The 49,552-nt window shown below is 72.5% G+C and carries 41 protein-coding genes; 19 read left to right on the top strand and 22 right to left on the bottom strand.

All coding sequences use genetic code 11. The features are described from left to right. Positions 1–327 precede the first annotated feature (327 nt). Together ASE20_RS23105 and ASE20_RS23100 are read left to right on the top strand one after the other, a co-directional pair. Positions 328–690 (top strand): YciI family protein, encoded by a 363-nt coding sequence (locus ASE20_RS23105; protein WP_082612835.1) that lies wholly within the window; start codon positions 328–330, stop codon positions 688–690. Positions 691–692: 2 nt separating this feature from the next. Beyond that, entirely contained in the window at positions 693–1,925 is a 1,233-nt protein-coding gene (locus ASE20_RS23100; RefSeq protein ID WP_157538562.1) for an RNA polymerase sigma factor, read from the top strand. Here ASE20_RS23100 and ASE20_RS23095 read toward each other — a convergent pair. From ASE20_RS23095 to ASE20_RS23070, 6 genes are all read right to left on the bottom strand, one after another. Then, complete coding sequence (locus ASE20_RS23095; RefSeq protein ID WP_056896945.1) at positions 1,897–3,183, bottom strand: sensor histidine kinase; 1,287 nt, start codon at positions 3,181–3,183, stop codon at positions 1,897–1,899. The genes ASE20_RS23100 and ASE20_RS23095 overlap by 29 nt on opposite strands. After that, positions 3,176–3,913 carry a response regulator transcription factor gene (locus ASE20_RS23090; RefSeq protein WP_056896944.1) on the bottom strand — a complete coding sequence of 246 codons (738 nt, stop codon included), beginning with the start codon at positions 3,911–3,913 and terminating at the stop codon, positions 3,176–3,178. The genes ASE20_RS23095 and ASE20_RS23090 overlap by 8 nt, the downstream gene beginning before the upstream one ends. After that, complete coding sequence (locus ASE20_RS23085; protein WP_056896943.1) at positions 3,903–4,289, bottom strand: hypothetical protein; 387 nt, start codon at positions 4,287–4,289, stop codon at positions 3,903–3,905. Before ASE20_RS23085 ends, ASE20_RS23090 begins: the two co-directional genes overlap by 11 nt. Beyond that, a complete protein-coding gene (locus ASE20_RS23080) occupies positions 4,289–6,091 on the bottom strand; it encodes an Ig-like domain-containing protein (protein WP_056896942.1) in 1,803 nt (600 codons plus the stop codon). Before ASE20_RS23080 ends, ASE20_RS23085 begins: the two co-directional genes overlap by 1 nt. A 254-nt stretch (positions 6,092–6,345) precedes the next feature. Then, the gene (locus ASE20_RS23075; RefSeq protein WP_056896941.1) at positions 6,346–6,930 is read right to left on the bottom strand and encodes a signal peptidase I; all 585 of its coding nucleotides are present in this window, start codon (positions 6,928–6,930) and stop codon (positions 6,346–6,348) included. Between the two features lie 93 nt (positions 6,931–7,023). Continuing rightward, the gene (locus ASE20_RS23070; protein ID WP_235538849.1) at positions 7,024–7,548 is read right to left on the bottom strand and encodes a TasA family protein; all 525 of its coding nucleotides are present in this window, start codon (positions 7,546–7,548) and stop codon (positions 7,024–7,026) included. A gap of 195 nt (positions 7,549–7,743) precedes the next feature. On the opposite strand from ASE20_RS23070, the gene ASE20_RS23065 reads away from it, so the two are divergent. Both ASE20_RS23065 and ASE20_RS23060 read left to right on the top strand, forming a co-directional pair. Beyond that, complete coding sequence (locus ASE20_RS23065; protein ID WP_056896939.1) at positions 7,744–9,693, top strand: M3 family metallopeptidase; 1,950 nt, start codon at positions 7,744–7,746, stop codon at positions 9,691–9,693. 255 nt (positions 9,694–9,948) lie between these two features. Continuing rightward, positions 9,949–10,701, top strand: a complete 753-nt coding sequence (locus ASE20_RS23060; RefSeq protein ID WP_056897131.1) for a PadR family transcriptional regulator — start codon at positions 9,949–9,951, stop codon at positions 10,699–10,701. Positions 10,702–10,787: 86 nt separating this feature from the next. On the opposite strand, the gene ASE20_RS25350 is transcribed toward ASE20_RS23060, so the two are convergent. The 10 genes from ASE20_RS25350 to ASE20_RS25895 all read right to left on the bottom strand — a co-directional run bounded on the left by ASE20_RS25350 (position 10,788) and on the right by ASE20_RS25895 (position 24,242). Next, positions 10,788–12,344, bottom strand: a complete 1,557-nt coding sequence (locus tag ASE20_RS25350) for a SigE family RNA polymerase sigma factor (protein ID WP_200952926.1) — start codon at positions 12,342–12,344, stop codon at positions 10,788–10,790. A 97-nt stretch (positions 12,345–12,441) separates the two neighbouring features. Further along, positions 12,442–13,365, bottom strand: coding sequence for a GNAT family N-acetyltransferase (locus ASE20_RS23050; protein WP_056896938.1), 924 nt, complete (start codon positions 13,363–13,365; stop codon positions 12,442–12,444). Positions 13,366–13,425: 60 nt separating this feature from the next. Then, on the bottom strand, positions 13,426–16,824 hold the full coding sequence (locus ASE20_RS23045; RefSeq protein ID WP_056896937.1) for a pyruvate carboxylase: 3,399 nt from the start codon (positions 16,822–16,824) through the stop codon (positions 13,426–13,428). A gap of 33 nt (positions 16,825–16,857) precedes the next feature. After that, positions 16,858–18,120 carry a dihydrolipoyllysine-residue acetyltransferase gene (gene aceF, locus ASE20_RS23040; protein ID WP_056896936.1) on the bottom strand — a complete coding sequence of 421 codons (1,263 nt, stop codon included), beginning with the start codon at positions 18,118–18,120 and terminating at the stop codon, positions 16,858–16,860. A gap of 11 nt (positions 18,121–18,131) precedes the next feature. After that, positions 18,132–20,834 carry a pyruvate dehydrogenase (acetyl-transferring), homodimeric type gene (aceE, locus tag ASE20_RS23035; protein ID WP_412778596.1) on the bottom strand — a complete coding sequence of 901 codons (2,703 nt, stop codon included), beginning with the start codon at positions 20,832–20,834 and terminating at the stop codon, positions 18,132–18,134. Between the two features lie 48 nt (positions 20,835–20,882). Next, a complete protein-coding gene (locus tag ASE20_RS23030) occupies positions 20,883–21,779 on the bottom strand; it encodes a LysR family transcriptional regulator (RefSeq protein WP_056896935.1) in 897 nt (298 codons plus the stop codon). A gap of 39 nt (positions 21,780–21,818) precedes the next feature. Next, complete coding sequence (locus ASE20_RS23025; protein WP_056896934.1) at positions 21,819–22,481, bottom strand: lipoyl protein ligase domain-containing protein; 663 nt, start codon at positions 22,479–22,481, stop codon at positions 21,819–21,821. 34 nt (positions 22,482–22,515) lie between these two features. Continuing rightward, positions 22,516–23,295, bottom strand: a complete 780-nt coding sequence (locus ASE20_RS23020; RefSeq protein ID WP_056896933.1) for a DUF4261 domain-containing protein — start codon at positions 23,293–23,295, stop codon at positions 22,516–22,518. An 87-nt stretch (positions 23,296–23,382) separates the two neighbouring features. Continuing rightward, entirely contained in the window at positions 23,383–23,937 is a 555-nt protein-coding gene (locus ASE20_RS23015; RefSeq protein ID WP_056896932.1) for a YceI family protein, read from the bottom strand. A gap of 176 nt (positions 23,938–24,113) precedes the next feature. Continuing rightward, positions 24,114–24,242 (bottom strand): hypothetical protein, encoded by a 129-nt coding sequence (locus tag ASE20_RS25895; protein WP_263969881.1) that lies wholly within the window; start codon positions 24,240–24,242, stop codon positions 24,114–24,116. Between the two features lie 238 nt (positions 24,243–24,480). Between ASE20_RS25895 and ASE20_RS23010 the strand changes: the two genes are divergently transcribed. The 4 genes from ASE20_RS23010 (at position 24,481) to ASE20_RS22995 (ending at position 29,050) form a co-directional block, all read left to right on the top strand. Next, positions 24,481–24,744 (top strand): hypothetical protein, encoded by a 264-nt coding sequence (locus ASE20_RS23010; protein WP_056896931.1) that lies wholly within the window; start codon positions 24,481–24,483, stop codon positions 24,742–24,744. Between the two features lie 110 nt (positions 24,745–24,854). Continuing rightward, positions 24,855–26,690 carry a glutamine--fructose-6-phosphate transaminase (isomerizing) gene (gene glmS / locus ASE20_RS23005; RefSeq protein ID WP_056896930.1) on the top strand — a complete coding sequence of 612 codons (1,836 nt, stop codon included), beginning with the start codon at positions 24,855–24,857 and terminating at the stop codon, positions 26,688–26,690. A 64-nt stretch (positions 26,691–26,754) separates the two neighbouring features. Continuing rightward, positions 26,755–28,464 (top strand): DEAD/DEAH box helicase, encoded by a 1,710-nt coding sequence (locus tag ASE20_RS23000; RefSeq protein WP_056896929.1) that lies wholly within the window; start codon positions 26,755–26,757, stop codon positions 28,462–28,464. A 16-nt stretch (positions 28,465–28,480) separates the two neighbouring features. Next, positions 28,481–29,050 (top strand): transglycosylase SLT domain-containing protein, encoded by a 570-nt coding sequence (locus ASE20_RS22995; RefSeq protein ID WP_056896928.1) that lies wholly within the window; start codon positions 28,481–28,483, stop codon positions 29,048–29,050. Between the two features lie 201 nt (positions 29,051–29,251). Here the strand turns inward: ASE20_RS22995 and ASE20_RS22990 are convergent, their stop codons facing one another. Continuing rightward, positions 29,252–30,175: an NAD(P)/FAD-dependent oxidoreductase gene (locus tag ASE20_RS22990; protein ID WP_056896927.1), complete on the bottom strand. Its 924-nt coding sequence runs from the start codon at positions 30,173–30,175 to the stop codon at positions 29,252–29,254. Between the two features lie 27 nt (positions 30,176–30,202). Between ASE20_RS22990 and ASE20_RS22985 the strand changes: the two genes are divergently transcribed. The 9 genes from ASE20_RS22985 to ASE20_RS22950 all read left to right on the top strand — a co-directional run bounded on the left by ASE20_RS22985 (position 30,203) and on the right by ASE20_RS22950 (position 41,541). After that, positions 30,203–30,655 (top strand): MerR family transcriptional regulator, encoded by a 453-nt coding sequence (locus ASE20_RS22985; RefSeq protein WP_056896926.1) that lies wholly within the window; start codon positions 30,203–30,205, stop codon positions 30,653–30,655. 64 nt (positions 30,656–30,719) lie between these two features. Then, on the top strand, positions 30,720–31,526 hold the full coding sequence (locus ASE20_RS22980; protein WP_056896925.1) for an SGNH/GDSL hydrolase family protein: 807 nt from the start codon (positions 30,720–30,722) through the stop codon (positions 31,524–31,526). Positions 31,527–31,556: 30 nt separating this feature from the next. Then, positions 31,557–33,470 carry a penicillin-binding transpeptidase domain-containing protein gene (locus ASE20_RS22975; RefSeq protein WP_056896924.1) on the top strand — a complete coding sequence of 638 codons (1,914 nt, stop codon included), beginning with the start codon at positions 31,557–31,559 and terminating at the stop codon, positions 33,468–33,470. Between the two features lie 368 nt (positions 33,471–33,838). Beyond that, a complete protein-coding gene (locus ASE20_RS22970; RefSeq protein WP_056896923.1) occupies positions 33,839–35,308 on the top strand; it encodes an NAD-dependent succinate-semialdehyde dehydrogenase in 1,470 nt (489 codons plus the stop codon). Between the two features lies 1 nt (position 35,309). Then, positions 35,310–35,447: a hypothetical protein gene (locus tag ASE20_RS24885; RefSeq protein WP_157538564.1), complete on the top strand. Its 138-nt coding sequence runs from the start codon at positions 35,310–35,312 to the stop codon at positions 35,445–35,447. A gap of 18 nt (positions 35,448–35,465) precedes the next feature. Beyond that, on the top strand, positions 35,466–35,696 hold the full coding sequence (locus tag ASE20_RS22965; RefSeq protein WP_056896922.1) for a hypothetical protein: 231 nt from the start codon (positions 35,466–35,468) through the stop codon (positions 35,694–35,696). Then, positions 35,693–36,124, top strand: coding sequence for a TA system VapC family ribonuclease toxin (locus ASE20_RS22960; protein WP_056896921.1), 432 nt, complete (start codon positions 35,693–35,695; stop codon positions 36,122–36,124). Before ASE20_RS22965 ends, ASE20_RS22960 begins: the two co-directional genes overlap by 4 nt. Positions 36,125–36,188: 64 nt before the next feature. Then, positions 36,189–37,496, top strand: a complete 1,308-nt coding sequence (locus ASE20_RS22955; RefSeq protein WP_056897129.1) for an MFS transporter — start codon at positions 36,189–36,191, stop codon at positions 37,494–37,496. Between the two features lie 283 nt (positions 37,497–37,779). Beyond that, a complete protein-coding gene (locus tag ASE20_RS22950; protein WP_056896920.1) occupies positions 37,780–41,541 on the top strand; it encodes a helix-turn-helix domain-containing protein in 3,762 nt (1,253 codons plus the stop codon). Between the two features lie 222 nt (positions 41,542–41,763). On the opposite strand, the gene ASE20_RS22945 is transcribed toward ASE20_RS22950, so the two are convergent. The 5 genes from ASE20_RS22945 to ASE20_RS22925 form a co-directional block, all read right to left on the bottom strand. Continuing rightward, positions 41,764–43,014, bottom strand: a complete 1,251-nt coding sequence (locus tag ASE20_RS22945; RefSeq protein ID WP_056896919.1) for a low temperature requirement protein A — start codon at positions 43,012–43,014, stop codon at positions 41,764–41,766. Between the two features lie 10 nt (positions 43,015–43,024). Further along, positions 43,025–43,603 (bottom strand): TIGR03086 family metal-binding protein, encoded by a 579-nt coding sequence (locus ASE20_RS22940; RefSeq protein WP_056896918.1) that lies wholly within the window; start codon positions 43,601–43,603, stop codon positions 43,025–43,027. Positions 43,604–43,607: 4 nt separating this feature from the next. Continuing rightward, positions 43,608–44,615 (bottom strand): sigma-70 family RNA polymerase sigma factor, encoded by a 1,008-nt coding sequence (locus ASE20_RS22935; RefSeq protein WP_056896917.1) that lies wholly within the window; start codon positions 44,613–44,615, stop codon positions 43,608–43,610. Positions 44,616–44,750: 135 nt separating this feature from the next. Beyond that, on the bottom strand, positions 44,751–46,367 hold the full coding sequence (locus ASE20_RS22930) for a glycerol-3-phosphate dehydrogenase/oxidase (protein WP_056896916.1): 1,617 nt from the start codon (positions 46,365–46,367) through the stop codon (positions 44,751–44,753). Next, the gene (locus ASE20_RS22925) at positions 46,364–46,948 is read right to left on the bottom strand and encodes a TetR/AcrR family transcriptional regulator (protein WP_056896915.1); all 585 of its coding nucleotides are present in this window, start codon (positions 46,946–46,948) and stop codon (positions 46,364–46,366) included. Before ASE20_RS22925 ends, ASE20_RS22930 begins: the two co-directional genes overlap by 4 nt. Before the next feature lie 17 nt (positions 46,949–46,965). On the opposite strand from ASE20_RS22925, the gene ASE20_RS22920 reads away from it, so the two are divergent. Both ASE20_RS22920 and ASE20_RS22915 read left to right on the top strand, forming a co-directional pair. Continuing rightward, positions 46,966–48,555 (top strand): FAD-binding oxidoreductase, encoded by a 1,590-nt coding sequence (locus ASE20_RS22920; protein ID WP_225869145.1) that lies wholly within the window; start codon positions 46,966–46,968, stop codon positions 48,553–48,555. Further along, positions 48,552–49,472: a diacylglycerol kinase family protein gene (locus tag ASE20_RS22915; protein WP_056896914.1), complete on the top strand. Its 921-nt coding sequence runs from the start codon at positions 48,552–48,554 to the stop codon at positions 49,470–49,472. The genes ASE20_RS22920 and ASE20_RS22915 overlap by 4 nt, the downstream gene beginning before the upstream one ends. Positions 49,473–49,552 lie beyond the last annotated feature (80 nt).

The raw sequence follows: 49,552 nt of genomic DNA, 5'->3' as shown, positions 1-49,552 counted from the left end.
GGATGGGCGGCGCGGTTGTCGGCGCGGACTTCGTCCGCGCCGCCGCTGACGCGGCCGCCCGGCTGCTTCTGGCCTGTTGCGGCGGGGACCCCCTCGTTTGGTCACAGACCGCAGAAAAACCTGCTCGGAATCTGCGGTTCGTGCCCACTCGAGGGGGTCACCGCGCGCCGCCACCCTGAACCCGACCACCGACCAACCGCCGCCCACCGGCATCAGCGCGTGGCAGCTTCCAAAAAGTTCGTGGCAGGGTTGTCGTAGTGGCGCACCCTCCTTCGTGGTGGTGATGTGAGGCGGTCATCGGGACCGCCCCGAACCAGGAGACAAGACATGACGCACTACCTGCTCGCAGTCCACGGCCCCGTCGAGCGCACCGAGTTCGGCGACTACGGCTCCCGCGAGGCGATGGAGGAGGCCTTCGCGGCCACCGGCGCCTTCAACGACCGGCTCAAGGCCGAGGGCTACTGGGTCTTCGCCGGCGGCCTGCTGGAGGCCACGACGGCGACCGTCGTCGACGGCACCGGCGACACCCCGGTGATGACCGATGGCCCGTACCTCGAGACCAAGGAGGCCATCGGTGGCTTCTGGGTCATCGACGCGCCCGACCTCGACGTGGCGCTGCGCCTCGCGGCCGAGGGCTCGAAGGCCTGCCGCGGCAAGGTCGAGGTCCGCCCGTTCGAGGGTCTCGCCTGACCGTGCCGGACACGCTCCCGGAGGCCACGGCACAGGCGGCGGTCGAGCGGATCTTCCGCGAGGAGTACGGACGCCTGATCGCCTCGCTCGTGCGCCGCTTCGGTGACATCGACATCGCCGAGGAGGCGGCCGGGGAGGCACTGCTGACCGCGCTCGAGAAGTGGCCCGAGGCCGGCGTACCGCCCAACCCGGGCGGCTGGTTGACGACCACCGCCGGCAACCGCGCCATCGACCGGCTGCGCCGCGAGAAGCTCCGGGACGGCAAGCACGAGGCCGCCGCCATGATCCACGACCCCACGCCGCACGAGCCGACCGGCGTCATCGCCGACGACCGGTTGCGCCTGATCTTCACCTGCTGCCACCCCTCGCTCGCACCGGAGGCGCGGATCGCGCTGACCCTGCGCCTGCTGGGCGGGCTCACCGTCGCCGAGATCGCCGCGGCCTTCCTCGTCCAGGAGACGACGATGGCCCAGCGGATCACCCGTGCGAAGGCGAAGATCAAGGGCGCCAACATCCCCTACCGCGTGCCCGGGACCGCCGACCTGCCCGACCGGGTCGGCGCCGTGCTCGCCGTGCTGCTGCTGATCTTCAACGAGGGCTACCTCTCCAGCGGCGACGGCGATCCCGTCCGTGCCGACCTGACGGGGGAGGCGATCCGGCTCGCCCGCATCCTCCACCAGCTGCTGCCCGACGACCTCGAGGCCACCGGGCTGCTGGCGCTGCTGCTGCTCACCGAGTCGCGTCGTACCTCCCGCGTGCGCGGGGGCGAGCTGGTCCCGCTCGAGGAGCAGGACCGCGGTGGGTGGGACCGCGCGCTGATCGCCGAGGGCCACGACCTGGTACGACGCTGCCTGGCCGCCAACCGTCCCGGCCGTTACCAGGTGCTCGCTGCCGTCAACGCGGTCCACACCGACGCCCCGACCGCGGCCGCGACCGACTGGTCCCAGATCGCCGCGCTCTACGACCAGCTGGCCCGGATCGACCCCTCGCCCATCGTGGCACTCAACCGCGCGGTCGCGGTCGCCGAGCTCGACGGTCCCGAGGTCGCCCTCGCGATCGTCGACCGCCTGCCCCTCGACGGCTACCACGCGTGGCACGCGACCCGCGCCGAGCTGCTGCGCCGGCTGGGCCGCAGTCCCGAGTCCCGGGAGCAGTACGACGCCGCGCTGGCCGTCTGCGACAACGTCGCCGAGCGGGCCTACCTCCTCAGGAGGAAGGGCCAGCTGACCGGCTGAGGTCGGGGCCGACCACGCGGTCGCGCGGCGGCAGCCACACCACGAACCGCGTCGTGGGAGCGGACGTGTCGAGCGACAGGTGACCGCCGCAGACCTCGACGAGCTCGGAGGCGAGCGCCAGGCCGATCCCCTCGGAGCCCTGGGCCCCGGAGCTGACGCCGCGGTGGAACACCTCCGGTCCGAGCTCCGCGGTGCCCTCGTCGCCGACGACGACCTCGAGGTGGGTGTCGGCGTCGCGGACCTCGACGGTGATCGTGCCGCGCCCGTGCTGGCGGGCGTTGTCGACGAGGATGTCGAGCGCCTGGTCCAGGGGGCCGATCGGGACCCGGGTGCGCGATCGGCGTCCGGACTGCCGGGTGACCAGCGACCGCGACTCGGCGGCCAGCCGAGCCTCCCACCGCTCCGCCGTCGCGCGGACGACGGCGACCAGGTCGACCTGCTGCTCGGCCTCGATGCGCCGGCCGCGGGCCAGGTCGAGGAGCTCGTCGATCGCCGCGCTGAGCCGGTCCAGCTCGTCGAGGCCGTGCGCGAGCTCGGTGGCGACGGCCGGATCGGTCTCCGGCCACAGGGCCAGGTCCTCGAGGCTGAGCCGGAGCGCGGTGATCGGGGTGCGCAGCTGGTGGGAGGCGTTGGCGGCGAACTCTCGCTCGCGTCGTACCAGGTCGTCGAGCTGGGCGGCCGCACCGCGGAGGGCGGCGCCGATCTCGTCCGCCTCGGGTATGACGAAGGTCGGCACGTCGAGGTCGAAGCGACCCTGGCCGAGGTCCCGGGAGAGGCCGGCCAGCTCCTGGAAGGGCCGGGACAGCCGCCGCGCCAGCGCGACGCCGAGGACGGCGGACCCGAGCGCGAGGACCAGGCCGAGCAGGACGAGGGGCAGCAGCGCGTCGCGGACGCTCGACCCGATCGACGAACCGGACACGCTCAGCCGAAGGGTGCTGCCGTCGGGAAGGGTGCGCGTGACGGTCACGCCGTCGTCGTCCTCGTCCGGGGCGCCGACGGCGAGCGGCGCGCCGTCGGCCGGGTCGAGCTCGACGCGGTCGGCGGCGACCAGTCCGCTGCGCAGCAGGGCGGCGTCCACCGTGCCGCCGTCGTCGGTCCGCTCCTCGATGAGGTCCTCGAGGACGGCACCGCTTCCGTTGAGGCTGGCCCGCGCGTCGTCCCGGACCAGGTCGGCGAGGAAGTAGGCCCGCGGCACGCCGTACAGGCCGATCACGGCCACGGTGAGGCCGACGAAGGCGAGGACCAGGCGCTCACGCATCGGGCGCGGCGTCCTCCAGCCGGAACCCGACGCCGCGAACGGTCGCGAGGGTGACGGGGGCGCCGCCGTCGACGAGCTTCTGGCGCAGCCGGCCGATCGTGGTGTCGAGGGTCTTCGTGGAGCCGAACCAGTTCTCGTCCCAGACCCGTGCCATCAGGTCCTCGCGGGTCACCACGGCACCACGGTCGTCGTCGAGCAGGGCGAGGACGTCGAACTCCTTCGCGGTCAGCGACAGCTCGGTCTCGCCGACCCGGGCCCGCCGGGTGGCACGGTCGACGCGCAGCGCACTTCCGGCAGTCGCCGGGGCCGCCGCCACCGGCGCCACGACGGCCTCCGGCGCGCCGGGCGAGGTGAGGGAGCGCCGGAGCAGTGCGCGGACCCGCGCCAGCAGCTCCGACAGGCTGAACGGCTTCGCGAGGTAGTCGTCGGCGCCGACGTCGAGGCCGACGACCCGGTCGAGCTCACCGGCGCGCGCGGTGAGGATGACGATGCCGCCCGCGTAGCCGTCGGTGCGCAGCCGGCGGCACACGTCGAGGCCGTCCATGTCGGGCAGGCCGAGGTCGAGCAGGACCAGGTCCACGTCGCCGGCGGCGACCCGGTCGATCGCGGGGAGCCCCGCCGCGACCCGGTCCACGTCGTAGCCCTCGCGCTGGACCGCGCGGACGAGCGGAGCGGCGATGGCGTCGTCGTCCTCGACGATCAGCAGGCGCACGGGCACCTCACCGAGCATAGGGGTGGGTGAGAGGCGGCGCGGTGCGACGGGTCCGTGCCCGGCGGTCGGCGTCGATCGCGACGAGCACGGCGAACGGCAGGACCCAGCCGACGAGGACCCCGCCGACCGACGTGTGCGGGTGCTGCCCGGGCAGGCCGATCGTCGCCGACAGCGACGTCAGCAGGAGCGGCGCCGCTGCCGCCGCCACCACGGCCAGCCGGGTCTCCAGGCAGTTGACCCGGAACAGCGCGAGGGCCGCGAGCAGGGTGAGCGGGGCGAGCACGCCAGCCGTCATGGACGGGTGGTCGCCGGTCAGGACGAAGCCGAACTGGCAGAGGGCGAGCCCTGCAGCGAGGGCCGCGGCGGTCCGGGACGGCCGGGTGGGAGCGCTCATCAGAACTCCCGGTCCGCTGCGCCGGACTCGCTCACCGGGGTGGCGGCGCAGGCGCCGCCGGTCGCGGAGAGCGCCGCGGTGGACGGCGTCCAGAGCATCGTGGACGCGGTGGTGACCGTCCGCAGCCCGTTGCCGCTGGCCAGCGTGCCGACCACGAGGGTGACCACCGTCCGGTCGACCCCGTCGACGGTGACGGTGGTGGCGGTGAGGGTCGCGTTGAAGGTCGCGGTCTTGCGGCCCTTCACGTAGTCCTCCCGGAGCCCGACCGCCCCGAGCTGGACGGCCGCACCGCCGCGCAGGACGTCGATCGCGTCGCTCTTGCTGGTGCCGCCGAGCAGGTTGCCGTCGCGCAGCCGCAGGCTGACCGCCAGCGCGGAGCCGTTCCAGCCGGTCGAGATGCTGGCCGGCGCGACCACCTCGCTGTAGGTCCAGGTCACCGTGTCGCCGGCGTCCAGGCGCCCGGCGGTGCCGTTGCCGTTCGTGGTCTGCACGTCGACCGCCCGCAGCGTGCTGTTGTCGATCCGGCGAGCGCTGAGGATCGCGGACGTCGTCGTCCCTCCGCGGCCGTCGAGCAGGACGGCCCGCAGGTCGTAGCTGCCGTTGGCGACCGTCCGGGTGTCCCAGGCGCAGGAGTACGGCGACGTGGTGTCGGTGCAGAGGTCGGTCCAGCTCGTCGTACCGGTGGGGGCGCGCTGGATGCGCACCGACGTGATGCCGGCGGTCGAGTTGGCCAGTGCGGTGATCGTCGCGGTGCCGGACAGGTAGGTGCCGGGGTCGTCGAGGGACACCGAGGAGACGGTGTTGTCGACGACGCGGCCGGTGACCGCGGTCGAGGTGGCGCTGTTGCCGGCGACGTCGGTGGCGGTCGCCCGGAAGGAGTAGGTCCCGTCGGTCAGCGAGGTGGTGGCGTACCGGCAGGTGAACGGGTCCGTCGTGACCGTGCAGAGGTTCTGCCAGGAGCCGCTGCCGAGGGCGTACTGCAGCACGACCTGCTGGACACCGGATGCCGCGTCGGTGGCGGTCGCCGTGAAGTTCACCGCTCCGCTGAGCGGGGTGCCGGGGTCGACCATCGAGACACCCGGGGCGGCGTTGTCGACGAGGACGTCGCTGACGACCGCGGAGGTGACCGTCGTCGTACCCGAGGTGGCGACGGCACGCAGGTCGAAGGACTCGTTGGTGAAGCTCGTGGTCGACCAGGTGCAGGAGAAGGGCGAGGTCAGGCCGCTGCACAGCGTCTTCCAGCTGGTGCCGCCGTTGGGCGTGTACTGGACGGTGACGGTCCAGGGGAGGAGGCCGCCGTTGTAGATCGTCGACTTCAGCGCGACGCTGCCGCGGACCACCTCGCCCGGGTCGCCGAGGACCAGCAGGACGTTGTTGGCGACGGTCGTGCTGACGACGTCGGAGACGGTGGTGTAGCCGGCGGTGTTGGTCGCGCGGGCCCGAAGGTCGTAGCCGCCGTCGACGCCCAGCTTGGTGTTCCACGAGCAGGAGTACGGCGCGGCGGTGGCCGTGCACAGCGTGACCCAACCGGTGGCGTCGGGCGCCAGGTACTGCAACGCGACCGACGCGATGCCCGACTCGGTGTCGGACGCGCTCGCCGCGAGCGTGACGGTGCCCTGGAGCGGGCTGCCGGGGCTGGTCACGGCGACGGTCGGGGGCGTCCAGTCGGCGGCGGCGCTCACGGTGGCGCGGCTCCCGCTCGAGCTGGTGAAGGTGGCGTCGGAGGTGGTCGTGCTGGCGACGGCCAGGGCCGTGGCGCACAGGGCGACGAGCGCGAGAACCAAGGGGTTCGTACGGCGCATGACGCGGTCCTCCGGAGACGGGTCGTGGTGGGTGGAAGCGGTGAGTCCAACGCTAGGGAGGAGCACTCCACGGGAGCTCCACGTGCAGGTCACGGGAGCTCCACAGATGAGGGAACGAGGGCGCGGGACCACCGATGGAGAGCCCGGGAAAAGGAGCGCCGGGCCCACGCCCCCCACGGGCGCGGACCCGGCTGTCCCCGGTGGGGTGAGGCCTCGACCTGCCGGACCATTGGGGGATCCGGCAGGCCGAGGGATCACGCGGCCCTGACCCGACCCCCCAAGTGCGGGTCAGGGCGCGAACGGAGGGCGGCGACCAGCTGGCCGAGGCTCAGCAGCGCCACCAGTGCGGCCGGTACGCCGATCACGAGCATCCGCGTGTCGCGGTCTGCGAGCGCGATCAGCACGTAGCCGACGTACGGGACGGAGAAGTCGACGACGGGCTGCTCGCTCGAGGTGAGCGAGAACTTCCACGGGTCGGGGTCGGGGTTGGCGTCGCCCTGGGTGCGCAGCACCTGGTGGCCCTGCTCGTCGTGACCGATCGCGATGATCCGGTGGGTGACGAGCGTGGTGACGCCGGACGCCGGCGGCGGCTGGTAGGTGATCACGTCGCCGACCCCGAGGTCGTCCGCGGCGACCGGCTTCTCGAAGACGACCGATCCCTTGTCGTGGGTGCCGGTCATCGAGCCGCCGGTGATGACGTAGCGGTCGTAGCCCATCAGCGTCGGCATCAGGTAGGCCAGCGCGGCGAGGGTCACCACGGCCAGGCCGATCGTGCCGCTGGCGCGGACGGTGCGGCCGAGGACGCGACGTACGGTCGACGGGCGACGGTGGGCGGCCATGGGGCTCTCCTCAGGAGGCTGCTGGGCGGGTGGTCGGGGAAGAGGTCCGTGCCGGGCCGGCCGAACCGGGGGGAACGCCGGCCCGGCCCGGGGTCACTGGTTGGTCGTGGTGCCGTTGAGCTGCACCGAGTCCCACGTGTACGTCGCCGTGGCGGACTTGCCCTGGTCGGCGTTGGGGGCCGTCTGGGCGAGCTTCACGGTGAACTTGAAGTTGTTGAGGACGCCCGGCTGGATCACGCCGAGGTCGGTCTTGGTGCCGTCGACCAGACCACCGAAGGTGCCGCTGTAGACGGTCGCGCCGGTGGTCGTGTTGGTGATCGCCAGGCTGAGGTTGTCCGCGGTGAAGCCGTTGGTGGACCCGGTCTCGGTGAGGCTGAAGGTCGCGGGCAGGCTGCCGGTGTTGGTCAGGTTGAGCGCTCCGTTGAGGGTGTCGCCCGGCTTCATGTTGGTCAGGTCGAAGATCGCGCCGCCGTCCTTCGAGTTGAGCTGGGTCAGCGTGCCGGACGTGGCGGCGCTGATCGTGTTGCCCGACGTCGAGGTGAAGGTCGCACCCGAACCGACGGCGACCGCCGCGGCGGCGGACAGCGTGGCGAGGGGGACGAGGATCTTGCGGGACATGCGCATTGCGGTCTCTCCTGGGAATGTCGGTGGCTCGGTGGTGAGCGGCTTTCTCGATGCCCCCACTCTGTCGAGGTGCGATCCACGCGATCTCCACGCGAGACCCACACGCAGCACCCGGTTCCTCCACAGGTCCGCCCCTCGTTCCACGGCTCCTCCCGGATCGGCCGTTCGTGGGTCTCCTAGGCTCTGTGCATGACGCTCGATCCCCTGGTGCTGCCGACCGCGCCCGACGCCTGGCCCGACTGGATCCGCGACCGCTCGTCGGCCGAGCTCGCCCGGGCGACCGAGCTCGTCGACGGGCTGCGGAGCACGACGCCGTCGGACCCGATCGACGTGCTGCGCCAGTGGGACCGGGCCGGCAGCCACCTCGGCAATGTCGCGGCGTTCGGCTCGCTGCTCGGCAACGTGCACCCCGACGAGCGGGCCCGCGAGCTCGCCGACGCGGCCGAGCAGGAGGCCTCGCGGCTGGGGACCCAGTGGAGCCTGGACCGCGAGCTGTACGACGTGTTCGCCGCCATCGACCCGGGCGCGGTGGCCGGCGACCCGCTCGCCGTACGGCTGCTGGAGAAGGTGCGGGCCGACTTCCGCCGTTCCGGTGTCGACAAGGACGAGGCCACCCGCGAGCGGATCGCCGCCGTGCGGGAACGGATCACCGAGCTCGACCAGGAGTTCAGCCGGGTCACCCGCGACGACGTCCGCACCATCCGGGTCCGGCCCGAGCAGCTCGCCGGCATGCCGGCCGACTGGCTCGAGGCGCACCCCGCCGACGACGACGGCCTGGTCACCGTGACCACGGACTACCCCGACTCCGTGCCGGTGCGGATGTTCGCGCACGACCAGGACGTGCGTCGCGACATCACGATCGCCTTCCTCGAGCGCGGCTGGCCGGCCACCGAGGAGCTGCTGACCGAGCTGTTCGACCTGCGCCACGAGCTGGCCACCACCGTCGGGTACGCCGACTGGCCGTCGTACGACGCCGACGTGAAGATGATCGGCGAGGGCCCCGCGATCCCGGCGTTCATCGACCGGATCACCGAGGCCGCCGAGGAGCCGATGCAGCGCGACCTCGGGCAGCTGCTGGAGCGCTACCGCCGCGACTTCCCGTCCGCGACCGAGGTGCCCGGCTACGACTACCAGTACTACGCCGAGCTGGTCCGCTCCGAGCGGTACGACGTCGACTCCCAGCGGGTGCGCACCTTCTTCGACTTCGGCAAGGTGCGCCAGGGGTTGCTCGAGGTGACCGGCCGGCTCTTCGACCTGTCCTACGAGCCCGTCGACGTCCCCGTGTGGCACGAGGACGTCACCGCCTATGAGGTGGTGCGGGCCGGCGGGAGGATCGGCCGGATCTACCTCGACCTGCACCCGCGCGAGGGCAAGTACAAGCACGCCGCCCAGTTCACGCTCACCGACGGTGTCGCCGGCGAGCAGCTCCCCGAGGGCGTGCTGGTCTGCAACTTCTCCCGCGGCCTGATGGAGCACGACCACGTCGTCACCCTCTTCCACGAGTTCGGCCACCTGCTCCACCACGTCCTCGCCGGCCACGGCGACTGGTTCCGCTTCGCGGGCGTCGCCACCGAGTGGGACTTCGTCGAGGCGCCGAGCCAGATGCTCGAGGAGTGGGCGTGGCACGCCGACGTGCTGCGCTCCTTCGCCAGCGACGAGTCCGGCGAGCCGATCCCGGCCGACCTGGTCGCCGCGATGCGTGCCGCCGACGACTACGGCAAGGGCATCTACGCACGGACCCAGATGTTCTACGCCGCCATGTCGTACTGGTTCCACGCCGACCGCGGCTTGGCCCAGGTCCCCGACCTGACCGAGCGGATGATCGAGCTCCAGGGCCGCTACGCCGCCCTGCCCTACCTCCCCGGCACCCACATGTTCGCCAGCTTCGGCCACCTCGGCGGCTACAGCTCGGCCTACTACACCTACATGTGGTCGCTCGTGATCGCGAAGGACATGTTCAGCGCCTTCGACCCCGACGGCACAGGCGACCTGTTCGCCGCCGCCGCCATCGACATGGCCCACCGCTACCGCGACGCCGTCCTCGCCCGCGGCGGCGAGGCGGATGCTGCCGACCTGGTCGCCGACTTCCTCGGCCGGCCGTTCGCGTTCGACGCGTACGCCGCTTGGCTGGCGCGCTGACGTGAGTTTCACCGGCCGGCCGGTGAAACTCACGCTTGGACGACGAAGTTTCCCTCGTCCAAGCGTGAGTTTCGTCGTCCAAGCACGGGAGAAACACCGGCCGGCCGGTGAAACTCTCTTGTCTTCGCCGATCCTTACGCGTACGCTTCCGATATATCGCGATACCAACACGAACTGTTCCCGCGATATCCCGAACTCACGACGGGCCCACAGGCCCACCACGAACGAAGGAGGTCCCTCATGGGACGCCACAACATGAATTTCGGACAGGACGACTGCGGCCCCTGGGGCAACCCGGAGCCGCGCGGGTTCCAGCGACGCCAGCGCGGTGACTTCGGTCCCGGCGCCTGGGGCGCCTGGGGCGAGCCCGGTCGCGGCGGGCGCCACGGCTTCGGCGGGCACGGAGGTCACGGCGGTCCGCCGCCGTGGCTGGTCGGGCTCTTCGGCCAGGGCCGTCCCGAGCCGGGCCGTGGCCCGCGGGTACGCCGCGGCGACGTCCGCTCGGCCATCCTCGACATCCTCCGCGCCGCCAACGAGCGCGAGGAGTCCCCCAACGGCTACCAGGTGATCCAGCAGATCACCGAGCGCAGCGGCGGCGTGTGGAAGCCGAGTCCCGGCTCGGTCTACCCGACCGTCCAGCAGCTCCTCGACGAGGAGCTCGTCGAGAACGACGAGGGCGGGCGCCGCGGCATGCGGCTCACGGCCAAGGGCTCGGCCTGGTGTGCCGAGCACGCCGACGAGCTCGCCGCCGTCTGGGTGCCCTTCGACCGGCGCAAGGACGCGGAGGCCGGCGACGGCAGCCCGGCCGCCGGCGGCAACGCGGACCTGAAGGCCGAGATCGGCCAGGTCATGGGTGCTGTCTGGCAGATCGTGACCGCCGGCTCCGACGGACAGCGCCGCGCCGCGGTCGACGTGCTCGTCGAGGCTCGTCGCAGCCTGTACGGCATCCTCGCCGACGGACCGGACGCCGACCCGGCGCAGACGTCCGCGGACGAGGACGACGCCTGATCCTCCGGAGACGGCGTACGACGAGGGCCCGTGGGCCGGGGCGATCCCCCGGCCCACGGGCCCTTCACGTGTGTGCGGCACGGACCTCAACCGACGTTGAGGTAGTCGGCCACCAGCACCGACACGAACTCGTCCGGGTCGCCCGGCACGCTTCGCCTCTCGCAGTCGCCCGCGGTGGAGCACCGGAGCACCTCCGGGGTCGCGCCGACCTGGCCGACGACCGAGCCGTCCCGCGACCACGTCGCCTCCGGTCCGATGCCCTCGAGGCGGACCCGCTTCCCGCCGGCGACCGGCTCGACGGACACCTCGTTCACGTCGGCGGCCACCAGGATCAGCCAGTCCCCGTCCGGCGAGACGGTTGCCGACAGGCTGTCGCCATCGATGCGACGCAGGACCGTGCCGGTGGTCGCGTCCATGACCACCCAGTGGTCGCCGTCGCGGGCCGCGGCCACGTCGTCGCGCACCGACGCCGGCAGCAGGGGCAGGTTGCTGATCGCGCCGGTGTGCCAGTCCACCCGGCGCCCCTCGCCCTCCATCGTGCCGAGGAAGGCGGCGTCCCCGTCGAGATCGACGGGCTGGATGACCTGACGGCCGTCGATCGGCCTCGTCCCCGGCGACGGTACGACGACCCGGGCCAGCTCCTCGTCGGACGCCACGTCCCACACGTGCAGCGTGACCTCGTCGTCGCCGGTGACCACCCACGCGACGTGCGGTGCGGAGGGGTCGCCGTCGACGGTCGGCGTCGCGCCGGGGATGCCGAGCGGCGTCGTACCGCCGTCGGGGGTGACGAGCGCGAAGGCGGTCCCGTCGTCGGTGAGGTACTGCGCGACGACGCCCTCCGAGGTCTGCGCGAGGTGGTAGGCGCCCTCGCCGGGCAGGTCCACCTCGTTCTCGCCGATGGTCACCTCGCCGTTGACTGACCAGGCCGCCCAGGCGTCGTACGTCTGCGCGGAGTCCTCCTGCCCGGTCACCGGCGGTGCGCCCCGCGACGACCCGTCGAGCGCATTGCCGACCAGGACGCTGCCGACGCCCACGGCACCGACGAGGATCGCGGCCAGCACGGCGGCGCCGACGCGTCGGCGGGTCCGCAGCTCCCGGCCCTGACGGGCGATGCCGACGGCGTCCGGGCGCGGTACGTCGACCTCGACGTCGAGGAGCACGCGCAGCCGGTCGAGGGCGGCGGACGTCTGGCTCTTGACCGTGCCGGTCGAGATGCCGAGCAGGTCGGCCGTGTCCTGCACCGACAGGTCGTCGTAGAACCGCAGCACCACGACCGCCCGCTGCCGCGGCGCGAGCTCCGCCAGCGCGGCCCGCACGTCCAGCCGCTCGGCCGGGTCGCCCGCCGGTACGCCGACCTTCTCCGGCAGCTCGGCCGTCGGCCGCTCCGACCGGTAGGACTTGCGCCGGAAGGTGCTGGTCGTCGTGTTCACCAGCGCCCGCCGCGCGTAGGCCTGCGCGGCGCCCGTGTCGCGGATCCGGTGCCAGTGGCTGTAGGTCTTCGCGAGCGCCGACTGGACCAGGTCCTCGGCGAGAGCGTGGTCGCGGACCAGCAGGACCGCCGTCCGGTACAGCGCGGGCCATGCGGCGTGCACGAGCTCGACGAACTCGTCGTCCTTCGACCCCCGAGGTGCGATGACGGGCATGGGCTGATCCTCTCTGGTGGCGAGGCGCCGTGGTGGCTGCCTGCGGAGAGAAGGACGCGCGAGGGGACGGTTCGGTTGGGGCTGACCCGGATCGGGTTCAGGTCAGGGTGATCGCCCGGTGGACCCACACCGACGCGGGCCCCATCCCGACCTTCTCGTAGAGCGACAGCGCGCCCGTGCGCGAGTCCGTCGACAGGCTCGACGACGTGGCTCCCCGCGACCGGCCGGCCGCGAAGGACGCGACGAGCAGCGCCTGGGCGAGGCCGCGGTCGCGGTGTGCGGGGGCGACCGCGAGCTTGGAGACGTAGGTGTCCACGTCGCCGGCGGCGTCGGCGGCGGTGTTCCAGACGTTCGCGACGCCGGCGACCGAGCCGTCGGGGGCGGTGACGACCTGGAGGTTCCAGGGCTCGAAGCCGGGGCGCTCCCAGACGCGGGCGGCGAAGTCGCCGATCGACTCGCGCTCCCGGGCCGACCACTCGAGGAAGGCGTCCTCGGCGACGGTCCAGACCTGTTCGCGGTCGGCCTCGGTGGCCTCGCGCAGGGCGTAGCCGTCGGGCAGCGGGCGGGTCTCGATGGTGGCCCCGGGCGGCAGGCGGAGGACCCAGCTGGTCCACCGGACGCCGTACCCGAGGGCGGTGAGGAGGCGGTCGCCGGCCGATCCCTCGGGCACCGGCATCCCGACGATCGCGGCGCCGGACGAGCGGGCGACGGACTGCACCCAGTGGGCGAGCCAGGTCCCGATCCCGCGCCCCCGGTACGACGGCAGCACGGCCGCGTCGTACCGCTCACCACCCAGGTGCTCGGCGTAGGCCACGATCCGCTCGCCGTCGAGGACCGCGACGGTGCTCGCCGTCAGGTCGTACGACGGCCGCTGCCACTCCCCGAGCAGGTCGCCCTCCTCGATCTCGGCGCTGCCGATGTCGTGGAGCTCCTGCTCGACGATCACCGCCGTCACCTCGGCGGAGTCGCCGATCACCAGCGGCCGGGTTGTCAGGCCGTGGGGCAGCTCAGGGGACGACATCCGGCGAGTCTGGCGCGTCGTGCCCGCGTCGCACCAACCATTTCCGTCGCGACTCCGCCGTCAGCCGAGCTCGAGCACCAGGTCCCCACCCTCGACCGGCTGGGTGCCGGAGATCGCGAGCCGCTTCACGACGCCGTCGACGGGCGCGGTGATCGAGGCCTCCATCTTCATCGCCTCGATGGTCGCGACCGTGTCGCCGGCGCCCACCCTGTCGCCGACGGCGACGATCGGCGTGACCGCACCCTGGAACGGGGCGGCGACGTGGCCGGGGCGGGCCGGGTCGGCCTTCTCGGCGGCCGGCACCTCGGCCGACACGGAGCGGTCGCGCACCGACACCGGCCGCAGCTGGCCGTTGATGGTGCACATGACGGTGCGGAAGCCGCGCTCGTCGGGTTCGCTGATCGCCTCGAGGCCGAGCAGGAGGGTGACGCCCTCGTCGAGCCGGACCTCGTGCTCCTCACCCTGGGTCAGGCCGTAGAGGTAGTCGCGGGTCGGGATGACCGACACGTCGCCGTAGGCCTGGCGGGCCTCGTCGAAGGCCCGCGTCGGGGCGGGGAACAGCAGCTGGTTGAGGGTACGACGGCGGCTCTCGTGGTCGGCCGACCCCAAGGCGGCCGACTGCTCGGGCGTCAACGTGGGCTCGGGCGCGGTCCACGAGCGGCCGGCGAGCGCCTTCGTGCGGAACGGCTCGGGCCAGCCGCCCGGCGGGTCGCCGAGCTCGCCGGACAGGAAGCCGATGACGGAGTCGGGGATGTCGAACGAGCCGGGGTTCTCCTCGAACGCGGCCGGGTCGGCGCCGGCGGCCACGAGGGAGAGGGCCAGGTCGCCGATCACCTTCGAGGACGGCGTGACCTTGGGGACGTTGCCGAGGATCCGGTTGGCCGCGGCGTACATGTCCTCGACCTGCTCGAACTTCTCCCCCACGCCGAGCGCGATCGCCTGCTGGCGCAGGTTCGACAGCTGTCCACCGGGGATCTCGTGGGTGTAGACCCGCCCGGTCGGGGCCGGCAGCCCGGACTCGAAGGGGGCGTACAGGCGGCGGGTCGCCTCCCAGTACGGCTCGAGTGCGTTCACGCCGTCGAGCGACAGGCCGGTGGTCCGCGCGGAGTGGTCGGTGGTCGCGACCAGCGCGGAGAGCGCGGGCTGCGACGTCGTCCCGGACATCGCGGCGCACGCCGCGTCGACCGCGTCCACACCGGCGTCGATCGCGGCGAGCAGCGTGGCGAGCTGGCCGCCCGGGGTGTCGTGGGTGTGCAGGTGGACCGGCAGGTCGAAGCGCTCGCGCAGCGCGGTCACCAGCGTCCGTGCCGCGGGGGCACGCAGCAGCCCGGCCATGTCCTTGATCGCCAGCACGTGCGCGCCGGCGTCGACGATCTGCTCGGCCAGGCGCAGGTAGTAGTCGAGCGTGTAGAGCCGCTCGTCGGGCGACGACAGGTCGCCGGTGTAGCAGAGAGCCACCTCGGCCACAGCCGTGCCGGTCGCGCGGACCGCCTCGATGGCCGGGCGCATCTGGTCGACGTCGTTGAGGGCGTCGAAGACCCGGAAGACGTCGATGCCGGTCGCCGCGGCCTCCTCGACGAAGGCGTCGGTCACGGCGGTCGGGTAGGGCGTGTAGCCGACGGTGTTGCGGCCGCGCAGCAGCATCTGCAGGCAGATGTTCGGCACCGCCTCGCGCAGCGCGGCGAGCCGCTCCCACGGGTCCTCGGCGAGGAAGCGCAGCCCCACGTCGTACGTCGCCCCGCCCCAGGCCTCGAGCGACCACAGCTCGGGGGTGAGCCGCGCGACGTGGTCGGCGACGCCGAGCAGGTCGATGGTGCGCACGCGGGTCGCGAGCAGCGACTGGTGGGCGTCGCGGAAGGTGGTGTCGGTGACGGCGACGCCGGTGTGGGCACGCAGCTCGGCGGCGAACGCCTCCGGGCCGACGGCGAGCAGGCGCTGCCGCGTGCCGTCGGGCACGGGGACGGACAGGTCGAGCGCCGGCAGCTTGGAGGCCGGGTCGACCGAGGCCCGCGCGTCGCCGTACGGCTTGTTCACGGTCACGTCGGCGAGGAACGTGAGCAGCTTGCTGCCGCGGTCGCCCGAGCCGCGCGCCTGCAGCAGCTGCGGGTGGGTCTCGATGAAGGACGTCGTCACGCCGCCGGCGACGAAGTCGGGGTCGTCGAGGACCGCCTGCAGGAACGGGATGTTCGTGGAGACGCCGCGGATGCGGAACTCCGCCACCGCGCGGCGGGCCTTCTCCGCGGCCTTCTCGAAGGTGCGGCCACGACAGGTCAGCTTGGCCAGCATCGAGTCGAAGTGCGCCGAGATCTCCGCGCCGGTGTACGTCGTGCCGCCGTCGATGCGGACGCCGCCGCCCCCCGGGGACCGGTACGTCGTGATGACGCCCGTGTCGGGACGGAACCCGTTGGCCGGGTCCTCGGTGGTGATCCGGCACTGCAGCGCCGAGCCGCGCAGCACGATGCCGTCCTGCTCGAGGCCGAGGTCGGCGAGCGTCTCGCCGGCGGCGATCCGCAGCTGGGACTGCACGAGGTCGACGTCGGTGACCTCCTCGGTCACCGTGTGCTCGACCTGGATGCGCGGGTTCATCTCGATGAAGACGTAGTTGCCGGCCGGGTCGAGCAGGAACTCGACGGTGCCGGCGTTCCTGTAACCGATCTCGCGGGCGAAGCGGACCGCGTCGGCGCACATGCGGTCGCGGATCGCCGGGTCGAGGTTGGGCGCGGGCGCGATCTCGACGACCTTCTGGTGGCGCCGCTGCACCGAGCAGTCCCGCTCGAACAGGTGGATCGTGCCGGCCTCGGTGCCCGTGCCGTCGGCGAGGATCTGGACCTCGATGTGCCGCGGGTCCACGACGGCCTGCTCGATGAACACCGTCGGGTCGCCGAAGGCCGCCTCGGCCTCGCGCATGCAGGTCTCGATCGCCTCGCGCAGCTGCGCCCGGTCGTCGACGCGTCGCATGCCGCGGCCGCCGCCGCCGGCGACCGCCTTCACGAACAGCGGTGCGGGGATCGCCTCGGCCGCCACGACCAGCGCGTCGACGTCGGTGGACGGGGCCACGCTCTGCAGCACGGGTACGCCAGCCGCCTTCGCGGCCGCGATCGCCCGGGCCTTGTTGCCGGTCAGCTCGAGGATCGTCGAGTCCGGGCCGACGAAGGTGATGCCGGCCTCCGCGCAGGCCTCGGCCAGCGCCGGGTTCTCCGACAGGAAACCGTAGCCCGGGTAGATCGCGTCGGCGCCGCACGCGACCGCCGTCGCGACGATGCCCTCGGGGTCCAGGTACGCCCGCACGGGGTGCCCCCGCTCACCGATCTCGTAGGCCTCGTCGGCCTTCAGCCGGTGCTCGGAGCCGCGGTCCTCGTAGGGGAACACCGCGACCGTCTTGGCGCCGAGCTCGTAGGCCGCGCGGAAGGCGCGGATCGCGATCTCGCCACGGTTGGCGACCAGGACCTTCTTGAACATCGTCGACTCCTGCGGGGTGGGGGGAGAAGCGGGTCAGAGCACCAGTCGGCGTACGTCGGCCGCGAGGTGCGCCAGGTGGGCGGTGAAGCGAGCGGCGAGGGCGCCGTCGATCACCCGGTGGTCGTACGACAGGCAGAGCGGCAGCATCAGGCGCGGGACGAACGCCTCGCCGTCCCACACCGGAGCCGTCTTCGAGCGTACGACGCCGAGGATGGCGACCTCGGGTGCGTTGACGATCGGCGTGAAGTGGGTGCCGCCGATCCCGCCGAGGCTGCTGATCGTGAACGTCGCGCCCTGCATGTCGGACGCGCTGAGCTTGCCGTCGCGCGCCTTCTCCGACAGCTCGCCGAGGTCGCGGCTGAGCTCGCCGATGCCCTTGCGGTCGACGTCCTTGACCACCGGCACCACCAGGCCGTCGGGGGTGTCGACGGCGACGCCGATGTTGACGTAGTCCTTGAGGACGAGGTTCTCGCCGGACAGCGAGCTGTTCAGCTCGGGATACTTCCGCAGCGCCGCGGCGGACGCCTTGAGCAGGAAGCTGAGCAGCGTGACCCGGTAGCCCTCGGCCTTGGCGGCCGTGTCGAGCTCGCGACGGTAGGCGTCGAGGTCGGTGATGTCGGCCTCGTCGGCGTGGGTCACGTGCGGGACGTTGAGCCACGAGCGGTGCAGGTGCGGGCCGGACAGCTTCTTGATCCGCGACAGCGGGACGGTGCGCACCGGGCCGAACTTCGAGAAGTCCACCTCGGGGATCGGCGGGATGCCGGCACCACCGGTGGCGCCCCCCGCGGCGCCCGCCGGGGCGAGGGACTTCTCGTAGTGGCCGACCAGGTCCTGCTTGGTCACCCGGCCCTTCGGGCCGGACCCGCTCACGCCGGCGAGGTCGACCTCGAGCTCGCGGGCGAGGCGTCGTACCAGGGGGGTGGCGCGGAGGCCGTCGTCGCTGGTGGATGCGGGCGGCTCGTTGCCGACGGGCGTCGTCGCGACCGGGGCAGCAGGTACGACGGGCTCGGGCTCGGGTGCGGGCGTCGGCTCGGCGGCGGGTGCCTCCGCGCCGGCGGGCTCGGCGCCAGCCACCTCGGCGATCGCGATGACCGTGCCCTGGCTGACCCGGTCGCCGACGGCGACCGAGATCGACACGAGCGTGCCGTCGACGGGGGAGGGCACCTCCATCGTGGCCTTGTCGGTCTCGAGGGTGATGAGCGGGTCCTCGGCGCGCACCACGTCGCCGGGGGCGACGAGCACCTCGATGACGGGTACGTCGGAGAAGTCGCCGATGTCGGGAACCTTGATGTCCACAGTTGCTGTCCTCACGCGTGGGCCGGGTCGGCCCGGTCGGGGTCGATGCCGTACTTCTCGATGGCCTGGGCGACGACGTCGCTGGTCACGGTGCCCTCGGCCACGAGGCTGCTCAGCGCAGCGACGACGATGTGGTGGCGGTCCACCTCGAAGTGGCGGCGCAGGTTGCGCCGGTAGTCCGAGCGGCCGAAGCCGTCGGTGCCGAGCACGGTGTAGCGGCCGGGCACGAACGGGCGGATCTGGTCGGCGTACGACTTCATGTAGTCGGTCGCCGCGACCACCGGCACCGCGGCGCCGGTCCTCGCGCCGAGGCTCTGGGCGACGTACGACGTGCGCTGCTCCTCGAGCGGGTGCAGCATGTTCCACCGCTCGGTGGCCAGGCCGTCGCGGCGCAGCTCAGTGAAGCTGGGGGCGCTCCACACGTCGGCCTTGACCTTGAAGTCGGTCGCGAGCAGCTCGGCTGCCGCGAGCACCTCGTTGAGGATCGTGCCGGAGCCGAGCAGGTTGACCGCCGCCCTGGCGCGGCCCTTGCCGGCCTTGAGCAGGTAGAGGCCCTTGAGGATCCCCTCGGTGACCCCCTCGGGCATCGGCGGGTGCTCGTAGTTCTCGTTCATGAGCGTGAGGTAGTAGAAGACGTCCTCCTGCTCGACGTACATCCGGCGCAGGCCGTCGGCGACGATGACCGCCAGCTCGTAGGCGTACGTCGGGTCGTAGGCCACGCAGTTCGGGATCATCGCGGCGTGCAGGTGGCTGTGGCCGTCCTCGTGCTGCAGGCCCTCGCCGTTCAGCGTCGTCCGGCCGGCGGTGCCGCCGAGCATGAACCCGCGGGCGCGCATGTCGCCGGCGGCCCAGGCGAGGTCGCCGATCCGCTGGAAGCCGAACATCGAGTAGTAGATGTAGAACGGGATCATCGGGGTGTCGTTGGTGGAGTACGACGTCGCTGCCGCGATCCACGACGACATCGCGCCGGCCTCGTTGATGCCCTCCTGGAGGATCTGGCCGCTGGCGTCCTCCTTGTAGAACATCAGCTGGTCGGCGTCCTCGGGCGTGTAGAGCTGGCCCGACTGCGAGAAGATGCCGACCTGCCGGAACAGCCCCTCCATGCCGAAGGTGCGTGCCTCGTCGGGGACGATCGGCACGACCCGCTGGCCGATCTCCTTGTCGCGCAGCAGCTTGGTGAGGATCTGGACGAAGGCCATCGTCGTGGAGATGGAGCGGCCGTTGGACCCGGCAGTCTGGCCGAACGCCTCGACGCCGGGGACCGCGAGCGCCGTCGACTTCTGGCGCCGCACCGGCAGGTAGCCGCCGAGCTCCTTGCGACGGGCGTGCAGGTAGGTGTGCTCCTCCGAGCCCTCCGCGAACGAGAGGTAGGGCAGGTCGAGGAGCTGCTCGTCGCCGATCGGGATCGAGAAGCGGTCGCGGAAGGCGCGCAGTGCGGGCTCGGCGACCTTCTTGGCCTGGTGGCTGATGTTCATCGCCTCGCCGGCCGCGCCGAGGCCGTAGCCCTTGACGGTCTTGGCGAGCACGACGGTCGGCGTACCGGTGTGGGCGTGGGCGGCGGCGTAGGCGGCGTACACCTTCTGCGGGTCGTGACCACCACGGGTGAGCCGCCAGATCTCGTCGTCGCTCCAGTCGGCGACCAGCGCCTTCAGCTCCGGGTCGGTGCCGAAGAAGTGCTCGCGGACGTAGGCGCCGTCCTTGGACTTGAAGGTCTGGTACTCGCCGTCGACCGCGTCCATCATCCGGCGCTTGAGCGCGCCGCTGGTGTCCTGCGCGAGCAGCTGGTCCCAGCCGGAGCCCCAGATCAGCTTGATGACGTTCCAGCCGGCGCCGCGGAAGACGCCCTCGAGCTCCTGGATGATCTTGCCGTTGCCGCGCACCGGGCCGTCGAGGCGCTGCAGGTTGCAGTTGACGACGAAGACCAGGTTGTCGAGCTTCTCGCGCGCCGCCATCGAGATCGCGCCGAGCGACTCGGGCTCGTCGGTCTCGCCGTCGCCGAGGAAGGCCCAGACCTTGCGGCCGGCGGTGTTGGCGAGACCGCGCGCGTGGAGGTACTTCAGGAAGCGGGCCTGGTAGATCGCCATCAGCGGGCCGAGGCCCATCGACACGGTCGGGAACTGCCAGAAGTCGGGCATCAGCCACGGGTGCGGGTACGACGAGAGGCCCTTGCCGCCGGTCTCCTGGCGGAAGTTGTCGAGCTGCGCCTCGGTCAGCCGGCCCTCGAGGAAGGCGCGGGCGTAGATGCCGGGGGACAGGTGGCCCTGCACGTAGACGAGGTCGCCGCCGTGCTCCTTGCCGGGCTCCTCGGACGCGGCGTGCCAGAAGTGCTGGAAGCCGACGTCGTAGAGGGTCGCCGCGGACTGGAAGCTGGCGAGGTGGCCGCCGAGCTCGGTGGAGTCCTTGTTGGCGCGCAGCACCATGGCCAGCGCGTTCCAGCGGATCGCCGACCGGATCCGGTGCTCGATCGCGCGGTCGCCGGGGTGGGCCGGCTCGTCCGCGGGCGCGACGGTGTTGACGTACGGCGTGGTGGCGACGTGCGGGACGCGCGAGCCGAGCCGCTGCGCCTCCTCCAGGACCTGGTCGAGCAGGAACTTCGTGCGCTCCTCGCCCTCGAACTCGAGCACGGCTGCGAGGGCGTCGCGCCACTCCTGAGTCTCGTCAGGGTCGATGTCGGGCATCGGTGTCCTCCGGTCGGTGGTGATGGGCATCACCATCGTCAGCCGAAGGGCAGCAATGCGTCCAATGCCTAGTTCGGCCCTGAACTATGCGTCTGTGACATGGATCTTCCGACTGGTCCGGAGCGTGTGGTCGCGGAAGTGGGCGGAGGCCGGCGGCAGCTGGCGGTCCTTCACCCAGGCCAGGCCGATCTCCCGGGACGCCCGCACGTCGGTCACCTTCAACGACGGCGCGAGCGGTGCCGCGCTGCCCCGCGGCTCGGGCAGCAGGGCCACCCCGAGGCCCGCCGACACCAGGCCGCGCAGGGTCTCGACCTCCTCGCCCTCGAAGCCGATCCGCGGCACGAAGCCCACCTGTCCGCAGAGCTCCTCGGTCACCGCCCGCAGGCTGAACCCGGGCTTCAGCACGATGAACTGCTCGTGCGCCACGTCGGCCAACCTCGCCGTACGGCGGGCGGCGAGGCGGTGGTCCGGGGGCACCACCAGCCGCAGCGGCTCCAGGAAGAGGCGCCGGCTCTCCAGGGGAGCCAGGCGGGGGCGGTCGCCGGTGACGGCGAGGTCGACGACGCCGGTCAGCAGGTCCTCGACCAGGCCGGCGTCCCCGTGCTGGCGCAGGTCGAAGCGCACGTGCGGCCGCTCGGTGCGGAAGTCGCGGATCAGCTCGGGCACCAGCCAGGTGCCCAGGGTGTGCAGGAAGGCCAGCGGCACGAAGCCGCCGTCGGGTGCGGTCACGTCCTGCACCGACCGGACCCCGCGCTCGTAGGCCTCGAGGGTGTCGCGCGCGTGGCGGACCAGCTCGTGGCCGGCCGGCGTCAGCACCAGGCCGCGCCCGACGCGTTGCAGGAGCGGCGTACCGATCTCGCGTTCGAGGCGGGCCAGCGCGCGCGAGACGGCCGGCTGGGTGCGGTGCGCGCGCTCCGCCGTCTCCGTCACGGTGTGCCCGTCGGCGACCGCGAGGAATGCGCGGATGGTGTCGAGATCCACGTCTCCCATGCTCTCAGTGCATGGGTCGTCCGACCAGTGTCAGGTGGTCAGCAGCTCGTCGAGGACCGCGGCCCGCAGCTCCTCGAGGTGGTCGCCGACGCCGGTCGCCCGCGTGGCGAGGTCGGCGGCGGCCTCGACGCGGTCCGCCTCGGTCATGGCCAGCAGGTCGAGCACGTCGGCCGCGTCCCACCGGTCGTAGGCGATGCACTGGAAGCGCGCCCCCGCCCGGGTGCGACGCTGCGAGATCCCCACCACCTTGCGGTCCCCGACCAGCACCTCGCCCGGCCCGAGCGCCGCGAAGCACACCAGCCGTCCCCACGGCGTCTGCTCCAGCCCGCCCCGGTAGAGCCGGGTCTCCAGCCCGATCCGACCGAGCGCGCGCTGCCACGCCTCCCCGAGCCAGTACGTCGCCTCGCGCACGTCGTTGCTCCACCGCTCGTCGTGGGTGGGCAGCACCACGTCGACCCACACGCAACGCTCGGGGTCGACGTACACGGCCCCGCCGCCGCTGCGCCTCTTGGCGACCGCGACGCCGGCCCGGCCGGCCGCTGCGAGGTCGGCGATCTCCTCCTGCTGCGCGCTGCCCAGGACGAGCCCGCGCCCGGGCGGCCGGAAGGACCAGACCTCCGCCTCGACGAGGTCGTCGGGGATCGGCCGGGAGTGGAAGTCCGCGATCGACCCGGTGATCTCCAGCAGCCGCATGCCGGGGATTGTGCCGCAGGCTGCTGGAGCGGCCTCAGCCGCGGCGGAAGAGGCCGCGCTTGCGGCCGCCCGCAGCCGGCTCGATCTGCAGCACGGTCACGCTCGGGTCGAACGCCGACGGCACGTGGTGCACCTGGATCCGCTCGCGGGCATCGGCCCCGACGGTGTCGCCGTCGGCGATCACGCGGCCCTCCGTCAACTGGTAGTGCGCGAGGCCGCGCAGCTGCTCGAGCGTGTCGGCGGCGCTGCGCCGGGTCGACTGGATCTCGATGTCCATCAGTCCGAGGTCACCCAGGCCGCGGGTGTGCCCGGTGAGGTGGCCGTCGGGGTGGTTCCCGACGTTGAACGCGACCCAGGCGTGCATCAGCGCTGCGGGCTGCCCGTCGACTGCGACCTCGCGGAAGGCGGCCGGGAGGGTGACGTGGTCGGCCGGAGCCCAGACGACCGCCCGGATGGACGGGTCGAGGGCCACCATCGACGCGACCGCCTTCGTGAGCAGCTCGGCGCGGTCGCGTCCGCCGTCGGCCGGGGAGGTCGTGACCAGGGTGTGGCGGGTGTGCTCGACGGGCGGTGGAGCGGTCGGCGGCCAGAGCCGGCTGTGGGCGCACGTGAGAGCGAGGTCGTTCGGACAGGGAACGTTCATCGTGCTCCACAGGACCGACAGGTCGCCGTAGGTGAGCTGGCTGTCGCCGGTCTCGACCTTGGTGCGGTCGACGTCGCGCCAGTCGGTGAGGAAGCGGACGGCGAGGGCCGTGGAGCTGATCTGCGCCCGCTCCGGGTGGGGGGCGGCGTCCTGGACGAGGATCGCGAGCATGGGCTCGACCCTAGGCGGAAATGCGCCGACGCCCGGCCGGATCCGCAGATCCGGCCGGGCGTCGTAGGACGCGGAGGCGTCGGGCGATCAGGCGTTCTTGATCGCGGAGATGTCGAACTCGAGCTTGATCTTCTCGGAGACGAGGACGCCGCCGGTCTCGAGCGCGGCGTTCCAGGTCAGGCCCCAGTCCTTGCGGTTGACGGTGACGTCACCCTCGAAGCCGACGCGGATGTTGCCGAACGGGTCCTTGGCGGAGCCGTTCTCCTCGAACTCGATGGTGACCGGCTTGGTGACGTCCTTGATGGTCAGGTCGCCGGTGATCGTCCACTCGTCGCCGTCGCGGCTGACCTCGGTGGAGACGAACTTCCACTCGGGGAACTGCGCCACGTCGAAGAAGTCGGGGGAGGTGAGGTGGCCGTCGCGGTCCGGGGTGCCGGTGCTCACGCTGGCGGCGTTGATGGTCACGGTGACCGAGGAGTCGGCCGGGTTGGCGGTGTCGATGTGGGCGGTGGCGTTCCAGTCGGTGAACTGGCCGCGGACCTTGGTGACGACCGCGTGGCGGGCGACGAAGCCGAGACGGCTGTGCGCGACGTCGAGGGTGTAGTCGCCGGAGATGTCGGTGAGGGCGGTGGTGTCGGACATGGCGTGGCTCCTTGAGTGGTGGTGGGATGTTCGTTGAAACGTCAACCAATAGAGCAATGGTGACATGTCAACCATTCCCTTGCCAAGAGTGTCCTGGGTCACATCGGGTGAACAGCTGGAAAAATGCAGGAAGGGCGCCCCGGTCGGGGGCGCCCTTCGCAGGCGTGGTGGGGGAGTCAGGCGGCGTGCGCGACGCTCGCCTGGCCGACCTCGATCCAGACGGCCTCCATGTGGGTGCGGCCGCTGGCGTCGGTCACGGGAACCCAGCGCATCTCGAGCCGGGTGGTCGCTTCGGTGTTGGTCATGAGACACCTCCTGTTCACCTTGTGTTCACCAATATAGCAGGTTCCCCACCTGGCGCCACGGAATCGCCATTTCCGCCCCCTTCGCGCTCCACTGGGCGCCTCGGTAACCCCGTGCAGCCAGGCACTTCGCCCCACTGCCGGCAGGGCGCCTTCCTACCCGCCGTGGAGAGCACGTCGTTCCTGCCCGATATCGGGCAAGAACTTGAGTTTCCGCGGTTCTGACTGCAGGCTCACTGCTGTGCACGTCGACCCGCAGCTCCTCCGCCACGTGGAGGAGAGCAGTGGGTTGAGCCCGGCGGAGGCGCGGCGGTTGGTGGAGGACGTGCTGTCCTTCCACGACGAGCCCGTCGAGGCATGGGTGCGACGGCGTCACGCGGAGCTGAAGACCTACGGCAGCAAGAACGCCGACATCTTCGCGCTCCTCAAGGAGGAGCTGCGCGGCCACGTGGTGGCCGCGCCCGAACTGTCCGAGCGCCAGCTGCGCCGGATGATCTACGGATAGCGGGGACGCGCCAGCGGACCCGCTGATGGTGGTCGAGCGAGACGCGCGGCTGAGGAACGAAGCCGCGACCGTCGTGTCGAGACCCGAGTCAGTGTCGAAAGGACAGCAACATGTGCGGGATCGTCGGATACATCGGGGGCCAGCAGGCCGCCCCCCTCCTCCTCGAGGGCCTGACCCGACTCGAGCACCGCGGCTACGACTCCGCCGGCCTCGCCGTGGTCGGCAGCAGCGGGGTCAAGGTCGCCAAGCAGGCCGGCCGGGTGCGTGACCTGGGCGAGAGCCTGCCCAAGCGCTTCGGCGGCAAGATCGGCATCGGCCACACACGGTGGGCGACCCACGGCCCGGCCAACGACGTCAACGCGCACCCGCACACCGACGAGTCCGGCCGCGTCGCCGTCGTCCACAACGGCATCATCGACAACGCCTCCGCGCTGCGCGCCGAGCTGACCGACGCCGGCATCGCCCTCAGCTCGGACACCGACACCGAGGTGCTCGCCCACCTCATCGGCCTCTCCACCGCCAAGACCCTCGAGGCCCGCACCGCCGAGGCGCTGGGCCGGATCGACGGCACCTACGGCATCGCCGTCGCGCACGCCGACTTCCCCGACCGCATCGTGGTGGCCCGCAACGGCAGCCCCCTGATCGTCGGCGTCGGCGACCACGAGATGTACGTGGCCTCCGACCTGGCCGCCGTTGTCCGCTACACCACCACGGTCGCCCACCTCGACGACGGCGAGATGGCCACGGTCACCGCCGGCGGCTTCAAGACCTACCGGATCGAGGCCTCGGGCCTGGCCGCCACCGACCGCCGCGCCAAGGAGGTCGACATCGACCCCGAGGCCTACGACGCCGGCGACCACGAGTCCTTCATGCACAAGGAGATGCTCGAGCAGCCCGCGCGGGCCGAGGCCGTGCTCCGTGGCCGCCTCGACGAGAAGTTCGGCACCGGCCACCTCGGCGGCCTCAACCTGGACGCCCGCGAGCTCCGCGCGGTCAAGCGGATCAAGATCCTCGGCTGCGGCTCGGCGTACTACGTCGGCCAGATGGGTGCCTCGCTGATCGAGGAGCTCGCCCGGATCCCCGCCGACGCGGAGGCCGCGAGCGAGTTCCGTTACCGCAACCCGATCGTCGAGCCCGACACGCTGTACGTCGCCGTGAGCCAGTCCGGCGAGACGATCGACACCCTGCTCGCGGTCCAGGAGATCCAGCGCAAGGGCGGCTTCGTGATCGGCCTGGTCAACGTGGTCGGCTCCGCGATCGCGCGCGAGGTCGACGGCGGCATCTACCTGCACGCCGGTCCCGAGGTCGCGGTCGCCTCGACCAAGGCGCTGACGAACATGTACCTGGCGTTCGCGATGCTCGCCGTCCAGCTCGGCCGGGTCCGCGACCTCTCCATCGCCGACGGCCGTCGCCTGATCAACGGGCTCACCGCGATCCCCGGCCAGATCGAGCAGATCCTCGCCGCGGAGCCGGAGCTCGCCGTCGTCGCCAAGTCGCTCGCCGAGGCCGAGAGCCTCTTCTTCATCGGCCGCGTGCGTGGCTTTCCCGTCGCGCGCGAGGGCGCGCAGAAGTTCAAGGAGATCAGCTACCGCCACGCGGAGGCCTATCAGACCAGCGAGCTCAAGCACGGTCCGCTCGCGCTGATCTCCACCGCGGTGCCGACCGTCGCGATCGTCCCCGACGACGAGCTGGTCGAGCGCAATGTCGCGGCCCTGCACGAGATCGCCGCTCGCGGCGGCCCGCTCACCGTCGTCACCCACCCGGGTGTCGACCTGGGCGACCTGGCCGGCAAGGTCGAGCGGATCGACGTACCGAAGAACGAGCGCGAGCTGGACCCGATCCTGCTGACGGTGCCGCTGCAGGTGCTGGCCTACCACGCCGCGCTGACTCTCGGCCACGACATCGACAAGCCCCGCAACCTCGCGAAGTCCGTCACCGTCGAGTGAGGGTGACGCACGGCACCGCGCCGACGATCCGGCGTGAAATGGCTCACGCCACTACCCTTGACGGGTGAGCGAGACAGCTGAGACCGAGACCACCACCTTTGCCGACCTCGGCCTCGGCGAGCGCATCCTGAAGTCGCTGAAGGACGTCGGCTACGAATCGCCGTCCGCGATCCAGGCGCAGACCATCCCGCACCTGCTCGCGGGACGCGACGTGATGGGTCTCGCGCAGACCGGCACGGGCAAGACCGCCGCGTTCGCGCTGCCGATCCTCGACCAGCTCGACACCTCGCAGAAGACGCCGCAGGCACTGGTGCTCGCGCCGACCCGTGAGCTCGCGCTGCAGGTGTGCGAGGCGTTCGAGAAGTACGCCGCCAACATGCGCGGCGTCAGCGTCCTGCCCGTCTACGGCGGCCAGGGCTACGGCGTGCAGCTGTCCGCGCTGCGTCGTGGTGTCCACATCGTCGTCGGCACGCCCGGCCGGATCATGGACCACCTGGAGAAGGGCACGCTCGACCTCACCGAGCTGCGCTTCCTCGTCCTCGACGAGGCCGACGAGATGCTCAACATGGGCTTCGCCGAGGACGTCGAGACGATCCTCGCCGACACCCCCAGCGACAAGCAGGTCGCGCTGTTCTCGGCGACCATGCCCAAGCAGATCAAGACGCTGTCGCAGAAGTACCTCAACGACCCGGTCTCGATCGCCATCGAGCGCAAGACCCGGACCGCCGAGAACATCCGCCAGCGCTACCTCATCTCCAGCTACCCGCAGAAGGTCGACGCGCTCACCCGCATCCTCGAGGTCGAGAACTTCGAGGGGATGATCGTCTTCGTCCGCACCAAGAGCGAGACCGAGCTGCTGGCCGAGAAGCTGCGCGCCCGCGGCTACAGCGCCGCCGCGATCAGCGGTGACGTGCAGCAGACCCAGCGCGAGCGGACGGTCAACCAGCTCAAGGCCGGCAAGCTCGACATCCTCGTGGCGACCGACGTCGCGGCCCGTGGCCTCGACGTCGAGCGGATCAGCCACGTCGTCAACTACGACATCCCCACCGACACCGAGGCCTACGTGCACCGGATCGGCCGCACCGGCCGCGCCGGCCGCAGCGGCGACGCGATCTCGTTCATCACCCCGCGCGAGCGCTACCTCCTCAAGCACATCGAGAAGGCCACCCGCTCCACCCTCGAGCAGATGCAGCTGCCCAGCGTGGATGCCGTCAACGAGACCCGGCTCGCGCGCTTCGACGACCTGATCACCGCCGCGCTGGAGTCCCCGCAGATCGAGTTCTTCCGCGACGTGGTCGGCCACTACATCCGCGAGCACGACGTGCCGGAGGCCGATGTCGCCGCCGCGCTGGCGATCGCGCTCCAGGGCGACACCCCGCTGCTGCTCGAGGAGGAGCCGGAACGTCGTCCTCACCGCGATTACGACGACCGCGACGACCGTCGCGGTGGCGACCGGGGAGACCGCGGCGACCGTGGTCCGCGCGACCGCGCCCCGCGCGGTGGCGGCAACTTCCAGGCCTACAAGATCCAGGTCGGCAAGCGGCACCGCGTCGAGCCCCGCCAGATCGTCGGCGCGCTCGCCAACGAGGGTGGCCTCGACCGTCGCGACTTCGGCAAGATCACGATCCGCCCGGACTACTCCGTCGTCGAGCTGCCCGCGAACCTCCCCGACGGCGCCCTGGAGCGGCTCAAGAACACCCGGATCAGCGGCAAGCTGATCGAGCTGCAGAAGGACTACGGCCCGCCGAACCGGTCGCGCAAGCCGCGCGACTGACCTACCCTCGATCTCCATGGGGGGTCGGTCCGTGCTGTGTGCCGCGGTCGCGCTGGTGGCGACCGCGTGCGGCGGTACGACGCTGCCCGAGTCCGCTCCGTCGTCGGTGAACGCCTCGCCGACCGCCGCCGACCCGGCCACGCCGGTCGAGCGGGCGCCGGAGCTGTCGCGCTCGGGAGCGCGGGCCGACGTACCGGACGCGCAGATCATGGCCCAGCTCGCCCGCCGGGCCGAGCGGATCGCGAAGCGGCTGCCGCCCGTGCAGGTGCCGGTCGACGTCGACCGCGGCTCCAACCGCGCGCTCGGCTACCAGCTGATGATCGAGTTCGGCTACCCGCGCGAGCAGTGGGGCTACCTCGACGCGCTCTGGCAGCGCGAGTCCGGCTGGAACCACCTCGCCGAGAACCCCAGCTCCGGTGCCTACGGCATCCCGCAGTCGCTGCCCGGCACCAAGATGGCCGTCGTCGGCAGCGACTGGCGGACCAACCCGGAGACCCAGATCAACTGGGGGCTGGCCTACATCGGCGCCCGCTACGGCACTCCTCAGAAGGCCTGGGCCCATTCGGAGAAGGTCGGCTGGTACTGAGCTGGATGGCGCGAGCGCGTCGTCGCTGCGCTCCGCCGCGCTGCCGCGCCGCGGTCGAGTCCGGCGGTGGGTTCCGCCCGCCTGGCGGCAAGGCTGCCGGCACGCGGAAAGTCCCGCCCGCCTCCGCTCCGGTCGCTCCTTCGTCGCTCTCTCCGCTCCGGCGTTCGTGATTCCCGCGCTCGCCGGCTGTCGATCGGTCCGTCAGGCGATCCGCTCGAGGGCGGCGTCCTGGACGCACCCGGCCGCCGCGACCATCCCGGCCGCGGCAGCCGTGAGCACGGACGCCATCGGCATCGGCAGGCCCGGCCCCTGGGCCATGTCGCCGGCGGCGAAGACGCCGGGCACGCTGGTGCGGCCGAAGGCGTCGACGAGCACCGCGCCGGCCTCGGAGAGCTCGACGCCGAGCTGCTCGGCGAACGGGGTGGCCAGGGCCCAGTCGGTCTTCACGATCATCCCGCCGAGCGCGACCGGGTCGGCGCCGGACAGCTCGACGACCAGCCCGTCCCCCTCCCGTCGTACGGCGACCAGCGGGGCCGGCTCGACCGGGACACCGAGCCGCTCGAGGCTCTCGGCGGTCGCAGACTCGAGCGCGACCCCGTCGGTGAGGACCACCAGGTCGCCCGCGATCGGGCGGAGCATCGAGGCCATCGCGGCCACGTGCGGTGCCGAGCCGAGGACGCCGACGCGGGTGCCGGCGTACTCGTGGCCGTGGCAGAACGGGCAGTGGGCGATGAGGTCGCCGAACTCCCCGGCGATGCCGGGGACCGACGGCAGCGTGTCGCGGACGCCGGTGGCGAGCAGGACGCGGCGCGCGTGGACCGACTCCTCCCCGGCGACCTCGAGGACGAAGGCGCCGAGGCTGCCGGAGATGCGGGTGACCTCGGCGTCGCGGAAGGTCACGTCGTCGTAGGCCTCGGCGTCCTTGCGACCGGCGGTGCGCAGCTCGGCGGGCGGGGCGCCGTCGTGGCCGAGGAAGTTGTGCATGTGGCCGGTCGGGTCGTTGCGGTAGCGGTCGGTGCCGAGGACGAGGGTCCGCTGGTGCATCCGGCCGAGGGTCTGGGCGGCCTGGAGGCCGGCGGAGCCGGCGCCGATGACCGCGACGTCGTAGGTGCTGGTGTTGTCCATTGCTCCACGATGTGGCTTCATGTTGACATGAAGTCAAGCCCTCGTGACGTCCGCTGGTCCATCGGCGACCTGGCCGACCGGTTCGACCTGGAGACGCACGTGCTGCGGTACTGGGAGGACTGCGGGCTGCTGCATCCCGACCGCGACTCCGCCGGCCGGCGCGTGTACGGCGAGGTCGACGCCTACCGCGTCGCGACCATCCTCGTCAGCAAGGCCTCCGGGATGAGCCTCGACCAGATCCGCACCCTGGTCGACGCGTCGGCGGAGGGTCGTCGGGACGCGTTGCGCGCGCACCTGGTCGAGCTCGACCGGCGGCAGGCCGAGATCGAGCGGTCGCGCCACATGACCAACCACGCGCTCGAGTGCCGGGCCCACGACATCACCGCCTGCCCCGGCTTCCAGGCCCACGTGGAGGACATCGTCGAGGGGACCACGCGCGGCCTCCCGCTGTCCGATCCGCATTCATCCGGGCACAGGTGACGCTGCCGGGATTTCGTGATGGAGTGACCTGCATCACACCCCACGCTCCCCGAAGGTGGCCCCCATGTCCCGGTCGCTGCGCCTGCTCCTCTCCCTCGGCTCCGTGCTCTCCGCCGCCATCGTCGGCCTGGTCGCCGTCCCACCGGCCCATGCGGCCTCGCCCGTCTACGTCGCCCTCGGGGACTCGTACTCCTCGGGCGTCGGCACGCGCAGCTACATCGACGACGGCACGAGCTGCCAGCGGTCGACCTACGCCTATCCCAAGCTGGTCGCGACGGCTCGGGCCTACGCCCTGACCTTCAAGGCCTGCTCGGGCGCCACCACGAGCACTGTCACGAGCAGCCAGCTGAGCGCGCTGAGCACGGCGACCGACTACGTCACGCTCTCGGTCGGCGGCAACGACGCCGGCTTCACCAGCGTGATCACCGAGTGTGCGCAGCCCGGCTGGATGTCGGACTGCGACGGGTCGGTCAACACCGCGCAGTCGTTCATCAACAACACCCTGCCCGGCCGGCTCAGCACGCTGTTCGCCTCCATCAAGAGCAAGGCGCCCAACGCCGTCGTCGTGATCGTGGGCTACCCGCGCCTGTTCATGGGCGAGGACTGCAACGCGGCCACCTTCTTCTCGCCCGCCGAGGAGACCCGGCTCAACGCCACCGCCGACCTGCTCAACAGCAAGCTGTCCGCCGCGGCGAGCGCGAAGGGCTTCAAGTGGGCGAACCCGACCTCGCGCTTCGTCACGCACGCGGTGTGCGACGACGTGGAGTGGCTCAACGGGCTGTCGAACCCGATCAGCGAGAGCTACCACCCCAACAAGCTGGGCCACTCGTCCGGCTACAAGCCGCTGGTGCAGGGCCTGCTGGTCGGCTGATCGCACGGACCCGACTGGTAGAACGGCTGCATGCGGCGTCTCTCGGCAGCCTTGAAAACGGGCCTGGTCCTGCTCCTCCCGGTGTTCGGCCTCGCGGCCTGCTCGGGCGATGACGAAGGTGAGGCGCGGGCAGCGGTGCAATCCGTGGCCGACGCGCTGATGGGCGCCGCGGACGGCAGTGCCGACAAGGCACTGTTCGCCGATGAGCCCTTCACGGGCACCGACGGCGAGATGGTCCTCGCGGAGTACACGAAGATCATCGACGGAATGGACGGCTTGGTGCCGAAGGTCTCCGTCGCCGATGTCGACACCGAGGCGGAGACGGCGACCCTCACCTGGTCGTGGCCCGTCGCGGACGACGCCGATCCCTGGACCTACGACACCACGGTCGATCTCGCGCACACCGATGCCGCCTGGACGGTGGCCTGGGCCCCGAGCGTGGTCGAGCCGAGCCTCATCGACGGCGACCGGCTCGAGGTCACCAGCGAGCCCACCACCCGCGGCGACATCACCGGTGCGGGCGGCGCCGAGCTGGTCACCGCTCGACCGGTGGTGCGGGTGGGCATCGACCGCACCCTGGTCGGTGCGGCCAGGGCACCGGCGTCGGCGAAGGCGTTGGCCGAGCTCGTCGACATCGACGTGGCGTCCTACGTCAAGGCAGTCAAGGGCGCCGGCGCGAAGGCGTTCGTCGAGGCGATCACCTACCGGGCCGGCGACGTGCCGGGCGCCGTCCGGTCGCGGATCCCCTCGATCACCGGTGCGCGCCAGATCGACGCCGAGCTCGCGCTCGCGCCCACCCGCGACTTCGCCGCGCCGATCCTCGGCCGGGTCGGTCCGGTCACCGCTGAGATGGTGGAGAAGGACCCCGAGGCCTACCAGCCGGGCGACGTCGCCGGGGTCTCCGGCCTGCAGGCGCGCTACGACGAGCAGCTTCGTGGCACCCCCGGCCGGATCGTGCGCGCCGTCCCCGGCGACCAGGGCGCCGACGACCGCGAGCTCTACGTGCAGGAGCCCGTCGCCGGGAAACCGCTCGCGCTGACCCTCGACCGACGGCTGCAGAGCCTGGCCGAGCGGGTCCTCGACGGTGTCGGACCGGCCAGCGCACTGGTCGCGATCCGCCCGAGCGACGGCAGCATCCTCGCGGCCGCCAACGGCGCCGGCACGGACGGCCAGAACTACGCCACCTACGGCCAGTTCGCGCCCGGCTCCACCTTCAAGTCGGTCACCTCCCTGGCCCTGTTGCGGGCCGGGCTGGAGCCGACCTCGCAGGTCGAGTGCACCCCGACGACCACGGTCAACGGCAAGCGGTTCAAGAACTACTCCGACTACCCGTCCTCCTCGATCGGCACGATCCCGCTGCAGGAGGCGATCGCCCAGTCCTGCAACACCGCGCTGATCAACGCCCGCGGCAAGGTCCGCGACGGAGACCTCGCCGCTGCGGCCGCCAGCCTGGGCCTGGGCATCGACCACGACCTCGGGTTCCCCGCCTACTTCGGCGAGGTCCCGAAGCCGTCCGGCGAGACCGAGGCCGCCGCCGACCTGATCGGCCAGGGCAAGGTCCTGGCCTCGCCGATGGCCATGGCGACGGTGATCGCGAGCGTGCAGGCGGGCAGGACCGTCGTACCGCACCTGGTGGGCGGTATCGACGTCTCCGTCCCCGCCGCGGCCAAGCCGCTCACCGCGGCCGAGGCCCGCCAGCTCAAGGCGCTGCTGCGCCGGGTCGTGACCGACGGCAGCGGCCGCGGCCTCGCCGACCTCCCGGGTGGCCCGGTGATCGCGAAGACCGGCACCGCCGAGTACGCCGACGGCGGCACCGTGCGTACCCACGCCTGGATGATCGCGGCCCAGGGCGACCTCGCCGTCGCGGTGTTCGTGCAGACCGGCCAGTCGGGCTCGCGCACCGCCGGACCGCTGCTCGAGGAGTTCCTCCGCGGCGCTCGATGAGCCCGGACTGACCACGGCCACCCGGGACCTTGGTCCCGGTTCTGTCGTCCGACCGGAGGATCTTCGTCGAGGTCCCCTTGACCCGCGCCACGGCCGCGCTATCGTGGACGAGTCGTCCTTCGGAGGGAGCACCGGAAACGACAAGAGCCCCTCGTCGACCCCATGCGATGAGGGGCTCGCTCCTTTTTCACCGGCCCTCTGCATCACTTGTAACTCGGTGTTCGGGGGCACTGCCACGGTCTCCTGACTGGGCAGGACACCGTGGTGGAAGTCCCGAACACCGAGTTACAAGCACGCGGCGGGCGCCCGGCGCGCGTTCGGAAACCAGAGCCCGTTGCGTACGACGATCGCCGTGCCAGAGTGTGTCCATGACCTTCCGCGAACGCCTCGGCCACCTGCTCCCGGAGTCGCACCGCCAGCTGTACGTCGGCGGCCAGTGGGTGCCCGGCGGCGGAGGCGGCCGGATCGACGTCATCGACCCGGCGGACGGCTCGGTGCTCACCGACGTCGCCGACGGCACGCTCGACGACGCCCGCGCGGCGCTCGATGCTGCCGTCGCCGCCCAGGCCGACTGGGCAGCGACGCCGCCGCGGGAGCGGGCCGAGATCCTGCGCCGGGCGTTCGACCTGGTGACCCGGCACGCCGACGACCTCGCGCTGGTGATGAGCCTCGAGATGGGCAAGCCGATCGCCGAGGCGAAGGGCGAGGTGACCTATGGCGCGGAGTTCCTGCGCTGGTTCTCCGAGGAGGCGGTGCGCATCCACGGCCGCTGGATGCACAACCCGGCGGGCGGCAGCCGCCTGCTGACGGTGCGCAAGCCGGTCGGTCCGTGCCTGTTCATCACCCCGTGGAACTTCCCGCTCGCGATGGGCACCCGCAAGATCGGCCCGGCGATCGCCGCGGGCTGCACGATGGTCGTGAAGCCGGCCGCCCAGACCCCGCTGACCATGCTGCTGCTCGGCGTCCTGCTCGCCGAGGCCGGCCTGCCCGCGGGCGTCCTCAACATCGTGACCACCAGCGACTCCGGCGGGCTGAGCAGCACCCTGCAGGCCGACCCGCGGCTGCGGAAGGTGAGCTTCACCGGGTCCACCTCGGTCGGCAAGAAGATCGTGGAGCAGTCCGCCGGCGAGCTGCAGCGGGTGTCGATGGAGCTCGGCGGCAACGCGCCGTTCCTCGTGTTCGCCGACGCCGACCTCGACGCCGCCGTCGACGGCGCGATGATCGCCAAGATGCGCAACATGGGCGAGGCCTGCACCTCGGCCAACCGGTTCCTCGTCGAGGCGTCGGTCGCCGAGGAGTTCGGTGCCAAGCTCGCCGAGCGGATGGGCGGCCTGCGCGTCGGACGCGGCCAGGACGTGGGCGTGCAGGTGGGTCCGCTCATCGACGAGAAGGCCGTGGCCTCGGTGTCCGCGACGGTGGCCGACGCCGTCGCGCGTGGCGCCCGGGTGCTCACGGGCGGCTCGGCTCCCTCCGGCAGCGGGTACTTCTACGAGCCGACGGTGCTGGTCGACGTACCGGCGGAGGCGGACGCGGTCACCAAGGAGACCTTCGGCCCGGTCGCGCCGATCACGACGTTCACCTCCGAGGACGACGCGATCGCGCTGGCCAACGCCACGGAGTACGGCCTCGCCGCCTACGCCTACACCCGCGACCTGGCCCGCACCATCCGGCTGGCCGAGCGCCTCGAGACCGGCATGCTCGGCATCAACACCGGCCTGGTCTCCAACCCGGCCGCACCCTTCGGTGGGGTGAAGGCGAGCGGGTTCGGGCGCGAGGGTGGCTTCGAGGGCATCGAGGAGTACCTCGACACGACGTACGTCGCCCTGCCGGTCTCCTGACGTGAACAGGGCTGCGCGGTGCGCCGAGGTGGTCGCGGCGACCTTCCTCCTGGCCGGCCTGGTCGCCCAGGTGCTGGTCACCCGGGTGCTGGTCGGCCTCGGCGAGCCGACCTCGGTACCGCTGGGCACCGTGCGGTGATGCGGTAGCATCAGATGCATGCGCACCACGCTCGATGTCGATGACGACGTGCTCCTCGCCGTCAAGGAACGTGCGCGCCGCGAGAAGCGCTCGGCGGGGGCTGTCCTGTCCGAGCTCGCTCGGGCGGCCCTCAACTCCGGCGGCGCCGAGACCCTGCGTGCCGACTACGGCTTCCGCCCGCTGCCCTCGACCGGCGCCGTGGTCACGAACGCGCTGATCGACGACATGCGTGAAGAGCTCGGCGTGTGAGCAGGGGGCTCCTCGACGTCAACGTGCTCCTGGCGCTCTTCGACGCCGCCCACGCCGACCACCGGCGCGCATGGGAGTGGCTCGGCGCCAACATCGCCGAGGGGTGGGCGTCGTGCCCACTCACACAGAACGGCTTCGTGCGGATCATCAGCCAGCCGCGGTACCCCAACGCGGTCCCGCCGGGGCGCGCGATCGCTCTGCTCGGCGAGGCTGCCGAGACCGAGCACCACGAGTTCTGGCCCGACGAGGTCTCGATCCTCGACCCCGGCACCGTCCGATCAGATCGGGTGCACGGCCCCGGCCAGCTGACCGACCTCTACCTCCTGGCCCTGGCCGTCGCGCGCGGCGGACGCTTCGTCACCTTCGATGACGGCATCCCCTTGTCCGCCGTTCCTGGCGCGACCCCGGAGCACCTCGTGGTTCTCTGAGCCTGCCGGCCGACGATGAAATCGGTCGCCGGTGTCGGTCCTCCCCTTCACACTGGAGGACCTCATGACCGACCAGCTCGCCCCGCTCCCGCCGACGCGTCCGCGCCGGGTGCCGCGCGCGTTCACGCCGTTCCGGCACGCGTCGTACCGCTGGCTCGGGGCGGCGCTGGTGCTGACCAGCTTCGGCGGTGGCGTGTGGGTGGTCGCGCTGGTCTGGGAGGTGATCCGGATCGGGGGCAGCGCGAGCGCGCTGTCCGTGGTCAGCACCGCCGGCGCGGTCGGGGTGCTGCTGCCCGCGCTGCTCGGCGGGGTGGTCGCCGACCGGGTCCCGCAGAAGCTGATCCTGCTCGCGACGACGACCGTCGAGCTCCTCGGGGTCGCGCTGGTCGCGGTGCTGTCCTTCGCCGACGTCGCGCAGCTGTGGCACCTCGCGGCGGTGGCGTTCACCGCCGGTACGGCGATGGCGTTCTACTACCCCGCCTACTCCGCCTGGCTGCCGGCGCTGGTGCCCGAGGAGGACCTGCTGGCGGTCAACGGCTTCGAGGGCATGGTCCGTCCGACGATCGGCCAGGCGCTCGGCCCGGCGGTCGCGGGCGCGGTCGTGGGGGCGGCGTCGTCCTCGGCGGCGATCACGGTGGCCGCGGTGGCCTACCTCGCCGGGCTGCTGGTGCTGGCGATGGTCCCGCTCACCGCCGTACGGCGTGAGATCGCGACGCCCGACCCCGGCGCCGACGCCCACCCGGTGCGGGCCGTGCTGGCCGACATGCGCGAGGGCTTCGCCTACATGGTGCGGACACCGTGGCTGCTGGCGACGCTGCTCTTCGCCTCGATCATGGTGCTGGTCATGATGGGCCCGCTCGACGTGCTGGTGCCCTTCCTGATCAAGGACCGGCTCGGCGGCGGGCCGGGCGACCACGCGATCGTGATGGCGTGCTTCGGCATCGGCGGCGCGATCGGCTCGTTGGTGACCGGGTCGCTCCCGATGCCGCGGCGCTACCTCACCTGGATGAACCTGATGTGGGGCGTGGGCTGCCTGCCCTTCCTCGTGATCGGCTACGCGACAGCGGTCTGGCAGGTCGCGGCGGCCGCCTTCGTGATCGGCGTCCTCTTCTCCGCGCCCATGGTCATCTGGGGCACCCTGCTCCAGCGCCGGGTGCCGCCCGAGCTGCTCGGCCGGGTCGCCTCGCTCGACTTCTTCGTCTCGGTCAGCCTGATGCCGATCTCGATGGCGATCGCGGGACCCGTGGCCGAGCTGATCGGGCTGCGGGCGACCTTCGCGATCGCAGCGATCGTCCCCGGGGTGACCGCGGCGGTCGCGATCGTGGCCGCGCGGCTGCCGGAGGACGAGCGCGCGCACCCCCTGCGGGACTGAGCCGGGAGGCGGAAGCCCCCGCCTCGATGAGTAAGTCCAAGGTCTCGAACACCGAGCCCCGCTCAGCATCCACGCCGGCGGCGTTGCAGACGCTCGACGTGCGCCCAGCATGCCTTCGCGCCTGCGCCTTGCCTGCGCCTTGCCGGCGCGGCGCCGAGCGACGCTCAGCGCACGATCCCTTGGACTTACTCATCTAGCGGAAGCGATGGAGAGCCGGACGGGGGCCGGTGCGCTCCGCCATGCTGTGCGGCGACGTTCGCAGTGAGCATGGGGGAGGCGCGACATGACGGACCCGCAGGACCGCATCGATCCGGCGGGGCTGGGCTCGCCCGGCGACCTCGCGGAGGCCCTGACCCGGCTCCGCACCGGCCTGGGGCTCACGGTCCGTGACGTCGCTCGTACGACGGGGATCCCGGTCGCGACCGTCGGTGGCTACTTCAGCGGCCGACACCTGCCTCCCCCGACCCAGCCTGCGCCCTTCACGGCGCTGCTGACCGTGCTCGGCGTGGCCGAGGCCGACGTGCCGGCCTGGCACGAGGCACTGGTCCGGCTGCGACGGGTGCCGGGGCCGCGGCGGGAGGCGGCGGCGCCGTACCGCGGGCTGGAGAGCTACCGCGTGGAGGACGCGGCCCTCTACGTCGGCCGCGAGCACGAGGTCGAGCAGCTGTGGGCGATGTTCGCTGCACTGGTCGACGAGGAGGGCCCGACCGCCGTCGCCGTGATCGGACCGTCGGGCAGCGGCAAGTCCTCGCTGCTCCAGGCCGGGCTGCTCGGATCGGAGCAGGCGGCCGGGGTCGAGGCCCGCACGTTGATGCCGGCGGACCTGCTCGACCTCCCTGCCGACCTCTTGGCCCCGCCCGCCGAGGGCGCGCCGCCGCGACTGGTCGTGATCGACCAGCTCGAGCAGGTGCTGACCGAGCGGTTCACCGCGGCCGAGCGCGAACGGATCGTCGGCGAGACCGACCGGCTCGCGGCGTGCCCGCGGACCGTGGTGGCCCTGGGCCTGCGCGCCGACTTCGTCGACCGGGCGCTCAGCGAGCCCGGCCTCTCGCCCCTGGTACGACGCCGCCAGCTCCTCGTGGGCGCGCTCGACCTCGACGTGCTCCGCCGCGTGGTGGCGGAGCCGGCCCAGCGGGTCGGTCGCGCGATCGGCCCCGAGGTCGTCGACCTCGTCGCGCAGGACCTCGCCCCGCGCGGTGTCCTCGACGACCCGGCGACGCTGCCGCTGCTGTCGCACGCCCTGCTGGTCGCGTGGGAGAACGCCGGACGCGAGGGCCTCACCACCTCGACATACGTCGCGTCGGGCGGCGTGCGGGGTGCCGTCCAGCGCTCGGCGGAGGAGGCGTACACCGCGCTCGACGCGAGCGGCCGGGAGGCGGCCCGACGGTTGTTCGGGCGGCTGGTGCTGGTCGACGCGGAGGGCGTCGCGGTCCGGCGGCCGGTGGTGGCGGAGGACCTGTCCGACGACGACGCGCTGCTGCGCGCGGCCGAGTCGTTCGTGGCCCAGCGGATCCTGACCGCGACCGAGACCGGCTACGAGATCAGCCACGAGGTGGTCCTCGTCGCGTGGCCTCGGCTGCGCGGCTGGGTCAGCGACGACCGCGAGTACCTGTCGCTCCGGCACCGCGTCGGCCAGGCGATGGCGCTGTGGGAGGAGCACGGCCGTGGTCCGGACACGCTGCTGCGAGGTCCGCTGCTGCACGTGGTCCGCGACCTGCCGGAGACCCGGTTGCGCGAGCTGTCCGGCGCCGAGCGCGCCTTCGTCGGCGAGAGCATCGCCGCGGCCGGAGCGGCTGCGGCCCGCCGGCGCCGTCAGCGCAGCGGTCTCGTAGTGCTGGCGATCAGCGCACTCGTGCTCGCCCTCGTCGCGACGGTCCTGTCGGTCCACCTCAACGGCGCGCGGGCCGACGCCGACGCCGCGCGCTCGGTGGCCGAGACCGCGCGGGCCGAGGCACTGTCGCGCCAGGTCGCCACGAAGGCGACGCTGGTCCGCGCGTCCGAGCCGGCCCTCGCGGCGCGGCTCGCGCTGGCGGCGTACCGGATCAACCCGACGCGCGAGGCGCGCTCCGCGGTCCTCGAGTCCACCGGCGAGCGGTTGCCCAGCCGGCTGCTCGGTCCGGAAGGACCCAGCAGGGCGGTCGCGTCGCCCGACGGCTCGCAGCTCGCGGTCGCCGGCGCCGACGGGGCGGTGCGTCTGTACGCCCGCACGGCCGGGCACGCGCCGGAGCAGGTCTCCCGGGTCCAGGTCGACGAGGGCCAGCTCTTCGCGGCGTCGTACGACGCGACGGGGGAGCGGCTGGCCGCGGCGGGCTCGGGCGGCACCGTCGCGCTGCTCGACGTCCGCGACCCCGCCCACCCCTCGCTGTTGGTGTCGGTCGCGACGCCGAAGGTCGACGGGGCCCCGACGGGGGTGCAGGCCGTGCTGCTCGACCACGGCGTGCTGTACGCCGCGTCGGGCATCGGGCTGCTGCGGTGGCGGGTGGACGGCACGCGCCTCGTGCCGCTGCCGCGCATCCCGGCCATGGGCGTCGTCCACGACGTCACCACCTCGCGCTCCGGACTCATCGCCGTCGCGGGCACCGACGGCGCGGTCAGCCTGTGGCGCCCGGCCGCCGGCGACCGGCTGGCCGAGGTGCGTCGCTTCACCGCCGTGTCCGACAGCCAGCTCACGTCGGTCGCCTTCTCTCCCGACGGCCGCACGGTGGTGAGTGGCAGCAAGGACGCCGCGGTCCGGGTCTTCGACGTCGACGGGTCCGCCGACCCGGTGCGCACCCTGGGTGGGTTCACGTCGTGGGTCAACGACCTCGAGTTCTCCCCCGACGGCTCGCGGCTGCTCGCGGGCGGCTCGGGCGCCAAGATCCAGACCTGGCGCACCCGCGACTGGCAGGTCGAGCTGGACATCCCGATCCCGGCCAACGTCGGCGCCGTCGGGTACGCCGACGCCGGCTCCACCATCGTCACCGCGGCCATCGACGGGACCGTGCGGCTCCTGCCGACCGCGGGCCCGCAGCCGCAGCGGCTCGGCGACACGGTCTGGAACCTGATGCGGCCGGCCTCCGGCACCACGGTCTACGTCGGCGTCGGTGCCGCGGACCCGTCCCTGCGGGCGGTCGACCTCGCCGACCCGACCCGACCGGTCGTCGAGCCGGAGGCGTTCACCGCACCCGCGTCGGCGGGGAGCCTGGACGGCTCGGCGTCGGCGTCCCCCGACGGCCGCTTCCTGGTCGGCGGCACGGAGGCCGGCAAGGTCGCGGTGTGGCGGACCGACGGCCAGCGGGACGCCCCGGTGGTGGTGCCGGCCGCGAGCCAGCTGATCGAGGCGACGAGCGTGTCGCCGGACTCGACCCGGGTGGCGGTCGCCTCGGACGACGGGACGGTCACGTTGTTCGACCCGGCGCCCGCCGTACCTCGCCGGGTGGGCCGGGTGAAGATCGACTCGCTCGCCATGGGCGTCAGCTTCAGCCCCGACGGCACCCTGCTCGCGGTGGGTGGCGCCGACAACCGGCTCCACCTGTTCACCCTCGCCGACCGCAAGGAGGTGGCCAGCCTGGAGTTCGACAACTACGTCTACGGCTCGGCGTTCAGCCCCGACGGCCGGTACGTCGCCGCCGGCGGTGCCGACCGCACGGTCCGGGTGTGGGACATCGAGGACGCCACCGATCCGCAGCCGGTCGGCGAGCCGGTCAAGGGGCCCTCGGGCACGGTGTTCAACGTCGCGTGGTCGGCCGACGGCGCTCGGCTGGCGGCGGCGTCGCAGGACGGACGGGTCTGGATGTGGACCGTCCGCGACGGCGACCTCACGGCCGACGCCGAGCTCGCGAACCTCGGTGCCGGGGCCGTGGGCGTCGTCTGGTCGCCCGACGGCCGTACGCTCGTCGCGACCGGCCTGGACGGCGTGATCGGCACCTGGGCCACCGGGGCGGACGGTGCCGGCGAGCGGATCTGCGCGGTCACGGGCAGTCCCGTCACGGACGAGGAGTGGGAGCGCCTGCTGCCGGGCGTCGAGCACGCCGATCCGTGCGCGGCGCCGGGAAAGGGCTCCTGACCTGCGGTTCTCCCGCGACCCGAACCCTGTACGACGGTTGTCCGGACTTGTCCGGACTATGTCCGGGCCTGCGGGCGGGCCGTGTCCGCGCCCCGTCGCTCCCGTTGGATGGGTGCTGGCGCGAGACGTGTGGGGCGGCTCCCGCCGACCGGATGAGCGGCCGGTTCGTGTCCTCTGGGGGGAGGCTCGGGCCGGCCGCCTTCGTCCGCGCCCCGCCCGCCGTCAGCCTTCGAGGGTTTCGAGCACCTCGGCGTTGTGCCGGTACCCGACGGTCTCGTAGCCCACCACCGTCACCCACGGCGCGGCCGACAGCATCAGCAGGCACCACACCAGCTCGACGTCGGCCTGGGCCATCAGCACCGGCACCACCAGGAACACAACCGTGGTCGCCAGCAGGACCAGGTGGAAGGTGTCGAACGAGGCGGTCAACCACGAGTAGCCGGCGTAGAACACGGCCAGGAACAGCGCCACCGGCACGACGACCGTCAGCACGGTCCCCGTCAGGTGCAGCTTGCTGTGGTGGTCGAGGTAGTAGGCGGCGACGTGGAGGCCCGCGCCGATGGCGACGATCGTGCCGAACAGGACGATGGCGCCGTACCCGAAACCGAAGGAGCGGTTGCGCCGCACGTGCAGGATCTCGCCGGTCGGTACGACGAAGTAGCTCCACCAGATGCCGAAGGTCAGCGCCGTGCCCGCGAGGGTGAACACCGCGATCTCGACGCTGAGCCCGTCCTCGGCCAGCACGTTGATCGCGGCCATCGTGCCGATCATCCCCTCGCCGAGGGTGATGATGACCATCAGGCCGTAGCGCTCGGCGATGTGGTGGGCGTGCCACGGGGTGCCGCCGCGTCGCAGCTCGGCGTACGCCGGCCCGGCGACCTCGACCAGCAGGGGGACCAGGATGAGGGCGAAGGTCGTGGCCACCGAGAAGTCGAGGAGGGCGAGGGCGCACCACAGCACCTGCGCCACCCCGATCGACAGGATGTAGGTGCGGCACGCCGTCCCGCGGCCCGGATCGTGCCGCGCGGCACGCCACCACTGGAACAGCATCGCGACGCGCATCACGACGTAGCCCCACACGATGACGTCGTTGTCGAGCGTCTCGCCGTGCTCGGTGACGGACGTGAACATCGGGTGGATGCCGAGCGCGAAGATCAGCACGCCGACCATCTGCAGCATCGTCGTGAGCCGGTAGACCCAGTCGTCGGTGTCGTACGCCGACGCGAACCACGTGAAGTTGATCCACGCCCAGCTGACGCCGAAGGTCGCGAACGCGAAGGCGGCGATCCCGGAGCCGATGTGGTCGGCCGCGAGTGCGTGGGCGAGCTCGTTGGCCGCCGTACCGAAGGCGACGACGAAGGTCAGGTCGAACAGCAGCTCCAGCGGGGTCGACGCCCGCCCCGGCTCGTGCGGGTCGCGGCCGAGCATCCGGCGGGTGCGGTGGCGGACGGTGGGAGCGTGCGTCTCCGACATGGGCCGCAGTCTAGGAGTTGGTGGCGGTCCGTCCGAGCAATGCCAGCACGTGCACCCCGGCAGGGGCGTCCACAGGGACGGGGACGGGGAGGCCGAAGCGTGGGTCGTCGCTGAGCGCGACCTGGAGTGCCGACGGGAGAAGCTCGGCGGCCAGCCGCTCGGGGATCGGACCACCGCGACCCGTCGTACGGCCGACGTCCCAGCCGTGGACGGTGATCTCGAGGGCGGCGATCCGCGCGACCGCGTCGACGGGCAGCGGGTGCCCGGCGACGTCGACGACCGGCGAGGTCGCCGACATCCACGCGGTCAGCAGTCCGCACGCCTTGAGCTGCAGGCGCTGGACCCGCTGCTCGAGGGGGGAGGGCGCGGCACTGCTCAGGCCGACCGCGCCGCCCGCGGCCTCGGCGAAGGCGTCGAGGGCGTCCTCCATGTGGGCGAGCAGGTCGGCGAGGCTCCACCCCGCGCACGGGGTGGGGCGGTCGACGTCGGCGCAGGTGATCGTGTCGAGGGCGGCGCGGGTGTAGTCGAGCGCGCGCTGCAACAGGTCGAGCCCCGCGACGAGTCCGGCGGGTGCGGGCTCGGCGCTCATCGGATCAGGCCGGGACGTAGTCGGCCGGCAGCCGCTCGGGCAGGCCGAACCGGGCGAACAGCCGGGCGTCGAAGAACGCCGTCACGTGCTCGACCCGCAGGCCGTCGCCGGAGCCGGTCATCTGCAGCACCTGCAGGTGGAAGGGCTCGAAGTGGCCGTCGGGCTGGCGCATGTAGAGGCCGAACGCCGGCTGGCCGTTGGCGACCGTCTCGATCATCGGCATGTCGTTGGTACCGCCGGGGCACTTGGTGCCGATCAGCTCGCCGATCGCGTCGCAGCCGCGGAAGTGGTTGAGGAACGGCGGCATGTCCCAGGTGGCGTCGTACTTGAGGAGCTGGACGATCTGCTCGATGTCCTTGCGCCAGAACGCCTGCAGGTAGGCGTCGAGGAGCGTGCGCTGCGCCGGGTCGAGGTCGGCCTCGACGGTGTCGGGCGTCAGGCCCCGCTCCGCGAGCTGGGCGTGCGCACGCTGCAGCGCGGAGTTCACCGCGGCGGTCGTGGTGTCGAGCGCGGTCGCGGTCTCGGCCGCCGACCAGCGCAGCACGTCGCGCAGGATCAGCACCGCACGCTGGCGCGCCGGGAGGTGCTGGAGCGCGGCGACGAACGCCAGCCGGATCGTGTCGCGCTCGGCGACCTCGACCGCGGCGTCCGGGATCGGCTCCAGCCACGGGACCTCGTGGTCCTCGAGCAGCTCGTCGGACGGCGCCGAGTCGGCCGTGCCGAGCCCGGTCGGGAGCGGCCGGCGCGGCTTGGCCTCCAGGTTGGTCAGGCAGACGTTGGTGGCGATCTTGTAGAGCCAGGTGCGCACCGAGCTCCGCCCCTGGAAGCTCGCCGACGCCTTCCACGCGCGCAGGAAGGTCTCCTGCACCAGGTCCTCCGCCTCGTGCACCGACCCGCTCATCCGGTAGCAGTGCGCCATCAGCTCACGCTGGTAGCGCCCCGTGAGGGTGTCGAAGTCGGCCAGCTCGTCGCTCGCCGTCGTGTGCGTCGTGGTCGCTTCGGTCACCGTCATTCCCATCGCTGCCCCCGTGTCTGGCCAGTGTGCCTGATGGGTGGACCGGGGCGCCTGCGAAAACTCATCGACGCTTGCTGCAGGAATCCCCGCCTAGGAGGGGATTCTTGCGCTTGGTGGCCGTTGCAACGGCCACTAAGCGTCGGATTCCCCGCTCCGGCGGGGATTCCTGCAGCACTCCAGCGCCGCCTCGGCGGCAGCGACGGCGAGCTCGCGGTCGGCGGGCACCAACCCGATCCGGGTACGACGGTCGAGCAGGTCCGCCACGTCGGCGGCGCCCTCGTGGGTGATGCCGAAGAAGAGCTCGGCCCACACGGTGGACAGGTCGGGGTGGATGGTGGCGAGCAGCTCGTCCTCGGTCCAGCCGGTGGCGTCGACGGACGCGGCGAGGACCAGCCCGGCGTCGGCGCCGTACCGGCGGATGAGGCGGGCGTGCCCGGGCGAGGACGCGCGGGCGGCCTCCTCGGCCAGGGCGGATCGGGGCGCGGCACCGGCCAGGGGCAGCGAGGCCGTCACGCACGGCCCGGCGGCCAGCCCGGCGGAGGCGACCGCGGCGTCGACCGCGTCCTCGGCCATGCGGCGGTAGGTCGTCAGCTTGCCGCCGACGATGGTGATGACGCCGGTGCGTGAGGTGAGGACGGCGTGCTTGCGGGACAGGTCCGCGGTGGAGTCGTCGCCGCCCGACGACGTGTCGAGCAGCGGGCGCAGGCCGGCGAAGGCGCCGACCACGTCCGAGCGGCGCAGCGGACGGGCGAAGGACGCCGACACGACGTCGAGCAGGAAGCCGATCTCGACCTCGGTCGGCTCGGCGACGTCGGGGATCGGGCCGTCGACGGGCTCGTCGGTCAGGCCGACGTAGAACGGGCCGTCGGGCTGGGGAAGCACGAGCACGAAGCGGTTGGTCTCGCCGGGGATGGGCGCGAACACGGCGACGGACAGCTGGGGCAGGGCCTCGGCGCGGAGCACGAGGTGGGTGCCGCGCGAGGGGCGCAGGCGGACGTCGTCGACCAGGTCGCCCGCCCACACGCCGGCCGCGTTGACGACCGTCCGGCAGGTGACGTCGAGGGTTTCGCCGGTCAGCTCGTCGCGCAGTTCCACGGAAAACTCGGTGGTTGAGGTGCGAGCGCCAGCGAGCCTCGAAACCCCGGTGGCTGAGAGGACGCGAGCGTGGGTGTGGACCGCGGCGCCGCGGTCGGCCGCCGTACGGGCGATGGTGGTGACCAGGCGCGCGTCGTCCTCGAGCTGGCCGTCCCAGCCCAGGTGGCCACCCCGGAGGCCGTCGGCACGCAGCGGCGGCGCGAGCCGACGGGTCTCGGCGGCGGTCAGCCGGCGCGGCCGAGGGAGGGTGTCGGCGCTGGTGCGCGCGGCGCGACGGAGCAGGTCGCCGCCGAGGAAGCCGGCGCCCGCGAGCGCGCCCATCGGCCTGCTGACGCCGGCGGCGAGCGGGATCAGCGACGGCATCGGACGGGTGAGGTGCGGCGCGGTGGTCTCCATCAGGATGCCGCGCTCGACGGCGCTCTCGTGGGCGATGGCGACCTGGCCGGAGGCGAGGTAGCGCAGGCCGCCGTGGACCAGCTTCGAGGAGAAGCGCGACGTACCGAACGCCAGGTCGTGGGCGTCGACGGCCAGCACGGTGAGGCCGCGGGAGACGGCGTCGAGCGCGACGCCGGCGCCGGTGACGCCGAGGCCGACCACGACGACGTCGACGTCGGTGGGTGCGCCGACGAGGCCGGCGGTGATCCTGTTGCTCATGGCTGGAGGCTCCGGACGATGAGGTGGTGGAGCTCGGCGTCGAGGGCTGCGGTGTCCACAGCGTCGTCGAGCATCGTGTGGGCCGAGAGGACGAAGCCGTGGGCCGCGAGGACCAGGCCGCGGGCGATGGTGACGGCGTTGCCGTCGCGGACGGTGCCGAGGCGCTGACCCTCGGTGACCGCGGCCGCGAGGACGCCGATGACCAGCTCCTGCGAGCGGCCGCGGCGGGCCAGGAGGTACGGCAGGATCAGCTCGGGGTCGAGCTCGACGATCCGCGTGAACAGCTCGTTGTCGCGCAGTGCCTCGACGCATCCGGTCATCGCGTCGGCGACCCGGACCGGCGTCGGCTCGCCGGAGAGGTCGACCTGCCCGGTGACCAGGCCGGTCCACTCGCGGGTCATCAGGTCGGCCAGGAGGGCCGGCATGTCGGACCACGCGCGGTAGATCGTCATCCGCGAGACCCCCGCCCGCCGGGCGACCTCGGTGAGCGTCGTACGACGCCAGCCGACGTCGAGGATGCACTCGCGAGCGGCGTCGAGGTAGCCGTCGCGCGGATCATGGTTGTGACGATGTGACGTCATGTGTCACACTGTAACACATGACGACCGAGCACCCCACCGCCCTGCAGCCCGAGATGCCCGCCACCCGGTGGGGCGACCCGGCCCTCGCGTCCGGCCTGCCGGACGGCGTCCGCGACCTCGTCGGCCTGGTGTTCCCGATCGCGGACACCCCGGCCCTGGCGGACGTCGTGGTGCCGGCGTCCCGGCTCTCCGCGGCGCAGGTCGACGGGCTGCGCGCGCTGCTCGGCGAGGAGAACGTCGTCACCGACGACGAGGTGCGCCGCCTGCGCACCCGCGGCAAGTCGACGCCCGACCTGCTCCGGCAGCGCCGCGGCGACCTCGGCGACGCCCCGGACGCCGTCGTCCGGCCGGGCGGGCACGACGACGTCGTCGCCGTCCTGGCCTGGGCGCAGGAGAACCGGGTCGCCGTCGTCCCCTTCGGCGGCGGTACGGCGGTCACCGGCGGCCTGGTCGCCGACCCGGCGGGCCTCGCCGGCATCCTCTCCCTCGACCTCGGCCGGATGCGGGGGCTGCTCGCCCTCGACCCGGTCTCGTCGACCGCCACCCTCGAGCCGGGCCTGCGCGGCCCCGAGGCCGAGGCGCTGCTCGCAGCCCACGGCCTGATGCTCGGCCACTTCCCGCAGTCGTTCGAGTACGCCACCATCGGCGGCTTCGCCGCCACCCGCTCCAGCGGTCAGTCGAGCGCCGGCTACGGCCGGTTCGACGCGATGGTCGTCGCGCTGCGCGTCGCCACGCCGGTCGGCGAGGTCCGGCTCGGCGCCTCGCCCGCCAACGCCTCCGGCCCCGACCTGCGCGAGCTCTTCCTCGGCTCCGAGGGCGCCTTCGGCGTGATCACCGAGGTCACCGTGCGGGTCCGCCCGCTGCCGGAGGTCAAGGAGTACGAGGGCTGGCGCTGGTCGTCCTTCGCCGCGGGCGCCGACGCGATGCGCGCGCTCGCGCAGTCCGACCTGCTGCCGACCGTCCTCCGGCTCTCGGACGAGAACGAGACCGCGATCAACCTCGCCGACCCGGAGGCGATCGGAGGGGAGGGGAACCCCGACTGCCTGATGATCGTCGGCTACGAGGGCACGCCCGCCGCGGTCGCCGCCAAGAAGGCCGCCGTCACCGCCGCGCTGACCGCCCTCGGCGGTGCGCCGCAGGGGACCGGGCCGGGCGAGGCCTGGGCGCACGGGCGGTTCAACGCGCCGTACCTGCGCGACAGCCTGCTCGACAACGGCGTCCTCGTGGAGACCCTCGAGACGGTCACCTTCTGGAGCAACCGCGAGAACCTCTACGCGCGCGTGAAGGCCGCGCTCGAGGCCGCGCTGCCGGGCGCGATGGTGCTCTGCCACGTGTCGCACGTGTACGCCACCGGCTGCTCCCTCTACTTCACCGTCGCCGCCCCGGGCGGCGAGGACCCGCTCGCCGCCTGGCTCCCCGCGAAGGCCGCGGCGTGCGAGGCGATCGTCGCCGCGGGCGCCTCGATCACCCACCACCACGCGGTCGGAACCGACCACAAGCCGTACCTCACCGCCGAGATCGGCGACCTCGGCGCCACCGTGCTGCGCGCGGTCAAGCGGGCGGTCGACCCGACCGGCATCCTCAACCCGGGGGTGCTGGTCCCGTGAGCGTCGCTTCCCGCTCGTTCGCCTTCCTCGTCAACCCGAGCTCGGGCGGCGGGGCCGCGCCGAAGGTCGTCGTCCCGCTGACCCGCGCGCTGCGCGAGGCCGGTGCCACGGTCGAGGTGACCTACACGACCTCGGTCGCGGAGACGCCCGCCCTGGTGGACGCCGCGGTGGCCTCCGGCGCCGTCGTCGTGGCGGTCGGCGGCGACGGGATGCTGTCGTCCGTCGCCGGTGCGGTCGCCGCACGCGACGGGGTGCTGGCCGTCGTACCGGCGGGGCGGGGCAACGACTTCGCCCGGATGCTCGGCGTCCCGCACACGACGGCCGAGCAGGCCGCACTGCTGCTCGAGGGAGCCGAACGCCGGGTCGACCTGCTCCGCGCGACGTCGGGCGACGGTACGACGCACGTCGTCGCCGGCTCCGTCTACGCCGGCGTCGACGCCCGCGCCGGCGAGATCGTCGACCGCTCCCACTGGCTGCCCTCGAAGCTGCAGTACCCCGTCGCCGCGGTCCGCGCCCTGGCGACGTACCGGCCGATGGACTGCGTCCTCGAGGTCGACGGCGTCACGTCGCGTCACGTCGCAGCAACGGTCGTCGTCGCGAACTCGCGCTACTACGGCAAGGGCATGGCCATCGCGCCCGACGCGTCCGTCTCCGACGGCCTCCTCGACGTGATCGTCATCGAGGCCGCCTCGCGCTCGGGCCTGATCCGCTCCCTGCCCAAGGTCTACGACGGCGGCCACGTCGCCCTCGACGAGGTCAAGGTCCACACCGGCCACAGGGTGACGTTGACCGGGGCGTACGCAGGCGGCGGCCTCGTCCCCGTCGGCGCCGACGGCGAGGCGCTCCCCCCGCTGCCCGCCTCGGGTGCGCCGCTGACGGTCGAGCTGTTGCCGGAAGCGCTGCGGATCATCGCCTGAGCGGCGACAGCTCAGATGTGAGTTTCACCGGCCGGCCGGTGAAACTCACGTGCTTGGACGAGGAAACTCACGCTTGGACG

This window comes from Nocardioides sp. Root240, assembly GCF_001428825.1.
Lineage (GTDB): Bacteria > Actinomycetota > Actinomycetes > Propionibacteriales > Nocardioidaceae > Nocardioides.
Note: the sequence above shows the minus strand (reverse complement) of the source record. Positions and strands in the feature narration are given on the sequence as shown.

Bases quoted from the DNA above. Each gene is read 5' to 3' on its own strand.
- ASE20_RS23105 (WP_082612835.1), top strand. From the start codon at position 328: ATGACGCACTACCTGCTCGCAGTCCACGGCCCCGTCGAGCGCACCGAG.
- ASE20_RS23095 (WP_056896945.1), bottom strand. From the start codon at position 3,183: ATGCGTGAGCGCCTGGTCCTCGCCTTCGTCGGCCTCACCGTGGCCGTG.
- ASE20_RS23090 (WP_056896944.1), bottom strand. From the start codon at position 3,913: ATGCTCGGTGAGGTGCCCGTGCGCCTGCTGATCGTCGAGGACGACGAC.
- ASE20_RS23085 (WP_056896943.1), bottom strand. From the start codon at position 4,289: ATGAGCGCTCCCACCCGGCCGTCCCGGACCGCCGCGGCCCTCGCTGCA.
- ASE20_RS23080 (WP_056896942.1), bottom strand. From the start codon at position 6,091: ATGCGCCGTACGAACCCCTTGGTTCTCGCGCTCGTCGCCCTGTGCGCC.
- ASE20_RS23075 (WP_056896941.1), bottom strand. From the start codon at position 6,930: ATGGCCGCCCACCGTCGCCCGTCGACCGTACGTCGCGTCCTCGGCCGC.
- ASE20_RS23070 (WP_235538849.1), bottom strand. From the start codon at position 7,548: ATGTCCCGCAAGATCCTCGTCCCCCTCGCCACGCTGTCCGCCGCCGCG.
- ASE20_RS23065 (WP_056896939.1), top strand. From the start codon at position 7,744: ATGACGCTCGATCCCCTGGTGCTGCCGACCGCGCCCGACGCCTGGCCC.
- ASE20_RS23060 (WP_056897131.1), top strand. From the start codon at position 9,949: ATGAATTTCGGACAGGACGACTGCGGCCCCTGGGGCAACCCGGAGCCG.
- ASE20_RS25350 (WP_200952926.1), bottom strand. From the start codon at position 12,344: ATGCCCGTCATCGCACCTCGGGGGTCGAAGGACGACGAGTTCGTCGAG.
- ASE20_RS23050 (WP_056896938.1), bottom strand. From the start codon at position 13,365: ATGTCGTCCCCTGAGCTGCCCCACGGCCTGACAACCCGGCCGCTGGTG.
- ASE20_RS23045 (WP_056896937.1), bottom strand. From the start codon at position 16,824: ATGTTCAAGAAGGTCCTGGTCGCCAACCGTGGCGAGATCGCGATCCGC.
- aceE (WP_412778596.1), bottom strand. From the start codon at position 20,834: ATGGTGATGCCCATCACCACCGACCGGAGGACACCGATGCCCGACATC.
- ASE20_RS23025 (WP_056896934.1), bottom strand. From the start codon at position 22,481: ATGCGGCTGCTGGAGATCACCGGGTCGATCGCGGACTTCCACTCCCGG.
- ASE20_RS23020 (WP_056896933.1), bottom strand. From the start codon at position 23,295: ATGCTCGCGATCCTCGTCCAGGACGCCGCCCCCCACCCGGAGCGGGCG.
- ASE20_RS23015 (WP_056896932.1), bottom strand. From the start codon at position 23,937: ATGTCCGACACCACCGCCCTCACCGACATCTCCGGCGACTACACCCTC.
- ASE20_RS25895 (WP_263969881.1), bottom strand. From the start codon at position 24,242: ATGACCAACACCGAAGCGACCACCCGGCTCGAGATGCGCTGGGTTCCC.
- glmS (WP_056896930.1), top strand. From the start codon at position 24,855: ATGTGCGGGATCGTCGGATACATCGGGGGCCAGCAGGCCGCCCCCCTC.
- ASE20_RS22995 (WP_056896928.1), top strand. From the start codon at position 28,481: ATGGGGGGTCGGTCCGTGCTGTGTGCCGCGGTCGCGCTGGTGGCGACC.
- ASE20_RS22990 (WP_056896927.1), bottom strand. From the start codon at position 30,175: ATGGACAACACCAGCACCTACGACGTCGCGGTCATCGGCGCCGGCTCC.
- ASE20_RS22985 (WP_056896926.1), top strand. From the start codon at position 30,203: ATGAAGTCAAGCCCTCGTGACGTCCGCTGGTCCATCGGCGACCTGGCC.
- ASE20_RS22980 (WP_056896925.1), top strand. From the start codon at position 30,720: ATGTCCCGGTCGCTGCGCCTGCTCCTCTCCCTCGGCTCCGTGCTCTCC.
- ASE20_RS22975 (WP_056896924.1), top strand. From the start codon at position 31,557: ATGCGGCGTCTCTCGGCAGCCTTGAAAACGGGCCTGGTCCTGCTCCTC.
- ASE20_RS22970 (WP_056896923.1), top strand. From the start codon at position 33,839: ATGACCTTCCGCGAACGCCTCGGCCACCTGCTCCCGGAGTCGCACCGC.
- ASE20_RS22965 (WP_056896922.1), top strand. From the start codon at position 35,466: ATGCGCACCACGCTCGATGTCGATGACGACGTGCTCCTCGCCGTCAAG.
- ASE20_RS22955 (WP_056897129.1), top strand. From the start codon at position 36,189: ATGACCGACCAGCTCGCCCCGCTCCCGCCGACGCGTCCGCGCCGGGTG.
- ASE20_RS22950 (WP_056896920.1), top strand. From the start codon at position 37,780: ATGACGGACCCGCAGGACCGCATCGATCCGGCGGGGCTGGGCTCGCCC.
- ASE20_RS22945 (WP_056896919.1), bottom strand. From the start codon at position 43,014: ATGTCGGAGACGCACGCTCCCACCGTCCGCCACCGCACCCGCCGGATG.
- ASE20_RS22940 (WP_056896918.1), bottom strand. From the start codon at position 43,603: ATGAGCGCCGAGCCCGCACCCGCCGGACTCGTCGCGGGGCTCGACCTG.
- ASE20_RS22935 (WP_056896917.1), bottom strand. From the start codon at position 44,615: ATGACGGTGACCGAAGCGACCACGACGCACACGACGGCGAGCGACGAG.
- ASE20_RS22930 (WP_056896916.1), bottom strand. From the start codon at position 46,367: ATGAGCAACAGGATCACCGCCGGCCTCGTCGGCGCACCCACCGACGTC.
- ASE20_RS22925 (WP_056896915.1), bottom strand. From the start codon at position 46,948: ATGACGTCACATCGTCACAACCATGATCCGCGCGACGGCTACCTCGAC.
- ASE20_RS22920 (WP_225869145.1), top strand. From the start codon at position 46,966: ATGACGACCGAGCACCCCACCGCCCTGCAGCCCGAGATGCCCGCCACC.